At 31.7% G+C, this 57,671-nt stretch carries 44 protein-coding genes, 2 tRNA genes, 1 pseudogene and 1 CRISPR repeat array (2 of these 48 cut by a window edge); of the genes and pseudogenes, 15 read left to right on the plus strand and 32 right to left on the minus strand.

Going from position 1 to position 57,671, the window contains the following annotated elements; genetic code table 11:
* The 7 genes from istA to FHQ18_RS02425 all read left to right on the plus strand — a co-directional run.
* On the plus strand, window positions 1-328 hold the 3' end of the coding sequence (istA, locus tag FHQ18_RS02395) for an IS21 family transposase (protein WP_149265578.1). Its footprint begins 1,154 nt before the window's first position; 328 of the gene's 1,482 nt are visible here — the last part of the coding sequence; its start codon lies off the left edge, out of view; the stop codon is at window positions 326-328.
* On the plus strand, window positions 300-1,046 hold the full coding sequence (istB, locus tag FHQ18_RS02400) for an IS21-like element helper ATPase IstB (protein WP_149265579.1): 747 nt from the start codon (window positions 300-302) through the stop codon (window positions 1,044-1,046). The genes istA and istB overlap by 29 nt, the downstream gene beginning before the upstream one ends.
* A gap of 342 nt (window positions 1,047-1,388) precedes the next feature.
* Window positions 1,389-1,868, plus strand: coding sequence for a PepSY domain-containing protein (locus FHQ18_RS02405; protein WP_149265580.1), 480 nt, complete (start codon window positions 1,389-1,391; stop codon window positions 1,866-1,868).
* 45 nt (window positions 1,869-1,913) lie between these two features.
* The gene (locus tag FHQ18_RS02410; protein ID WP_149265581.1) at window positions 1,914-2,171 is read left to right on the plus strand and encodes an SHOCT domain-containing protein; all 258 of its coding nucleotides are present in this window, start codon (window positions 1,914-1,916) and stop codon (window positions 2,169-2,171) included.
* A gap of 4 nt (window positions 2,172-2,175) precedes the next feature.
* Complete coding sequence (locus FHQ18_RS02415) at window positions 2,176-3,627, plus strand: multicopper oxidase family protein (RefSeq protein WP_149265582.1); 1,452 nt, start codon at window positions 2,176-2,178, stop codon at window positions 3,625-3,627.
* 142 nt (window positions 3,628-3,769) lie between these two features.
* Window positions 3,770-4,192, plus strand: coding sequence for a SoxR reducing system RseC family protein (locus tag FHQ18_RS02420; protein WP_149265583.1), 423 nt, complete (start codon window positions 3,770-3,772; stop codon window positions 4,190-4,192).
* A 12-nt stretch (window positions 4,193-4,204) separates the two neighbouring features.
* Window positions 4,205-4,594: a DUF302 domain-containing protein gene (locus FHQ18_RS02425; RefSeq protein WP_149265584.1), complete on the plus strand. Its 390-nt coding sequence runs from the start codon at window positions 4,205-4,207 to the stop codon at window positions 4,592-4,594.
* A gap of 253 nt (window positions 4,595-4,847) precedes the next feature.
* Here the strand turns inward: FHQ18_RS02425 and FHQ18_RS02430 are convergent, their stop codons facing one another.
* Window positions 4,848-5,183: a hypothetical protein gene (locus tag FHQ18_RS02430; RefSeq protein ID WP_149265585.1), complete on the minus strand. Its 336-nt coding sequence runs from the start codon at window positions 5,181-5,183 to the stop codon at window positions 4,848-4,850.
* 469 nt (window positions 5,184-5,652) lie between these two features.
* Here FHQ18_RS02430 and FHQ18_RS02435 point away from each other — a divergent pair.
* Both FHQ18_RS02435 and FHQ18_RS02440 read left to right on the plus strand, forming a co-directional pair.
* A pseudogene (locus FHQ18_RS02435) lies at window positions 5,653-5,975 on the plus strand (transposase); the annotation flags it as partial.
* A gap of 122 nt (window positions 5,976-6,097) precedes the next feature.
* Window positions 6,098-6,496: a sigma-70 family RNA polymerase sigma factor gene (locus FHQ18_RS02440; RefSeq protein ID WP_149265586.1), complete on the plus strand. Its 399-nt coding sequence runs from the start codon at window positions 6,098-6,100 to the stop codon at window positions 6,494-6,496.
* 406 nt (window positions 6,497-6,902) lie between these two features.
* A CRISPR array of direct repeats spans window positions 6,903-7,394; the repeat unit is 36 nt; unit sequence GTTGAAATTTGTTACCCTGTTCGAAGGGATTGCGAC.
* A 494-nt stretch (window positions 7,395-7,888) separates the two neighbouring features.
* On the opposite strand, the gene FHQ18_RS02445 is transcribed toward FHQ18_RS02440, so the two are convergent.
* The 5 genes from FHQ18_RS02445 to FHQ18_RS02465 all read right to left on the minus strand — a co-directional run bounded on the left by FHQ18_RS02445 (window position 7,889) and on the right by FHQ18_RS02465 (window position 14,064).
* Window positions 7,889-8,149, minus strand: coding sequence for a hypothetical protein (locus FHQ18_RS02445; RefSeq protein WP_149265587.1), 261 nt, complete (start codon window positions 8,147-8,149; stop codon window positions 7,889-7,891).
* A 68-nt stretch (window positions 8,150-8,217) separates the two neighbouring features.
* Complete coding sequence (locus FHQ18_RS02450; RefSeq protein WP_149265588.1) at window positions 8,218-8,976, minus strand: hypothetical protein; 759 nt, start codon at window positions 8,974-8,976, stop codon at window positions 8,218-8,220.
* Complete coding sequence (locus FHQ18_RS02455; RefSeq protein WP_149265589.1) at window positions 8,954-9,523, minus strand: hypothetical protein; 570 nt, start codon at window positions 9,521-9,523, stop codon at window positions 8,954-8,956. The genes FHQ18_RS02450 and FHQ18_RS02455 overlap by 23 nt, the downstream gene beginning before the upstream one ends.
* A 619-nt stretch (window positions 9,524-10,142) precedes the next feature.
* Window positions 10,143-13,400, minus strand: coding sequence for a DEAD/DEAH box helicase (locus FHQ18_RS02460; protein ID WP_149265590.1), 3,258 nt, complete (start codon window positions 13,398-13,400; stop codon window positions 10,143-10,145).
* 121 nt (window positions 13,401-13,521) lie between these two features.
* Entirely contained in the window at window positions 13,522-14,064 is a 543-nt protein-coding gene (locus FHQ18_RS02465; protein WP_149265591.1) for a hypothetical protein, read from the minus strand.
* Between the two features lie 588 nt (window positions 14,065-14,652).
* On the opposite strand from FHQ18_RS02465, the gene FHQ18_RS02470 reads away from it, so the two are divergent.
* Complete coding sequence (locus FHQ18_RS02470) at window positions 14,653-15,771, plus strand: Fic family protein (RefSeq protein WP_149265592.1); 1,119 nt, start codon at window positions 14,653-14,655, stop codon at window positions 15,769-15,771.
* A gap of 490 nt (window positions 15,772-16,261) precedes the next feature.
* Here FHQ18_RS02470 and FHQ18_RS02475 read toward each other — a convergent pair.
* From FHQ18_RS02475 to FHQ18_RS02495, 5 genes are all read right to left on the minus strand, one after another.
* A tRNA-Met gene (locus FHQ18_RS02475) sits at window positions 16,262-16,335 on the minus strand.
* Between the two features lie 36 nt (window positions 16,336-16,371).
* Window positions 16,372-16,448 (minus strand) — tRNA-Met (locus tag FHQ18_RS02480).
* Window positions 16,449-16,511: 63 nt separating this feature from the next.
* Window positions 16,512-18,932, minus strand: a complete 2,421-nt coding sequence (gene hypD, locus FHQ18_RS02485; protein WP_149265593.1) for a trans-4-hydroxy-L-proline dehydratase — start codon at window positions 18,930-18,932, stop codon at window positions 16,512-16,514.
* A 1-nt stretch (window position 18,933) separates the two neighbouring features.
* Window positions 18,934-19,833 carry a glycyl-radical enzyme activating protein gene (locus FHQ18_RS02490; RefSeq protein WP_223144568.1) on the minus strand — a complete coding sequence of 300 codons (900 nt, stop codon included), beginning with the start codon at window positions 19,831-19,833 and terminating at the stop codon, window positions 18,934-18,936.
* Window positions 19,826-20,509 carry a GntR family transcriptional regulator gene (locus tag FHQ18_RS02495; RefSeq protein ID WP_149265594.1) on the minus strand — a complete coding sequence of 228 codons (684 nt, stop codon included), beginning with the start codon at window positions 20,507-20,509 and terminating at the stop codon, window positions 19,826-19,828. Before FHQ18_RS02495 ends, FHQ18_RS02490 begins: the two co-directional genes overlap by 8 nt.
* 110 nt (window positions 20,510-20,619) lie before the next feature.
* Between FHQ18_RS02495 and FHQ18_RS02500 the strand changes: the two genes are divergently transcribed.
* Entirely contained in the window at window positions 20,620-21,306 is a 687-nt protein-coding gene (locus FHQ18_RS02500; protein WP_149265595.1) for a DUF2231 domain-containing protein, read from the plus strand.
* A 9-nt stretch (window positions 21,307-21,315) separates the two neighbouring features.
* On the plus strand, window positions 21,316-21,558 hold the full coding sequence (locus FHQ18_RS02505; RefSeq protein ID WP_149265596.1) for a ferritin family protein: 243 nt from the start codon (window positions 21,316-21,318) through the stop codon (window positions 21,556-21,558).
* A gap of 45 nt (window positions 21,559-21,603) precedes the next feature.
* On the opposite strand, the gene FHQ18_RS02510 is transcribed toward FHQ18_RS02505, so the two are convergent.
* The 21 genes from FHQ18_RS02510 to ilvA form a co-directional block, all read right to left on the minus strand.
* Window positions 21,604-22,197, minus strand: coding sequence for a peroxiredoxin (locus FHQ18_RS02510; protein ID WP_149265597.1), 594 nt, complete (start codon window positions 22,195-22,197; stop codon window positions 21,604-21,606).
* A 381-nt stretch (window positions 22,198-22,578) separates the two neighbouring features.
* Entirely contained in the window at window positions 22,579-23,592 is a 1,014-nt protein-coding gene (locus FHQ18_RS02515) for an IS110 family RNA-guided transposase (protein WP_149265152.1), read from the minus strand.
* Window positions 23,593-24,026: 434 nt separating this feature from the next.
* Complete coding sequence (locus tag FHQ18_RS02520) at window positions 24,027-26,522, minus strand: BamA/TamA family outer membrane protein (protein ID WP_149265598.1); 2,496 nt, start codon at window positions 26,520-26,522, stop codon at window positions 24,027-24,029.
* Window positions 26,491-29,883, minus strand: coding sequence for a translocation/assembly module TamB domain-containing protein (locus FHQ18_RS02525; RefSeq protein ID WP_149265599.1), 3,393 nt, complete (start codon window positions 29,881-29,883; stop codon window positions 26,491-26,493). The genes FHQ18_RS02520 and FHQ18_RS02525 overlap by 32 nt, the downstream gene beginning before the upstream one ends.
* The gene (locus tag FHQ18_RS02530) at window positions 29,884-31,527 is read right to left on the minus strand and encodes an N-acetylmuramoyl-L-alanine amidase (protein WP_246798622.1); all 1,644 of its coding nucleotides are present in this window, start codon (window positions 31,525-31,527) and stop codon (window positions 29,884-29,886) included.
* Complete coding sequence (uvrA, locus tag FHQ18_RS02535) at window positions 31,502-34,315, minus strand: excinuclease ABC subunit UvrA (RefSeq protein ID WP_149265873.1); 2,814 nt, start codon at window positions 34,313-34,315, stop codon at window positions 31,502-31,504. The genes FHQ18_RS02530 and uvrA overlap by 26 nt, the downstream gene beginning before the upstream one ends.
* The gene (locus FHQ18_RS02540; RefSeq protein WP_149265600.1) at window positions 34,308-35,837 is read right to left on the minus strand and encodes a flagellar assembly protein A; all 1,530 of its coding nucleotides are present in this window, start codon (window positions 35,835-35,837) and stop codon (window positions 34,308-34,310) included. The genes uvrA and FHQ18_RS02540 overlap by 8 nt, the downstream gene beginning before the upstream one ends.
* Window positions 35,834-36,985 (minus strand): GAF domain-containing sensor histidine kinase, encoded by a 1,152-nt coding sequence (locus FHQ18_RS02545; protein ID WP_149265601.1) that lies wholly within the window; start codon window positions 36,983-36,985, stop codon window positions 35,834-35,836. The genes FHQ18_RS02540 and FHQ18_RS02545 overlap by 4 nt, the downstream gene beginning before the upstream one ends.
* On the minus strand, window positions 36,982-38,025 hold the full coding sequence (gene mqnC / locus FHQ18_RS02550) for a cyclic dehypoxanthinyl futalosine synthase (protein ID WP_223144569.1): 1,044 nt from the start codon (window positions 38,023-38,025) through the stop codon (window positions 36,982-36,984). Before mqnC ends, FHQ18_RS02545 begins: the two co-directional genes overlap by 4 nt.
* Window positions 38,015-38,701 carry a metal-dependent hydrolase gene (locus tag FHQ18_RS02555; RefSeq protein WP_149265603.1) on the minus strand — a complete coding sequence of 229 codons (687 nt, stop codon included), beginning with the start codon at window positions 38,699-38,701 and terminating at the stop codon, window positions 38,015-38,017. The genes mqnC and FHQ18_RS02555 overlap by 11 nt, the downstream gene beginning before the upstream one ends.
* Before the next feature lie 320 nt (window positions 38,702-39,021).
* The gene (locus tag FHQ18_RS02560; protein WP_149265604.1) at window positions 39,022-40,470 is read right to left on the minus strand and encodes a tetratricopeptide repeat protein; all 1,449 of its coding nucleotides are present in this window, start codon (window positions 40,468-40,470) and stop codon (window positions 39,022-39,024) included.
* Window positions 40,385-41,023, minus strand: a complete 639-nt coding sequence (rsmG, locus tag FHQ18_RS02565) for a 16S rRNA (guanine(527)-N(7))-methyltransferase RsmG (protein WP_149265605.1) — start codon at window positions 41,021-41,023, stop codon at window positions 40,385-40,387. Before rsmG ends, FHQ18_RS02560 begins: the two co-directional genes overlap by 86 nt.
* The gene (gene mnmG, locus FHQ18_RS02570; protein WP_149265606.1) at window positions 40,998-42,872 is read right to left on the minus strand and encodes a tRNA uridine-5-carboxymethylaminomethyl(34) synthesis enzyme MnmG; all 1,875 of its coding nucleotides are present in this window, start codon (window positions 42,870-42,872) and stop codon (window positions 40,998-41,000) included. Before mnmG ends, rsmG begins: the two co-directional genes overlap by 26 nt.
* Window positions 42,873-43,180: 308 nt before the next feature.
* The gene (mnmE, locus tag FHQ18_RS02575; RefSeq protein ID WP_149265607.1) at window positions 43,181-44,509 is read right to left on the minus strand and encodes a tRNA uridine-5-carboxymethylaminomethyl(34) synthesis GTPase MnmE; all 1,329 of its coding nucleotides are present in this window, start codon (window positions 44,507-44,509) and stop codon (window positions 43,181-43,183) included.
* The gene (gene folD / locus FHQ18_RS02580; protein WP_149265608.1) at window positions 44,510-45,367 is read right to left on the minus strand and encodes a bifunctional methylenetetrahydrofolate dehydrogenase/methenyltetrahydrofolate cyclohydrolase FolD; all 858 of its coding nucleotides are present in this window, start codon (window positions 45,365-45,367) and stop codon (window positions 44,510-44,512) included.
* 2 nt (window positions 45,368-45,369) lie between these two features.
* Window positions 45,370-47,778: a DNA gyrase subunit A gene (gene gyrA / locus FHQ18_RS02585; protein ID WP_149265609.1), complete on the minus strand. Its 2,409-nt coding sequence runs from the start codon at window positions 47,776-47,778 to the stop codon at window positions 45,370-45,372.
* Window positions 47,779-47,786: 8 nt separating this feature from the next.
* Window positions 47,787-50,156 (minus strand): DNA topoisomerase (ATP-hydrolyzing) subunit B, encoded by a 2,370-nt coding sequence (gene gyrB / locus FHQ18_RS02590; RefSeq protein WP_149265610.1) that lies wholly within the window; start codon window positions 50,154-50,156, stop codon window positions 47,787-47,789.
* A 10-nt stretch (window positions 50,157-50,166) separates the two neighbouring features.
* A complete protein-coding gene (locus FHQ18_RS02595) occupies window positions 50,167-51,156 on the minus strand; it encodes an AAA family ATPase (protein WP_149265611.1) in 990 nt (329 codons plus the stop codon).
* Window positions 51,156-52,265 (minus strand): DNA polymerase III subunit beta, encoded by a 1,110-nt coding sequence (gene dnaN / locus FHQ18_RS02600; RefSeq protein WP_149265612.1) that lies wholly within the window; start codon window positions 52,263-52,265, stop codon window positions 51,156-51,158. Before dnaN ends, FHQ18_RS02595 begins: the two co-directional genes overlap by 1 nt.
* A gap of 443 nt (window positions 52,266-52,708) precedes the next feature.
* On the minus strand, window positions 52,709-54,040 hold the full coding sequence (gene dnaA / locus FHQ18_RS02605) for a chromosomal replication initiator protein DnaA (RefSeq protein ID WP_149265613.1): 1,332 nt from the start codon (window positions 54,038-54,040) through the stop codon (window positions 52,709-52,711).
* On the minus strand, window positions 54,033-55,232 hold the full coding sequence (gene ilvA / locus FHQ18_RS02610; RefSeq protein ID WP_149265614.1) for a threonine ammonia-lyase: 1,200 nt from the start codon (window positions 55,230-55,232) through the stop codon (window positions 54,033-54,035). The genes dnaA and ilvA overlap by 8 nt, the downstream gene beginning before the upstream one ends.
* A 54-nt stretch (window positions 55,233-55,286) precedes the next feature.
* Here ilvA and FHQ18_RS02615 point away from each other — a divergent pair, with 54 nt between their 5' ends.
* The 3 genes from FHQ18_RS02615 to wtpA all read left to right on the plus strand — a co-directional run.
* A complete protein-coding gene (locus FHQ18_RS02615; RefSeq protein WP_149265615.1) occupies window positions 55,287-56,045 on the plus strand; it encodes an SDR family oxidoreductase in 759 nt (252 codons plus the stop codon).
* Between the two features lie 394 nt (window positions 56,046-56,439).
* The gene (locus FHQ18_RS02620) at window positions 56,440-57,333 is read left to right on the plus strand and encodes a helix-turn-helix transcriptional regulator (protein WP_149265616.1); all 894 of its coding nucleotides are present in this window, start codon (window positions 56,440-56,442) and stop codon (window positions 57,331-57,333) included.
* A protein-coding gene (wtpA, locus tag FHQ18_RS02625; RefSeq protein ID WP_149265617.1) for a tungstate ABC transporter substrate-binding protein WtpA crosses the window boundary here: on the plus strand, window positions 57,326-57,671 show its start. It continues 611 nt past the right edge of the window; the window shows 346 of its 957 coding nt (coding positions 1-346); the start codon lies at window positions 57,326-57,328; the stop codon falls past the right edge of the window. The genes FHQ18_RS02620 and wtpA overlap by 8 nt, the downstream gene beginning before the upstream one ends.

Consider the following 57,671-nt stretch of genomic DNA (forward strand, 5'->3'; position numbering starts at 1 on the left):
GATAGGAACAAATACCTTTGAATTTTATAACAGATTAAAGGGAGAAAAGCCCCATCATTATCACCGTATGATGCAAGGAATTTTCAATTTGGTGAAGAGTTATGGTGAAGAAATAGTGGAATTGGCATGTAAGAGAGCAAATGAGTTTAATTCTATTAGTTATTTGTCAGTAAAGAGGATATGTGAAACTGGTTTATATACTCAAAAAGATGCGTCATCTAAAGAATCGGTTAACTGTGGTGGTTTTTCGAATGATTTAAGCAAATATGATTTATTATCAAACCAAGGGGGTTATATCAATGAAAGAGATTTTAAGAAAACTAACTAATTTTAAATTATCCGGAATGGCGAAGACATTAGCAAGCCGAAATCAATATGCAATAGAAAACAGTTTGAGTTACCTGGATTTTCTTGAGTTGTTACTTGATGATGAGTCAGTAAACAGGCAGAATAATTCTCTTAAGAAAAGATTTTCAAAATCTAAGCTGGATTCATCCAAGACATTATCTATGTATGATTTTACTTATCAGCCTGAACTGAATAAGCAAGAAATACTTGATATAAGTAGTTGCAGATTTATAGGAGAGAAGAAGAATATAATATTCATGGGTAATCCAGGAGTAGGCAAAACACATCTTGCAAATGCCATAGGATTAGAAGCTTTAAAGAAGGGATACAAGGTTTTATTTATTCACGCCAATGACATGGTATCAAAATTAGTATCCTCGAAAGGAGATGGTAGTTATTTTAGTGTATTAAAACAGTTTTTAAGTGTGGATTTACTGATAATTGATGAGGTTGGTTTCAAGAAAATACCCTTAAACCATGTTGATGAATTTTTTGAAATAATCAGACATAGATATGAAAATAATTCTATAATCATAACTACTAATAGGTCTTTCGAAGAGTGGGGTAATATATTTGGTGATGTTGTTTTAGCCTCTGCTATCATAGATAGACTCGTACATCATGCTCATATATTTAGAATCAATGGTGAAAGCTATAGAATTAAAAGTTTACAATCTATGAAAAATACTAAAAAGTAACCGGGGAATTTTAAGGGCCCTAAGGTGGGGAATTTTACTTGACTTTGACACAATGACTAAAAACATAAAGGCGTCACCCTGAGCGTTAGCAAAGCAATCTCAATACTATCAGCATTTATAGGTTGGGTATATGACTGTAAAACATCCTTAAATCATAATCGATATCATACCTACTTTGTGTGTATTATTTACACAGTTGTGTAAAAATTACACAATTTCTAAAACAACTCTCCCCCACATCATTCTTTTATTATCAACAAGTTACACGCTTTTGGCATTTTGGCATACTTTATGCTCTTACCATAAGTGCCTACGGCAAAAAAATACTAAGGAGGTACAGATATGAAAAAGTTATTGATATTAGCAACTGTTGTAATTTTTGGAGCAACATTGGCTTTTGCTCACGGTCCTGGATTTGGCAGAGGTTATGGTTACGGTATGGGACCTGGAATGATGGGACCAGGCTACAACCAAGGCACTTTACCAGGAGCAGGATACGGAATGGGGCCTGGAATGATGGGGCCAGGTTATAATCAAGGTTTTGGATACGGACCAGGATATTGCATGGGATACGGTGCTGGCTTTCAAGGTAACGTAAAACAAATTACTGAAGATGATGCCAAAAAGTTAGTAGAGAAAATCTTAAAAGAAAACTTTAAAGGTTATAAAGTAAAAGAAGTTGAAAAGTTTAGAATGCCAATGGGAACAATGTATGAGGTTGATGTAGTAGATGCAGCTGGCAACAAATTTGAATTCCATGTAAACCCATGGGGCTTTGTAATGGGACCTTTCCCAGATAATTACGATACAGACAATGATTAAAAAAGGGGGTGCACAACATCCCCCTTTTTTAAGAGGAGGTAAGCTATGATGCATGGATTTGGTGGTGGATACGGATTTGGTTTTTTAGGAATATTTAACATGATTATCTGGTTAGTTATATTAATAGCAGTAATTTATGCAGTGTTTTATCTTATAAAAGGTTTAGCCTCAAATAAAAGCATAGAGAAATCGAGTTCATATGAAGCCTTAAACACATTAAAACAGCGATACGCAAAAGGTGAAATAACCAAAGAGGAGTTTCTCAGCATGAAAAGAGATTTGGAAAGCTGGACTAAGGAGTAGCTTTATGATTACTAGAAGAAAATTTAATGTAGGATTACTCACAACCGCTTTTTTATCAGGATTAGCGCCGAAGGTATTGTATGCGAATAGCAGAGAAGACTGGGATAATCTACCTATTCCTCCGGTACAAAAAAATGAATCTACAAAAAAGGGATATGTTAAATATACAATTAATGTACAAAAAGGATTTACTGAATTTTTTGAAGGAGTAAGAGTTCCTACTTTAGGTTATAATGGTAATATATTAGGCCCTACATTAAGAGCAAAAAAAGGTGATATTGTTGAAATAGTTGTAAATAATAAATTGGATGAGGAAACTACGGTACATTGGCACGGGATAATAGTGCCAGGAGAGATGGATGGTGGGCCTCATCAGAGAATTTTACCAGGTAAACAATGGACTGCCAAATTCATTGTTGACCAACAAGCAGCAACTGTATGGTATCATCCCCATGGAATAGGAACAACGGCTTCCCAGGTATATTGGGGGCTTGGTGGTTTGTTTATCCTTGATGATGAAGTAAGTGAGAATTTGAATATCCCAAATGAATATGGAATAGATGACATTCCCATTATTATCCAGGATAAACGATTCTTAAACGATGGAAGACTTGTGTACCTCACTAGTATGAGAGATATCATGTTTGGAATGCTTGGAAATACTGTACTGGTTAATGGTGCCATAGAACCCAAAAAAACCGTTCCAAGGGGAATTGTAAGATTTAGATTACTAAATGCTTCTAATGCTAGGAGCTATTTGTTAAAATTTGATAAACAAATACCGATTTTTCTAATAGCAACAGATGGTGGTTTTATAGAAAAACCCATAGAAATCAATAAAATCTTTCTATCTCCAGGTGAAAGAATAGAGATATTAGCCGATTTCTCAAGCATTAATGAAGGTGATATTGTTTCATTAGAAGATGGCAACTATAAGTTTCTAAAGTTTAAAATAGGTAAAAAAGGAAAAAATTACGAAATTCCACCAAGATTAGCAAACTTTAATAAAATTACTAAAGATGAATCTTTTAAAACAAGGGATTTTGTATTGAGTGGGCTTGGACACATGGTAAATATAAATGGAAAACAATTTGACATAAACAGAATAGACGAAATTGTGGAAATTGGAACAACAGAAATTTGGAGAGTTTCTGCCAATATGGGTATGCATAGAATGATGATAAATAATAACGGCAGGAATTATGTTATCCATAATTTTCATGCACACGGTGTTCTGTTTCAAGTTTTATCGAGAAATGGAAAACCCCCAGCTTTGCATGAAAGAGGATGGAAGGACACAATAGCACTGAGAGATGGAGACACAGTAGAACTCATTATGAAGTTTAAGAAAAAAGGAATTTTCATGTATCACTGCCATATACTTGAGCATGAAGATAATGGAATGATGGGACAATTTTTAGTAAAAGAAGACAAATCAAAAGGTGATTTGGTATGATAACATTATCAATTTATCTAAGATTCTTCCTTACTTTAAGCTTAGCAATAATCTTTAGTAAAATAACGAATCATCTAAATAATAGATTAATACATATACAGTCAATACGTTATCAAACCAAAAAATTTTAGAGGATAATGCTATGGGTAAATATGCAACCGCCTGTGGAAAAGTAATAAGTAAAAAACAAGATGGAAAAGTAGTTGTAGCTCTTACTCCTTCAGTTGGATGTGGTAATTGTAAATCAAAGGAATCCTGTGCTACTGCTCATGGGAAATCACATCATTTTGAGTTACAAACTGACATGAACGTGAAAGTGGGAGATATGGTAGAAATAGGAATACCTAAAAAAAGTGTTTATACTAATGGGCTACTTGTTTATATCATGCCTGTAATAATGCTATTTCTAGGCGCCCTGTTAGGAACAGTTCTTGACAAAAACTTTGCTACTAATTTTGCAACACCACTTTTTTCAATTAGTTTTTTAGTAATTTACTTTATAATTTTAAAATTACTGACAAAAAATAAAGAGAATAAACTGATAATTATAAAGATTTTATCTTAAAGGAGGACTATTATGAGTTATTATTTTAGCAAAACAATCGATAAAGATTTTGATAAAGCTGTTTTGAGTGTAAAAAAGTCTTTGAAAGAAGAAGGTTTTGGAGTTCTATTCGAACTGGATATGCAAAAGACATTTAAAGAAAAAATAGGAGCAGAAATGAACAAATATTTAATTTTAGGGGTCTGTAATCCAAATTTTGGTTTCAAAGCTTTGCAAACAGAACCAAACATTGGAACTATGATACCTTGTAATGTTGTGGTTAGAGAATTAACTGATAAAAAAGTAGAAATTTCTGCAATTAATCCTGTTGCTCAGATGAGCATAGTTGATAATGAAGAACTGATTAATTTAGCAAAGGAAATTCAAAAAAAATTAAGCAAAATCATACATCAATTAGAGTAAATTTATTCAGCATCTTTTTAGTAGTTAAAAGTTATTTTTATCTATTTTCTAGATTTAACGATTTAGAGAAATGCAAACATGATAACACAGCAATTTACTTATCAAAATTACGGTTGACCAGATATTTCTCTTACCAAACATAGGTTGGAAGAATTAATAAAAAAATGTTGTAGCCATAAATATCTATATATATTATCGACCTATTCTACCGTGAGCCAAAAGAATTAGAATAATTGATTGCTACTCAAATATATTATTTACCCTTCTGTTCTCTTTCTGAAAAATAATCATCAGCAATTTTGACAAGAAATTGTCCTATTAGCTTTGCTTGCTCTGGTACCATAATAAGTTCAGCCAATAATTGTCTAACACCATAATAATCAGACTTTTTTATTGTTTCACTAGGAATTTCACTATTTTCACTAAATTCCAATTCTGATTCATCAGGTAAAACAAAATCTTCATAGTATAGCTTAACAGAAACTAATCCATTAACATTAAGGCCACCATAGACACCGTTTATGTAATACTGCTTAAAATCTGGCGACTTTATGTATTTTATTTTCATTGTTTTATTTTCTCTATTCATTTTAGCCTCGTTTTAAAAATATAAACTATAAGTAATTTTATCATATGCATTTTCTGGCGTGCAAGGGAAATTGTGGAAAAATCTCATAAGGCTTATCTGAATGATAGAAATCTATCTTGACTATTTAGTTGATTACTTTTGATTCTACAGATTTAACTTATAGATATTGAAAGAAATTTAAAATGGCGGCACAGGGACTTGAATGGAAGGAATGGGGTTAAATAAGGTTAAATAAAATTAGTTGAAAGTAAATAATTTTTAGAATTAACAATAAATTATAGCCTATTTATAATCATTTTAATTACCGTTAATTACTGTAAAAGTGTCCGAAATATGGCTGTAAAATTACAAAAAACATCTTATGCAGGGTTAAGATATTAAGTTAACATTTTCTAAAATAAAAATATTGTTAAATCTTATTATGAATTGTAAGGAAATTAATTAGTGACTTCCATGGGAAAAAGTTTAAGATGTTTTTACATTCAGTATAGACGGTTTACTAGGTTTAAATGAAGCTATCAGGGCGGTATATCCAGAATCTGAAATTCAACGATGTATAGTTCATCAGGTAAGAAACTCTCTGAAGTTTATATCTTATAAAGACAGGAAAGAATTAGCGAGGGATTTAAAGGCCATTTATACATCAGCTACGGAAGAAACTGGAAGAATTGAATTAGATAAATTAAATGAAAATGGGGTAAAAAATATCCAAACGTAATAAAATCGTGTGAAACCCATTGGTTGGAACTTTCAACGTTATTTGCCCGTATCGCTGACATTCGGACAGTGATATCGTTTTTATTCGGACACCCGTATCGGAAACATTCGGACACCATAGCGCTACTATTCGGACACCTTGAGTTAAGCAGAACTAACCTCTAAACTCTCCCTAAACTAAACAAGGGGGAGTAACAATGAAGAGGTTAGCTATGGCATCAGTAAAAGAGGTATTACGGTTAAGATTTCAACATGGATTGTCATATCGTGCAATTAGTAGAGCTTTAGAAATTCCGAAATCAACGGTATCTGATTACTGCACCCGTTTTCAAATAACGGGATTATCGATAGAAGAAGGGTTAAAACTTTGGCTTGTAAAGGCTTATAACAGATCAGGGATAAAAACTTGTTTTGTTGATTTTAAGCCTAACATGAAAATTGAGTTTGAAGATTACGTTTTAGAAAACATAGAAAAGTTAAAACACATGACTTTTGACGAGTTAATGAAACATTTACAGGAAAAGGGCTACAGTGTAGCAAGCAATAAACTGAAGAATTTTTGGTATAGGCATTTCATTTGTAAAAAAATTAAATAAGATAAATTATCTTGTCGATTTTTTTCCAATATGATATAAAGAATATAGTGTTGCTTGACAAATGAATATTTTTTTGTGATTGGGTGATTAAAAATTAGGCAAAAATTGATGGGATGTGAAGAAATGGGAAGGTTGAAAGTAGAAAATTTAGGTAAAGTTTTTATATAGCAAGTAGTTATACGATTTTTTAAAGTTCTCTTTTGATTTTATGGCATAAAAATAAAATCCTGTACTATCAATAAATTATCTACGGTTTATGAATTGTGAACACGAAATTTTTTATTATTAATTATCAGTAAGTTATAAAAACAGGGGTATCCCCTGGAAAAGATAGCAAAAAATAAAACGGAGAACTTTAAAAATAGGTTGCTAACGTATTGTCAATTTAATATTTAAAAAATGTACTGTTGAAATTTGTTACCCTGTTCGAAGGGATTGCGACTGTTGTATCTGAGATGTCAGCAAAAAGTTGAAATGCAATAAGTTGAAATTTGTTACCCTGTTCGAAGGGATTGCGACCTTTCAAGTCATCAAGATTTAACGAATAATAAGTTTTTGGGTTGAAATTTGTTACCCTGTTCGAAGGGATTGCGACTTATTTGGTAATAACTCATTAACCTTTTCAAAATTTTCTTGTTGAAATTTGTTACCCTGTTCGAAGGGATTGCAACCCTGCTTTATCGTCATCAAAAAACAAGATGACGTATCTAGTTGAAATTTGTTACCCTGTTCGAAGGGATTGCGACTTCAATTTCTATTTCTATCACTTCATAACCAGCTTTTTTATAGTTGAAATTTGTTACCCTGTTCGAAGGGATTGCGACAATGCTTATTAAGATGTTTAAACATTCTGTCTGTTGTTGTTGAAATTTGTTACCCTGTTCGAAGGGATTGCGACCTAAAATAGTTCAGCGTTAGTTCGTTCAACGTTCAAAGTTGAGAGGAAATATTGGTAGTGATTGATAAGTTTTTTATTTAATTTTTAACTTTGAACCTTGAACGTTGAACTTTGGACTTTACTTTCCTGTTCGAAGGGATTGCAACAAGTATAAATTAGAATCAATAAGAGCTAGTGAATTTTTTATAATAACGGGAAACAATACAAAAGATGTTAAAAACCTTCAAATTAGAAATTGAGTTTAAGGTAACTGCTATACACAGATATAATAACAAACAATAATTTATTACTCATCTTTGAATTAAACAGTTATCTCCCTCTGGGTGGGCATAACTGTTTAATCTTTAGATCAGTAATTACAATCCAAAAGTAATTTCTTTTACTATCTATATCTTACTAGCCTAATACCTTAATCATTAAATTTTTTACATTTTATATAACCTCTTTCGAAAGTAATATAGTTGACACTAATACTACAATAAAAAAAACAATAATCATTGCTTTACGGGAGTATATCCTTTGGCTTTAAGACAGCTTTCAACCAACATGGGTATTTCGAAACCATATGTGCCAACTGTAGCTTTTTGTGCTTCGTATATGCACTGAGCCTTATCTCTTTCCCATTCTTCTTGGGTTAATCCCGGTTTAGTCCATATTTTTTTAGAGACACAACCTAATAATAAAAAAATAATTAAGTATATGGCAAACTTTTTGATATTGTTGATAAAAAAAACAAGAAAATTAGTCTTTATCATAACAATAAACCTCCTAAGTTTTATTAATATACTGATAATTATATTTAACAATCTACTAAAACAGTGTTTTATTTATACACTTTTTCAACATATTCCCATATGTTACGATTTGTGACTATTTCCTTAGCAGCTTCATTTAAAGAATATATTAAAGCATCTGTTGCTGATTCACCAACTTCTTTTTCAGCTTTAAGATTAAAAACCCAAGGACCTTTTCTTTGTTCTGGTGATTCTATGCTTTTTTCCCATATAATAGTTTCACCACTTCCTAAAACAACATGTATTTTAATTTTACTGATTACAGCTACTGCAAATCCTGCATAACTAAGTTGGTCATACCTAAAATGAAATTCTTCTATATTAGGTTCAATAAAAATTTTGATTTTTTTTGCTTCATGATGTGTTCTCACTAAATATAATCTTTTAAAAATTCGTGAAAATACTTGAATAGAAGCGTCTTCTAAAGCTTTTCCTAATGGAAATTCATGGGGGCGTGCACCTGCAGTAAAACTTTCTGGATGCCCTCTAAAAACATAATTCTTAGTTTCTTCACTAATCAACAAACCAGCTTCTACAGGTAGTTTTTCCTCAACGTAAAATTTATCGACTTTAGGAGACATGGGTACTTTTACTGTACATCCAAAGGTTAATAAAATTGAATTTACTGATATTATTAAAAGTATTAACCTTAAAATAACATAAATTCTCTTACATTTATTTAAATAACAAAACATCTGCTTATAGTTTTTTGGTGAAAATATTGATCTCATTATTATTGTATTTGACAAAATGATTTTAATAACTTTACCATTTATACCCAATTCCACCTGTAATACCTCTTCTATTATCAAAATCTAACATTAAAACAATACCCTTATTAATTGGGAAATATCCAATACCTGCACCATAAACACCATGGGTTTTAGAATCTTCAGATTGTGTATAGTACCAACCTGTTGCGTTTGATTGAGCTAATTCAATTTCTTTAACATATGAAATTCCACCAAGACCATAAACAAAAAAACCACTATTTTTCACAATCTCTATACCAAATTTACCAAACAACAATGTTTCTCCACCGTCATTTTTTGTACCTATATAAGTATAATCAGAATGTGGAACAGGGTAATCTAATGTGTTTTCTGGTACTTCATCATCTAAAAAAATATAACCTAAACCTACTCCATACAATGCTCTATAATGTTCATAGGTACTGATTATACCACCATCTATTGAAATATTAGCTTTATTATTTTCACCACCATATCCCCCCCCAATTGAAATGTAACCATCAGCAAACAAACTATTATTAAGGATTAACAAAAAAGCACAAATTAATAACAGATTAGTAACAAAATAAAAATTTTTTTTCATACTAACCACCTCCATAATTAATTATTGTTAAATTTATTAACTAACCAAAGATACTTCTAAAGGTGACTTTAGATACACCTCTGGCTAATTAAGCATATTCAACTGTTTGGGTTTATTTTTGTGTATTTATATTATAAAAAACTACTAATCAAACAACATACCAAATCAAACAATGTTATTAACAGCAAAATATTTTTTTTGTCAATTATTTTATCTCCTGCAGTCTCCCCGTTTTTTTCATAAAATATGGCATAGTGAACTTTTTGGGAACAGGAAATCCTCTATTGTCACCTGTTTTGGCTCATTTTTCTTTCGCTGCCGTCTATGAAAATACAATCTTTTAACACCAGCTAAAATATTTTTCACACCCCTTAAAAGTGTGTAATAAATAAACTGTCAACTTTCATATAAAATTGACCCGTTTTTTCATGAATTTTGATCCACCTCTTGTATAGATAAAATTATTTTTTACCATTTTTCTTTTTTAAAAAGCTTTATCATACGTGAACTCTTACCGTTTATTAAAAATTAATGATACAACCTATACAAAATTTAAATGGCTACAACCTTATCAAATTAAAAAATGATGATAGTGATGATTTATTTTTTCTTATATTTTTCATGATAGTAGTGCTATAAGTTCATTGATGGAGAGCTTTGTTATTTTATCGGTATTTTCCAGCATGAAATCCGCAAGCTCACGCTTTTTACTTTGAATCTCTAAGATTCTCTCTTCCAATGTGTTTTTAGCAATTAATTTATAAACGGTAACCGGTTTCACCTGACCGATCCTGTAAGCTCTATCCGATGCCTGTTCTTCAGCTGCCGGATTCCACCAGGGATCAAGATGAATAACAATATCCGCTGCTGTAAGGTTCAAACCGAGACCACCAGCTTTCAAACTCAGTAGAAAAATTTTAATATTCTTATCCTCTTGAAAACTCTCTATTATCTTTTTTCTCTCCTTCACAGGTGTGTTACCATCAAGATACGCATAATTTATATTTCTATTTTTTAACCCTTTTTCTATGATTTTTAGAAACTTAACAAATTGGCTAAAGACAAGAACTTTGTGCCCACCTTCTATAATTTCTTCAACAATTTCAAAAAATACCCTTTCTTTACTTGATTCATTTATAGTAACATCCTCATCTATTAATTTAGGATGACAACAAGCCATTTTTAATTTAACAATTTCACTTAAAATAGACATCGCATTTTTAGTTACATTGTCAATCTGCATAAGTTTCTCTTTCGCATGAAGCTGCAATGCCTGGTAAAAGCTGATTTCATCTTCTCTCAACTCATAATCTATAATCACTTCAGTTTTTTTAGGTAGCTCTTTCAATACATCACCTTTCTTTCTCCTTAATACAAATGGTTGAATAACTTTTTTCAGCAATTTCAACTGGTTAGAATTTATATCAGCAGACAAAAATTTTTCTTTAAATGTATTGTAAGACCCCAAAATCCCTTCATTTACGATATCCATTATATTCCATAATTCTGAAAGGTTGTTCTCTATCGGTGTGCCTGTTAAAACTATTTTCTGATGTGCAATTATTCGTTTTGCAATTATAGAGCGTTTTGCAGCTGGATTTTTGAGTAGATGCCCCTCATCAAAGAAAGCAACGTTGAATTTCGTATCTTCAAAAACTTTAAATCTATTAAGGAGTAAACCATAACTCACAATTACCACATCATTTCCTTTACAATTTTTTGCATCAAACGTTTTTAGATTGTTAACAATAACAGGATTTAAATTTTTTGAAAATTTTTTCACTTCCCTTGCCCAGTTATGTATGAGTGAAGCAGGTGCAACTACCAAAAAAGGAGTGTTTCCAATCACACTCTCCATAAAAACTATCGAAGTAACAGTTTTTCCGAGCCCCATATCATCAGCCAGGCAAACACCAAAATTTAACTCAAACATCCTGTTCATCCAGTTAAAAGCTTCAACCTGATAACCTCTTAACACACCACAAAATCCATCAGGAATTGCATATATCTTTTCATTAATCTCATCTATCTTTTCAGCTAACAAATTTTTTTCAAGTAAAGACGCTTTATTAGAAGATACAAAAGGTCTCAATTTTTTATGAATCAAAAACTTCCCCTTTTTAGTCTTACCAATTATCGATAGCTGTCTTAATTCATCATAGACTTTATCATCAAGTAGTAAATAATCGCCATTTTTTAGCTGAACAAAGCCGGTATCATTTTTTTCTTCAGAAATGGCTCTAACCAGGTCAAGAAACTTAATAACCTTATCCTGTAACTTAACAGAACCATCTATCTCAAAATATGAACCTGAAGCACTTTCTTTTAACTCAAAATTATCCTTCTTCACTTTGTAAACATCTTTTAAAAAAAGCTCAGAGGAAACTTCGATACTCACACCGTCAACCTGTTTTATCTCGGCGAGAAATTTTAATAATTCTTCTATTTTATCAAATTCAAGTTTTCCTTTTTTTCCATATTTACCGACTAATTTTTCAATTTCACTTTTTAGTTTTTCGTCAAGAGTAACGAAGTATTTTCTGTTATTGTAAAAAAACATGGTTGCAACATATTTTATCTCTGTAAACAGTTTTATCTCTTCAATAGGTGCATACATAAATGATATCACAAACTTATTATCAAATTTATCAACCATCACTTTTAGAGATTTACAACTGGATATTTCTTCATCGAAATCCAGTAAATTACTATCCGGTAAAAACTCAAAGTTTATTTTAAACCTTAAAGACAACTTATTAGCTATTTGGTAAATCAGATTGAAATCATCACTTTTAAAAAAATAAAATATATCATCACATTTGCTTATTAGCTTTTCTAAATTTTTTAAATAAGACGGAAGACTGTAAAATATGTAATTGTATCCGTATAAATTTTCCAAAATGACATGATTATAAAAATATCCGTTATAAAACATGATTTTCCCCCCTTCACCGTCCCTTGTTATAACTGTGAAGGGGAAACCTTCAATCAATTTTGCCTTATAAAAGTTTTTTCTGCTTTTTTTGACATAAAATTTATCATATTGAGATAACAATTTGAAAAAAGCGTAAAAGTTTCTGCTTATCAGTAATGAAGCCAGCATACCATCTTCGGTATGATAATGTTCTTTATGAATTTTTTCTAAGTAAATTTTTTTAAAACTCACTCCTCGTTTTGTTTTTGCAATTTTATGGGGGATGATTTCTTTAGTTTCTAAATCTTTAACCCATACTATTTTATCATTGTCATCTTTTATATCTATCAATTTTAAAACTTCTTCGTTAATATATTGATTTGGAAATTTAAAATTATGAAGTTGTTCAATAACACTGAAAAACTCGCTTTTAATCTTTCCGGATTTGTTTAATTCTCGACTATTGATAAATTCACCATTTAAATAGGGGTATCCCAATAAATCTTCAAAACCGTAACTCATAAATTTATTCTCATCACCAATCAAAAGTGCGTAATAAAAACCGGTAAAAATATCTCCAAAAAGATACAGATTACTAAAAAATTGAAATTTAGTTTTAATCTTTTTAATTAAATTATTGAAAATTTCTCCATTAATGCTTGAATCGGCATTAGCTAATTTCAATATTTGATTAAGCTCATCCCGTATATCATATTTCTGAAATAGTATGATCATAATGAGTTGTAAAAGACTACGCTTAAACCATGCCTTATTGAAAAAAGATTTTTTTGCATTTTGCACAACTTCCTGCAAAATTATTGTGGCTTTGTGATCATCATTTTCAAGAAGAAAGTAGAACGCTTCAGCTATTTTTGAAAAAAGAGGCTCTACATCGCTGATTCCTTTTGATAGTAGCCTCAATCCTTTTTTATCCAGTTTTATAAAAAGAAGTACTGTTAACACATACAGATAGAAATGAACGCTATAAGAGGATACATATTTTTTATTTAGATAGAAAGTTAAAAAATTTTTAATATGATCAGGATTATGTCTTAAGGTGAGGGAAATTAAAAATAGTTTTTCCTCAAGACGTTTTTTTCGAAAAAAAAAGCGGGTATTTAATTAACTCTGAAAGTTCATCATAGCTTTCCCATAAAATTTTAACACCAAGCTCAGGTATGAAATCAAGGGGTGTTACATCTCCGGTGTTTACAAGATATTTTATTACTTCTTTCAGTTTTATCAGGTCATAGGCTTTTAAATAATAGATAAGATAAACTCTCAGAAAAGTACTTTTTTTAGGCAGCAGATTATTCACCACATCAATTGCACTTTTGCCAATTCTGTCTCCCAATGCCTTAAAATAAGGGAAAATAATCTCTTTTAAATGATTCGAACTTTTAGAAACAGCTTCACTTACAAAAGAGTTGAATTGTTCATATTTCAGTAGGGCATTGGAAAACTCTTCAAAATCAACCTTTTCATCGTCCAGTAACGATATTAAATATTTTAAATTTCGTTTTACACCCTGAATAGTTTTTAAATCTTTGAATAAAATTATCCCTATAATCAATAACTCGGTAACCGATAATTCTTTTAGTTTATCCTGAAAGAAATCTTTCCCCATAATATTTCCAGCAAATCACCTTTTCCTGTTTCAATAGCAGATAATCAATAACAGATAATACCCGAATTGGCAACTTAAATTACACTCCTGGCATCACCCCATTTTTTACAAAAATATAGTTTTATTAGTCCCGAGTAAAAACATTTTTCAGATTCAAGTTCCCATAAATGCGCCATGGATGGCGGTTTTAGAGGAACTTGCCTCGCAAGTGGCACCAGACGTGCTACGAGAATGTTGGACTTGCTACAATAAAGTAGACAAAGAGTTAAGGAAATACTAAAGTAAAATAGAAAGGTAGGTTTAATAATGGTTAAAAGAAGAGTTTAACGCATTGATGATACTGAAAATTCATAAATAAAATATTCCAAAATACTGAACCACGAACACTGGAGTAAACGAGCATTAATTAATAAATATGTACAACTTTTTGCCTGCTTACAGTCTGACAGCCGAATAACCATTGTATATTTTGACAAAATTACAATATAAGTATCAAAATTATTATCAAAATTTTAAGGTTCAACTTTATAATTATTTGAAAATCCAAAAAAAGTATGTTACATTTTAATTATCAAAACAGGATAAAATATGAAAGAATATTTAACCTTTAAATCTGGAAAGTTTTATTTTACTGTTAATTATGATAAAACAATTATAGATCCATTACTTATTAAAGCCATTGTATTAAACGAAACCATTAAAGATTTGCCCATATTACCAAATTTAGCAGCACAATTTGAAACTGAACTAATGATCCGCTCTATTTTCGGAACAGCAGCAATTGAAGGTAATCCTCTTGATATAGAAGATGTTACAGCAGTTATAAATGATAATCAAATTAAGACTACATCAAAACATCAAACTGAAATCAAAAACTTACTGACAGCTTATAAATTTGTTGAACAGCTTGCAAAAACCTCAAATCCTATAATTCTTACTGAAGAAATAATTTCAAAACTTCATGAAACAATTACATCAAATTTAGACTACGAATACAATATCCCAAGAAAATATCGTACTCACATCGTAAAAGTAGGAGATAAAGCTCATGGCGGTATTTATACACCGCCTAAAATAATTGAAGATATTAAAGCACTTATGAATGTTTACATTGAGTGGATCAATAGTGATGAAATGATGAAGGTATCTCCTTTTATCAGAGGCTCTTTAGCCCATTATTACTTTTCAATTATACATCCTTTTGCTGACGGCAATGGCAGAACCGCAAGAATGATAGAAACTTTAATTTTAGAATCATCTGAAATAAAATATGTGTCAAAAATGCTATCAAACTATTATTATTCAAAAATAGATGATTATTATATTGCCTTTTCAAAAACCTTAAAACTTAAAAAAGATGTAACCCCATTTCTTAAGTTCGTATTAGAAGGAATAGTTTTATCATTAGAAGAAATTAAAAACCGTATAATTTTTATTATTAGACAATTAGCATTAAGAGATTTTTACAATCATTTATTAAATGAAAAATATATAAACAAAAGACAGCATAGTTTAATGATGTTTTTACTCAAAGAAATGAAACCCTTTACTCTTAAAAAACTTTTACTTGAAGAACCCTATAGCGTTTTATACGTAGGGAAAACAGAACAAACGGCACGCAGAGATATCAAAAAACTACTATCATTAAATTTGATCAACCAAATAAAAGGTAAAGAATATATAATTAATATCAGAAGATTAGATTAACCAAAAATATACACTAACTTAGTTCTCACTGAAAAGTGAGAACTAGTTTTTAAATAAAATTTTTATAATTTTAATAATTTTTAAATTAGTTTTCTAGCAAAAAGTTAAAGAAGAATGGCAATATTCTGAAAACAATGAAATAAGGTAATATTATAATTTTCATCCCTCAAATTAGTTTTCGTAAGAAAACTAATTTTTTCGATAACATATAGATTACAGTATTATCCTTTTTTGGGAATTTAAAGGGGGTGATAACCCCCTTTATGTTCTGTGAAAAGTATTCATAATACTGGGGGAATTTTTATGATAAAATTGAAAGAAATCAATTATTATAAATTAGTTGCCACTTTTTCAGTGGCAACTAATTTAGTGCATATTACAAAAACGTGTACTAAAAATTAAAAAATTAGCGAATATACTTATATGTTGTAAGCACGCTTGTATAATTAAGCAGAATAAAAATCTGAGATTTTCAACTTGAAAAATAAGATGGCGGCACAGGGACTTGAACCCCGGACCCTGCGGATATGAGCCGCATGCTCTCACCAGCTGAGCTATGCCGCCATATAAAAAAACCGGCGTAATGCCGGATTATTTGCTTGGTTGCGGGGGCCGGATTTGAACCGACGACCTTCGGGTTATGAGCCCGACGAGCTACCAAACTGCTCTACCCCGCGTCAGCGAATTGTTAATATATAAACATTTCACAATTTGTCAAGCACTTTTTGATGCGCATATTTTCATACTGTTTCATGTTCTGTTCTTTTTATTATCTCATCCTGCAATTTCTCATTAAGATCACAGAAATAGTCACTGTATCCTGCAACACGCACAATGAGATCTCTATACTTTTCAGGATGCTTTTTTGCATTTTTAAGTGTTTCTGCATCTATCACATTAAACTGTATATGGTGACCATCCATAGCAAAATACCCTCTTATCAACCCACATACTGCATCAATTCCTTTTTCCGTTTGCATAAATGATGGGGTGAATTTCACATTCAACAGTGTCCCTCCGGTTTTTAGATGATCCATCTTTGAAGCCGATTTTATAACTGCTGTAGGACCATTTCTATCACACCCTTGTACCGGAGAAATCCCTTCGGAAAGTGGCTCATAGGCAAATCTGCCATCAGGAGTCGCACCACATACTTCACCAAAATAAACATGACATGTAGTTGGAAGCATATTTATCCTGAACTTTCCACCAAGTTTTGTTGTCGAACGTCCATCCACACAGGCAAAAAATGACTCAAAAACTTCCCGCATTATATCATCGGCATAATCATCATCATTGCCATATTTTGGAGTTTTATTCCATAGAATCAACCTCTCTCTTTCAAAACCATCAAAATTTTTATGAAGCATCTCCATTAACTGCGCCATGGTGAACCTTTGATTTTCAAAAACATGACATTTGATTGCAGATAATGAATCTGTAATAGTACCTATCCCAACACCCTGGATATAAAGGGAATTGTATCTCGCACCACCGGCATTGTAATCCATCCCCTTTTCGATACAATCATCTATAAGAATGGATAAAAAGGGTGAAGGTAGATATTTTGCATATATCCTCTCAATAATGAGATTCCCTTTTATCTTGACATTTACAAAATATTCAAGTTGCTTCTTAAATGCATCCATAAGCTCTTCAAAACTTTTAAAAGTCTTTACATCCCCCGTTTCAATTCCAATCATTTTTCCTGATAGAGGGTCAATTCCATTATTAAGAGTCACTTCAAGCACCTTCACAAGATTAAAATAACCTGTTAGAGCATAATTCTCTTTACCAAAAGCTCCCGCTTCCACACAGCCACTTGTACCACCATTCCTTGCATCAAGCAGGCTTTTACCCTGTCTCAACAGCTCCTGAATAACTGCATCAGCATTGAAAACGGAGGGCTGGCCAAATCCTGTCTTTATTATATGCAAAGCTCTTTTAATAAACTTATCAGGGCTTTTCTTACTAACCTGAATACTTGTACTCGGTTGCAACAGCCTCATTTCCTCTATAACATCAAGGATAAGATAAGTAAGCTCATTAACTGCATCACTTCCATCCTCATTTACTCCACCAAGGTTTATTTGAGCAAAATCCGTGTATGTAGCACTCTCCTTTGCAGTTATCCCCACTTTAGGAGGTGCAGGCTGATTATTAAACTTTATCCAAAAGCATTCCAACAATTCTCTTGCCTTTTCTTTGGTAAGTGTCCCTTCTTCAATATCTTTTTTATAAAAGGGGTAAAGATGCCTATCAAGCTTACCAGGATTAAAAGCATCCCAGGTATTTAACTCTGTTATAACTCCTAAATGTACAAACCAATAATATTGCAATGCTTCATGAAAAGTCCTCGGAGCATTTTCAGGTACCCATTCACAAATCTCGGCAAGATTTAATAACTCCCCTTTTTTAACAGGATCATTCTCTTCTTTAGCAAATTCCCTCAACTTTGCAGCATGTCTTTTTGCATAGATTATTATACCTTCCGCAGCATACTTCATACCAAGCAACTGCTCTTTTTTATCCAAAGCAAAGGGATCTTTTTCAAAATCAAGTCTATTAATTCTATCTTCTATTTTTGCTATAAAATCTTTCATCCCCATTTTATAAATTTTATCATCCAGCACTGTATGTCCCGGAGCTCTCTGCTCCATAAACTCCGTAAAAATTCCAGCTTTGTAAGCATTCATCCAAGATTCATCCATCTCTCTATAAATCTTTTCTCTTATTGTTCTTCCTTTCCAAAAGGGGATAATCTCTTTTTTATAGAACTCAAATACCTCTTCGCTTACTTTATACGGCACCTTTTCTCTATCATTCAACATCTTCAAATCTTCTATAGTATGGCAGCAAACCTCCGGATAAGTGGGGGTTCCTTTCGGCTTATCCCCTCTCTCTCCCACAATTAGCTCATCTTTATCGATATAAACAGTTTTCTTTTCCATTAAATACTTAAATGCTTTCCCCCTCATAATGGGGATGGATAATTCTCTATTATTTTTATAAAATTCTGTTATTAATTTTGCTCGCTCCCCACTAATATGCTCTACTGCTTCAAGACTTTTTCTTCTGAGTCTTCTCACTCTGTCTGTGGAACCCCTTTCAAGATATTGTTCCCCTGTAGGAAAATGTAAAGTGCATGCTTTTGCTGCCATATTATCCCCCTACAGTTACATCAAAATTATTTTTTTCAAAAAACTGCTTAAATTCTTCTACTCTCTCTTTCTCAAGAGTAAGGGATTCATCCAAAAGATAAGCCATGTTTAGTCTGCGATATTTTTCAAGCATAATGTTGTGATACGGTAAGATATCCACACCAGATACATTCTCAATTTTACTAATAAATTTTAAAAACATCTCCCAATCGCTCTTGGAATCGTTTATCCCCGGAATTAAAGGAATTCTAATCCTAATCTCTTTTGCAATTTTTGATAATCTTTCCAGATTTTCTAAAATCAATCTATTAGACACCCCGGTATACTCTTTATGCCTTACATCATCCATTATTTTCAAATCATAAAGATACGTATCAATATACCTATTACACTTTTCTATCTTTAAAAATTCCACATATCCACAGGTATCCACAGAGGTATGCCAACCTTCACTTTTGGATGCTTTTAAAAGTTCATATAAAAACTCAAACTGAACAAACGGCTCCCCTCCTGAAAAAGTAACTCCCCCTTTAGAATATCCGTAAAATATCTCATCTTTTTTAATTTCATCGATAACTTCTCTCACGCTCATCTCTTTGCCCACTGTCTCAATGGCATTTGCAGGACACTCCTCTATACATATCCCACAAAAATCACAGACATCGCTCAAATGCATGCTTTCATCTATTTTTATGCTATTTTTTGGACAAACAGATTCACATGACTTACATTGAATACACCTATCCATGTAAAAAATCATTTGAGAAGAAAGCTTTTGACTCTCCGGATTATGACACCATAAACACTTTAATGGGCAACCTTTAAGAAACACAGTGCTTCTGATACCAGCACCATCATGAACAGAGTATTTCTTAATATCAAATACTATCCCTTTAATCATCTGTCATCTCATTGAAATAGTACTGTAAAATATATTTTTTCTGCACCTCAAAGGACCAATGCACATCACGGATATAATCAGCAGCTTTAACAAATTCTCCCATTCTTAAAAATTCCACAATTTTGGCATGTTCATTTAAAGAACTGTATTCCCAGTCAGGCACATAATCTTTTTTACGAGGAAAATCGTAAAGGCGTTGTTTACAAACTTCCAAGGTACGCAAAAGCGGTTTGTTGCAGCTTTTGTTTAGGTATACATTATGAAATTCTACATTTTTTTCATAGTATAGATCAAAATCATCTTGATCGAGAGCCTGCTTCATCTCATCATTTAACTTTTCCATTTTATCAAAATCTTCAGAAAGCATTTTATCAGCTACACTTAAGAGAGCAGAACTTTCCAATCCACCAATCATTTCGTAATAATTTTTTATATCATCCAACGTTAAATCATTAACAACAATCCCTCTTCTTGGTAAGATTTTTACAAAACCATCAATTTCAAGCTGTAACAAGGCATCTCGAAGAGGAGTTTTGCTAATACCAAGCATAACAGAAAGTTTATTCACGTCTATAAAATCACCTCTTTTCAGCCTGCCTTCATTAATTTCATTTTTCAGATAATCATAAACCTGCTCTCTGAGAGATTTTGTATTGAGCACTTTATACTCTACCATAACTATCACCCCTTCCTGATATCTGATATATCAGATATCAGTATAGATTTCAATAGAGCTTTTGATAGTATCACAATTTTATGATAAAATTTAATTTATTAGGAGATGTTATGAAAAGAGATGAAGTAAAAGAATTTAACGGAGAAAACGGAAAACCCGCCTACATCATATATAAAAACAAAGTTTATGATGTAACTAACAGTAAACTCTGGAAAAATGGTAAACATGCAAATAGACACTCTGCCGGTGAAGAGCTTACCGATTTTATTAGTATGGCGCCTCATACTGAGGAAGTGCTGCAAAGATATAATATAAAATTTGTCGCCGAGTTGGAAGATGATATTGAAAAAGTAGAAGATAAAAAAGATAAATTTAGAGTCTTATATACAAAACTACATCCCCATCCAATCTTTATACATTACCCAATGGGAATTTTTTACTTTGGTTATTTCATGCTTTTATTGCATTTAATTACAAGAAATGTTTACTTTGAAAAAGCATCATATTATGCACTTGTCTGCGCATTTTTATCAATATTTCCTGCTGTTTTATCAGGTATCCTTAGCTGGTGGTTAAATTATGAAGCAACATTCACCAAAATATTTAAATACAAAATTGTTTTCTCAATTTTACTTAGCTTGATATCCTTTTTAACTCTGATTATCAGGTCTTCTCATCCTGATTTATCCTCAACTTCTGGTATAATATTTTATATTTATTTTTTCTTATACACTTTAATCATTCCTACGCTTACTTTTATTGCGTACAACGGTGGTAAAATAACTTGGCCAAGTTAGGAGTATATTATGGATAAAGATAAAAAAGAAAAAATTAGAGCCATTGAAGAAATGATACAAGTAGTATTACTCAGAATTCCCAAAGAAGTTGAAGCGATGAAATTCTACCTTTCTGCTGCTAAAAAAGCAACATCTGAAAAAGCAAGAAATCTCTTCCAGAATTTAGCAGAACAAGAAAAAGGGCATGAAGCAGAATTAAAAAGAATATTATTAGAATTAAAAGATGAACTTAGAAAAATTAAAGAAAAATAAAAAAGCCGTCCGAATAGGTCGGACGGCAAATTTGGGAGGTTCTATTTAGAAGTGCCCCTGTGGAACCTTTTTAAAGAACTCTTTCATCTTCTCTGGATCTGGAACCATTGTCTCTTTTCCTGGCTCCCAACCCGCAGGGCATACTTCACCATGTTTTTTTGTATACTGAAGAGCATCCAAGCTTCTTAAAATCTCTTTAACATTTCTACCGATACCTAAATCATGAATAAGTTCAAACTGAACCACACCATCAGGATCAATGATAAATGTAGCTCTCAATGCCATACCACCTGGCAAAAGTACACCATAATCTTCAGAAATCTTCTTTGTAAAATCAGCTACAAGAGGATACTTAATATCACCAAGTCCACCTTCCTCTCTCGGAGTATTGATCCAAGCAAGGTGTGAAAACTTACTATCGGTAGAAACACCAATAATCTCACAATTTCTCTTTTGAAACTCTTCATACGCATCACTTAAAGCTGTAATCTCAGTAGGACATACAAATGTAAAGTCAAGAGGATAAAAGAAAAGAACAACCCATTTTCCTCTGTAATCCTCAAGCTTAATCCTTTTAAATTCCTTGTTTACTACAGCATCTTCTTCAAAAAGTGGCGCTTTTTTTGTCACTAAACTCATCTTAGTTACCTCCTCATGTTTTATTTATAATAATTCTAATTAAAACAACTGCGTTTGTCAAGACTTTTTTTAAGATAAATTTTGTCTTATTTTAGTTGGCTTATAAAAAACGCCAACTAAAATAAAGATGTTCTTTATCGCCCTAAAAAAATCTTTCTAATTTTCAAATAATTTTATAAAAATTGTGGAAAAATGGGACAAACTAAGTAAAAAATATGAGGTCCTGGCGTCACCCCATTTTTTACAAAACTTTTTTTAATGAGTTTGTGGGAAAACATTTTTCGGGTTCAAGTTCCCATAAAACCGCCATGGATGGCGGTTTTAGAGGAACTTGCCTCGGAACAAAACTGGACGTTTTGTGAGAATGTTCCGTGTTAATTGTCAACCATTTTCTGTAACCTCTGTTAAATTTTTTAAATATTCTGGATCATATGGCCTACCGTTTTTTAATACACCAAATATTTGCCTTATCAATTTATTCGCTACTGCTATTATCGCCAATTTCTTCGCTTTACCTGATGATAAAAGCCTTCTATACAAATTTGAACAAAATTTATTATACCGTATCGCTGACAATGAACATACAAACAATATCTTCCTTATATAAGCATTTCCTCTCCTTGATATATGTCCCCTTCCCCTTACAGATGTCCCAGATTCCCTAATAGAAGGACACAAACCTATATAACTAACAACCTCCTTCGCCCTCTTGAAATTACGAAAACACTCCAATTTGCCCAACACTATCGACGCTAACTTCATACCTACTCCAGGAATACTCATAACTAACTCATATTCCTCTCTATAACGACTTTTCAACAAAACCTCTAGTTCCTGCTCCAATTTCTTAATCTTGCTCTTATAGGCGGAAATTACATCTTTATAACACGATATAACCTCTTCTTGTTCATATGGCAATTGGCTAAATCCCTCTATCTGATTATTCAATCTATTTATCTGAGATTGAAAATCCTCTATTGCTTTTAAACGACTATCTATCTCATAATATAATTCATCCTTAGGTTTAAATCTCCATTTATAACCATATTCCAGCCCATATTCCGCTATCAATTTGGAATCCGATTTGTCTGTCTTTGCCTTCCTTAAATTCATATCTGAATATTTCTTTATTGACATCGGATTAGCTACACTTACTTCGTAACCTAACTCCCTACTCAAATGGGTGGCTAATTTTAAATGATATACTCCTGTACTTTCCATCATAAAAAGTACTTTCGACCAATCTACTCCTTTTACTTTCTTAAGAAAATCTTTAGTAAAAGATCTTACACTATTGCTCGTCTCGTAATACTTGTGCGTAGATCCATCATAAAAACTTATTGACAATGTCGACTTTGATACATCAATACCTACCACATTTTCAAATCTTCTCATTTTATAATGTCTCCTATATTTTTTCTTGAGCTTTGCTTCCCTTTATACTATCATCGCAACATAATACAGGCTCGTAGCCTAATGTTCCGTCCAGTATTTGGAAAGCTGAAGGTGGGGACAACATTCTCAACGGTTTCTTACAACCAATGAGAAAAATGTCCTTGTTCACCTTCAGTGCTCCATACATTACATAACCTTTTTTTAACTCTTTGTTAATTGTTTATTCCATATTTCTAATATACGATGAGAAAAATGTTTTCCCACAAACAATTCAACATAATTTATTGATATATAATTATAATTCAAAACAGTCTCCGAAAAAATGGGGTGACTCCAGAAAAATATGAGGTCTAATTGACAAACCCCTGCCCTTAGCAAGCAAAGCAGAAGCAGTTATCAGACATCGGCCGGATAACCTACTAAGCTTTGTTCTTTTAGAAAACCCTACCAAAGGTAATGTAAAAGGCTTGTGATTTTTTTTCACTGAAAAGATAATTGTTAGCATAACTCAATTTTAAGGGGCCAATAGGTGTTCTCAACTCAAAAAGTATTCCTAAATCTTTATATTTAAAAATATCATTGTAACCATCATTCGCATTGCCAGCTTCAAAAAATAGACCTATCAATACATTTCTTTTAATTAGTTTATTAAAAGTTACCTCATTATAAAAATAACTTTTCCCACCATAAATCTTACCCGTAGAATCTTCTTCTCCAATATCATCTACACCGTACCCTTTCATCATCTGCGGTCCCCCAAGCGTAAAACGATAACTTAAAGGTATGGAATTTTCATTACCAAATAGTTTTCCACTTTTTAATACGATTGAGAATAAGTATTTCTCATTAAGTAATGACTTAAAGAAAGTACTTCCAACGTTTGCTTTGTAAAAAAAGGATTTTTCCACATTTTTATATATATTTCCATAAAAACTAAGCGCATAACCATTTAATGGATTTATGAACATATCAAAGTCTTTTAGAGTAAAGCTTCCACCAATTCCTACTATCTCCTTTTTTTCATCAATCCTATTTTGAAGTTGTAAATCATACTCTAAATTATACTCTCTTAACTCATCAAACATAAGGTTTGTTGAAATAGTTTTATCAATATAGTTTTTCGAAAGTTGAATAACAATTTTTTTTGAGTTGATTTTGTAATGATTTTCTTTTTTATATCTGTAAGTAAAACTTAGTTCATCATAGATATCTTCACCAAGATAATTATAACCCAATAAATTCAGACTCCCCCTTTCTTCATCCATAGATTTAAAAAGAACTAAATTAAGATTGTGATTAAGAAAATCGAATCTTTTATATCCCACATAGGCATTTAATCCACTCACAGAGGTAAAGCCAAAACCACCATAAATCTGATTTCTATTCTCAACTTTATTATATATAGCAATTAAAGCTTCATCCTCATTAATTGGAATTACAGCAACAGAACTTTCTTTATAAAAACCAACTTTTTTTAAATAATTTCTAATCTTATCTATCTTATACTTTGTAATTTTATTATCTTTCTTAAAATACCTTTTAACAGCTAATTTATAAATGGCTTGCCTATCGTAATAAATCAATTTTTTTAACTTGTATTCCTTTAAGTCCCCTTTAAAATATAAATCAACCTTGTCCCCTTTTACTTCAAACTTTTCAAAATTCACATATCTAAAAAAATATCTATTATCATACTGCTTTATTAATTCATTTTTTATTCTTTCAATATCACTGAATTTAATAGAACTCAAATTTAAAGGTACTCTTTCATTGTTTAAAAAAACCTCTCCAATCTTACATTGTTTCCCAAGACTGATATCAACATATAATTCATAGACTGAAATATCTTCTTTGGCATAAGCACGTTTAATTTTCGGATTACAGTAACCTTCATTAAAAGCAACTTTTTTTAAAAGAGATGCTAATCTGTTTGTATCTAAATCAAATACACTCGTTTTCAAATAATCAAATATATCTGTTTCAATTTTACTATTTTTAGGAGTAATATTAAGCTTAATATCAATATGCTTAAAAAATTTATCAAAAAAAACTGATATAAGAATGATGTTATCCTTCAGTTCTACATCAACGTAACCATTTTCATAACCTAGTGATCTTAATAAATCAGTACTTTTTTCTTTAAAAAAACCCACATAAAAACTATCTATACGCTCAACATTCTTAACAAAAAGTTTAATAATTTCCTTTTTAGTTTTTCTATCAACAACCCCTTTGACTACAATGTTGTATTTTTCCCCCGTATCCACATTTATCTTTAATTTCACAATCTTATGAAAAAATGGTAAGACAGAAATAATACTACTGATAAACTTATCTTTATTGAAAAAAGGGTAATTGTATTTTACATATTCAATACTGTAATTAATTTTTGCATCAAAATAACCATTCTCTCTTAATTTTTCTTTAATCTCACCTATTACTTCATTAAGTTTTTTCGTAGAAAAAATTTTAAAAGGCATCATCTTATATTTGAATGGAACATTGGTTAACTCAATCCCACTAATGATATATAAATCACCCTCTTTGATATCAATAACACATTTATTATTTTTCAAAGTAAAACCAACTTTTGCATCAATATAACCATTATCCTTATAAAACTTTTCAATCCTTTTTACTGCAGCTTGAGCTTCATCTTCCACAATTTCTTTTCTTCTAATTAACGCAACCCTTAATAGAGTGCTATCTAAATAAACGTAATTCCCTTTTAAAGTAACCGTATATTTTTTTAAATTAGCACTTCTAACAGCACAATTTTTATATAATATTGTATTTTCGAGTCTAAAAATATCTTTTATTTCACTGGCAACTTGATACCCGTATTTTTGACATAAATCTTTCAAGTCACCATTTTCAAAAGCAAAAATGTTCGAAATACTAAAAATCAGTAAAAAAAGTAATACCCGCACCAGAGCCCTCTTTGTTAGAATAAGTTATATTGAATTTTAACCAATCAAATAATAAATATTCCCCTATTACAAACCCCTCACCCTTCCCCTCTGTATCCACCAAATATTTTATTTCTAACCTATCAGAAAATTTGCGACCTATTTTAAAATAATCTTTCATTTTTGTTCCTGAAACTGAAGTCTCTTCCAAACCAATTTTATTTATTCCAAGCAATTTTTCCGTATATCCTGTTAACTCCCTTAATAAAGATCCTGTAAAAAATGATGATATTACGTTCTTTGATTGGGTTCTTGCTTTATTAAAAATATTCTCTCTACTATTTGGATTTAAGTCCTCAATTTCCACAGTATAATCAGGCAAAAAACCATAAATTTTTATCGTTAGATAACTAAAACTCCCAGTTCCCACTGCTTTTGTATAAATATAAGGTGGTCTATCACCTTCAATTTTTAAATAACCTTCCTCTACAAAAAATTTTTCATTTGCAATTCTCAAATATGACTCAACCGACTTGATTAACCCAGTTACATCTAGCTTACCTTTTTTATATACCACATTCAATCTCACAAAAGCCTTTCCATCCACAAAATCATCAATCAACTTAACAGGTTTTACACTGTATATATGAATATCAAAATCAAAAGGAAAATCTAATTTTTCAGATGAAGTTGAAATCGTTTTCATTTTCTTGTAATTAAAAATACCTTTAGTAATAAAGAAATCCCCCTTAATTTCATTCTCACCTCTGTTTTTAGTGATATTAACATTTAAAACACCTGAAAATCCGTCTTTGGAAACAAATATATTTTTACCCGTTAAAATCATTTTATACTGACTCAATTGGTACAAATTTTCGGAAAAAATAGAAACCCTGATATATGTATCAAGCTTCTTACCAATTAAATAAGCGCTAATCCTTTTACGATTAATATTCAGATTAAAAGATATAACATCTACATTCAAATAAAGCTCGGGAACATTTATTACACCTTTGCCATACACGTCAGCAAAAATCTCAAAATTTTCATAATCACCTGTTATTAAAAGCTCACCTTCACTTTGAAGAACAACAAAATTTTCAAAATTAATTCTTTCAGGAACTAATTTCAAATTAAAGTTTTTAGAGGAAAAAAACCCTTCCTTGATTTTCAAATTTTTAAAATAGTCACCCGATAAGTTGCCTCCCTTTAAAATTAAAATTCCATCTTTATAATTACCTCGCAAATCATTCAATTCCACCATATAGTTTCCATAATAAATTAAAGACTTTGTTGAGCTAAAATTAAAATTTTTCAAATCTTCAGATTTCAAATAAATAAATGAACTAATCTTAACATCCTTTTCAATATTGTAATTATTAATGGCTATTACACCATTTAACATCTGTAAATCAGTTATATTAAAATCACCTTTTACCCCTTCATCATAAAATTTAAGCTTTAAATTATTGAGATTCCCAGATAAAAGAGCTTCAAATTTGCCTAATTTTGTATGTATAACGTTACCGCTTGCCAATACCTTCGGGTCTAAAAGATTTCCCTTAACTTTTATACTCAAACCTGCAATCTGAAACGCTTCATATTTATATTTAAAGTCTTTATCTCTTATGGAAAAATTAACTTTGTTGTGTTTAAAATCTATATAACCTGGGTTTTTATATTTCTTGTTTTTATAAACAAGATTATCAATATGTAGTCTATTACTTTCGTAACTAAAATTAATTTTCAAAGAATCAATATCTTTAACCTTATTTACCTTTCCTTTTACAAAAACTTTCGAATCAACAACCTTGATAGCGGTTTCACCACTAACAGGGAAATTTATCCAGCTTTTAACACCAAAATAACCAAGCACTTCATTAAAAGGCAATCTATCAACCTTAACTTTATATTCATTAAATTTTTTCTTAATTTGTCCAACCACTGAAACCTTACCCCTTTGAATAAAGCCTATAACCTTAAAATCGAGAATCCCCTTATCAAACTTGAAATCCCCGTTATAGTTACTGATTTTCAAATTATGATACTTCGTAGGTGACAACCCTTTAAAAACACCCTTTGCAACAAAACCTTCATTATTTAGTTTAAGTTCAAAAGATATGTTTATATGATGAGAAAAATTTAGTAATTTTATTAACTCTTTATTATTTTTCACCACCCCATTAAAAAATAATTTCAAAGACTTCCCTTTGTAACTCCCATGCCCCTTTAATTTTGCACTACTACTGTTTATAAAAATATTTTCCATGAAAATATCGGATCCAGTTGTACGAAACTCTAAATGTGTTCGATAATCTTCCGCACCTATAATTACAAAATCGGCAGTACCTATTTTTTTAAAAAAATGAAAATCATAACTTCCATTTTTTATGGTGAAACTTCTCTCTTTATCTTGATGGATAACCAATGGTTTATTAAATAAAACTTTTCCCTCTAAACTCTTTAAATCTGTCCTTCCAAAAGCTGCTATATCAATATTTCGATACTGAAATTTTTTAATTGCATAATGAAGATCATTCAATGTACCTTCAAAATTCCCTTTTATTAGGACAGGATCATTTCCATAGTAAAGCTTTTCCGTAACAACTTCAGCATTAATTTTTCCATCTGTTATCTTACCTGTTATTTTTGTATTTCCTGTTAACTTACTATCAAAAAGTTTCAAAAAAGCTGTTCCAAAAGTAAACTGAAACCTGGCTTCATACCCTTTTTTTCCCAAATATCCACTAAACTTTCCATCTATATCTATACCTTGAACATTAGCATTCTGAATTAATAACTTACGTTTAAATAATTTCCCGTTTAACTCAAAGTTGATATCATTGATTTTTAACTTCTTTTCAAAAACAGAAAAATTCCGTAAAATTATTTGAAATCTATCTTTGTTTTGAACATTAAGCTTTTCAATAACAATACTATCTTCAGACTCTTTTTTAACAATCAAATCTTCAAAACTTAAACTTCTGATAATATAAAAAGGAAATGGGGCATCAAATAAAAATTTTATATTAGTTTTTCCTCTTTTATTCTCTTTAATTACATAAACGATATCTTTAAAAGAAAGGTTAACAAAAGGTTTTTTGGAAAAAAAAGCTCTTAAGTTTAACTCACAACTTCCTTCTTTGAAAAATAATGAACCTTTTTTAGTTTCAAAGTAAACATCCCCCACATCAAGATATATCGGCAAAAAAACTCTTTTAACTTTTCCGATATGAATAACTACCTTATCATCAAAAGTTTTTGAGATGTAAAAATTTAAAATCTGAGCTGAAAAAATATTTAAAAGCAGCAATATAATAAAAAAAAATAGAATACTACCAAGAATAAAGTGTGTCAGTTTAAGAAAAATTTTTTTTAGCATCTATCTGCCGTTATATTTATTAATATATTTCATTAACCCTTTAAATATACCTTCTGCAATCTCCCCTCTGTATTTCTTAGTAGCAAATTTTCTTGCTTCTACTTTATTACTTAAAAAGCCTGTTTCTATAAGAATTGAAGGCATTTTAGCTCCAACAAGGACATAAAAAGGTGCCTGTTTTACACCTAAACTATTCTCTTTAATATGATAAACCAAACTATCCTGAACGCTCTTTGCAAGAATCAGAGACTCCTCAAGCTTAGAGTTCAATATAATATCCTTTAAAATACCCTGAAGATCTGAAAGGGATTTCTCTGTTGCCTGGTTTTCAAAGGCAGCCACTTCCAGTGCAGATTTATCTTTAGTTACATTCAATACGTATGTTTCCACACCTTTAGCTCTCCGATTTCTACTTGCATTAACATGTATTGATACAAAAATGTCAGCTCTATTTTTATTTGCAAACGCAGTCCTTTCCTCAAGAGGAATAAAGATATCCCTATCCCTTGTCATCAGTACTTTCAGTTTTGTGTTTTCCTTAAACAGTTTTCTCAAATGAAGCCCCACATCCAGAACAATATCTTTTTCTTTTAAACCGTAATAGTTACATCCTGGGTCTTTACCACCATGCCCTGGGTCTATAACAATAGTTTTTATTTTCAAACCGAAAACCGATGCTAATGTATCAGAATAATTACCTTCTTTATTAGAATTGTTTCTTCTACTCGCCAGTATTGACTTATTCGCTTCACCGGTAACGTCTATTACAATTCTTGCAGGGTTTATCAATTGAAAAACTGAGAATTCTTTTACTGAAATAGTATCAAGAACTACTCTCGTAACACCGTCTTTAAATCTTCCCCATCTAATCCTGCTAATTAATCCATCTTTAACATTAATGACTTCAGGGATATTTCCCACAACACTTGAATTGTAAATATCTACAAAAAGTCTCGGTGGTAGATTAAGCTTTTCATTTTTCTTTAACCAATGTTTTTCAAATTTAGCTGGTTTATTCAAATCTATAACAATTCTCGTGTAATCCTCATTACTCCAATATCTTATCCCTTTGATATTAACGTTTTTTGAATTATTACTTGTATATGCCGTTTTTCTAACACTACTTTTGATTTGCTTAGGTTTTGTATTTTTTTCTATCTTTGCTAATAGTTTTTTTGCATCTTTAACCTTCGAGCTTCTTGGATATTTTGCTCTCAATTTTTTAATCATATACTTTGCGCTAACATAGTCTTTCTTCAAATAATAAATATAAGCTGCTTTATAATAAGCATCCGCTGCCCATCTTGATTTATAGTTTGCAGCTAGCAGTCGAAAATATTTCAGAGCATTAGTCAAATCGTTTTTATTCTTAAATCTGTAATAACTTTTCATATAAGTTTTTGCACAAAGATATAGAGCATCATCAGCTAAAGATGAACGTGGAGCTTTTGCATAAATTTTATAAAACTTTTCTGCCGTTAAAATGTAAGACTGTCTTGACACTCTTCTTGATTTTTCAATGTACCGCAGATCCTTTTTCGCAGAATTATACTCATCAATCAGATCTGCAAATGCCAGAGAACTGAAAAGCAGAAATACTAGAGTAATAATAAAAAATTTATTTCTGAACATATAATTTTTCACTTAAATACTTCCCAGTATAAGACTCTTCACACAAACAGCATTCTTCAGGTGTCCCCTGAAACACAATTCTACCACCTCTATCCCCACCTTCAGGCCCCAAATCAATTATATAATCGGCACACTTTATCACATCCAAGTTGTGCTCGATTATTATAACGCTATTTCCATTATCCACAAGTCTATAAAATATATTTATCAATTTCTTTATATCATCCATATGCAAACCGGTGGTTGGCTCATCGAAAAGATATAGGGTTTTGCCGGTCATGCGTTTCATTAGCTCTTTTGCAAGTTTTATCCTTTGAGCTTCTCCGCCTGATAAGGTCGTGGCGGGTTGACCAAGTTTTATATACCCAAGCCCCACATCCCTCAAAATCTCAAGTTTGTTTTTCAGTTTTGGAATATTTTCAAAAAATTCGTATGCTTGATTTACTGTCATATCAAGCACTTCTGCGATATTTTTACCTTTATACCTAATATCAAGTGTATCTCTGTTGTATCTCAAACCATGACACACATCACACTTTACATACATATCGGGTAAAAAATGCATTTCTATCTTTATATACCCTTCCCCCTGACAATTTTCACACCTACCCCCCTTCACATTAAAACTGAATCTTCCCATTTTATATCCACGTTTTTTAGCATCAACAGTCAATGCAAAAATTTCTCTGATGTCTGTAAAAACTCCAGTATAAGTGGCTGGATTTGACCTAGGAGTTCTGCCAATGGGACTCTGATCAATATCTATTACTTTATCAATATTCTCAATACCTACAAGGTCTTCACAGTTTTCTTTTCTTACATTTTGCCCTCTCAACTTTCGCAAAATAGAGTCATAAAGGACATCTATTACCAATGAGGACTTACCAGAGCCACTCACTCCCGTTATACAAACAATTTTTCCTAGAGGTATCTCAATATCTATATTCTTAAGATTATGTCTTTTTGCACCAATAATTTTAAGGCTTTTACCATTACCTTTTCTTCTTTTTTCAGGAACTTCGATTTTTAATCTTCCAGATAAATAGCTGCCGGTTAAAGAATTTTCCGCTTTCATTAGTTCTTCAGGTGTCCCAGAAAATACCACTTCACCACCCTTTCTACCGGCGTATGGGCCCATATCTATTACCCAATCAGCTTCTTTGATGGTATCTTCATCATGTTCTACCACTAATACGGTATTTCCTATATCTCTTAAACCCTTAAGAGTACTTATCAACCTACCGTTATCCCTCTGATGTAAACCAATACTCGGCTCATCAAGAACATAAAGGACACCGGTCAACCCTGCACCAATCTGGGTAGCCAGTCTTATACGTTGTGATTCGCCCCCACTTAACGTCCCTGCCTTTCTATCCAGCGTTATGTAATCAAGTCCCACATCCAGCAAAAACTTCAACCTTCTTTTAATTTCTCTCAATATCTTATCAGCTACGGAAGCCTTAAATCCTTCAAATTTTAATTTACTAACAAAATCATGTAACTCTTCAATAGTCATTGAAGAAATTTCAGCAATATTTTTTCCACCTACTTTAATTGATAAAGACTCTTTTTTTAATCTTGTACCGTTACACGTTTCACAAGGCATCTCTGACATAAACTGTTTTACGAAATCCACATCACTTTTTATCCCGGAGTAAAGTCTTTCCTTCAAATATCCGATAACACCATCAAATTTCTTTTTATAGAAGACCTTCTTCTCACCTTTAAAAGTAAAGAGTTCTAACGGCTCATCCACTCCATAAAGAATTATTTTCTTCTCATCATCTGTTAACTTTTTAAATGGTTTATTCAAATCTATCTTATATTTTTCACTCAATGCTATCAATGTATTGTAAAAATAGAAATCATCTAGTTTCTCCCAGGGCTTTATTGCTCCTTCCCTTATAGACTTATCCTTATCAGGCACAATTAAATCTATATCAAAAATCATCTTTTCTCCGATCCCATCACAAACAGGGCATGCTCCATAAGGGTTGTTGAAAGAAAAAATTCTTGGCTCAATTTCAGCAAAACTTACATTACAATCCGGGCAAGAAAAATGTTCACTATAAAGTGTTTCATTCTCTTCGTTTCTAACTTTAACAAGTCCTTCAGCCAACCTCAAAGCCACTTCCACAGAATCGGTAACCCTTCTTTTGATATCTTCCTTAATTTTAATTCTATCCACCACCACAGATATGTCATGCTTGACATTTTTATTTAACTCAATCTCATCTTCAAACCTTACCAGCTCTCCATCCACATATCCCCTTACAAATCCATCTTTTAAAAGCTTTTTAAAAAGTTGTTTATATTCCCCCTTTTTGCCTCTTACTATTGGCGCAAGGATTTCAATTTTGCTTCCTATGGGAAATTTTAAAATATTATCCACAATCTGCTGAACAGAATACTTTTGTATAAGTTTTCCACAAGATGGGCAAAATACATCTCCAACCCTTGCATAAAGTAATCTGAAATAATCATAAATTTCTGTCACAGTTCCCACTGTAGACCTTGGATTGCTGCTTATAGTTTTCTGTTCAATACATATGGAAGGGGACAAATATTCTATAGAATCCACATCCGGTTTTTCCATCAACTCTAAAAACTGTCTTGCATAAGCTGACAGTGATTCCACATAACGCCTTTGCCCTTCAGCATAAAGCGTATCAATGGCAAGGGAAGACTTACCAGAACCACTTACACCAGTAATTACTACAAGCTTGTTTTTAGGAATATCTACATCAATATTTTTAAGATTGTGCTGCCTAGCCCCTCTTACTAAAATATGATCAATCATCTGTTTCATTAAGCCCTTCTAAACTCACCCAACCTACTTGATTATATTTTGGCTCTAAAAAATATAATCCTTTTTTTATTTCTTCAACATTCTTTGTTGATGCATTACAAATTTGTATTTCAATACCAGTGCGAATAACACCTTTTACCCTTATTTTTGCCTTTTCATTATATAAATTATCTTTCAACATCTCTATATTTCTTTTGATTTCATCTATCTTCATTACAATCTTTTTTCTTAGAATTATCATCTGTTTTACTTTATTATTATTCAAAACATTTTCATCTTTTAAATTTAATTGCTTCAATGTAGCATCAATTTTATTTAAGTTTTGAGTATATTTTTCCAGCTCTTTTTCTAATATTCTTAATCTTTCAATATAAAAAGGATTCACTCCCACAACAATTCTAAACTTTTCACTTCCTTTAGCTCCTAATTTATTACACTCTATCCCCCCATATGACTCTACTTCTCCACCAGCAATCTGTCCTTTTCCACTTGTAGCAATAATTTTGCCTCCAGCCTTTGCCATACAATTAAGCATATAATTATTAACTATGATATCACCTTCAGCATAAAGTTTAGCATTTTCTGCAAAATTAAAAACAATATTTTTCTTAGCATAAATTTTATTTCTTAATTTTCCTTTTATTCCTGTCTTTATATAAATATTTTCATCAGCAATGAGTTCTGCATCTTCACACACACCATCTATCACAATATCCTTTGATGCTCTTATCTTAAAATCACCCAAAACATCCCCTAAGACATGCACAGTGCCAACAAAATTTATGTTTCCTGTTTCATAATTTACTTCTTTTACTGTGTATACGGGATATACTGCAATTTTATTTTTTTCAAAAACTACATAACCATCAATACTAGCTATATATTTCCGTCCATTTTCTACAACATCTACTCCTTCAATCACTGTAATCTCAATATCTTTCCCCTCTTTTGCAGGGATCACAGCTCCTTTAACTGTTATTCCAGGCACACCTTTTGTAGGTAAAATCTTCGTTAATAGTAAATCTCCTTTTTTAACATTTATAATCTTACCTATTTCTTTAAAGTCTACTTTTCCATCAAAATTATTATTAGCAGGTTGTAATTTTTCATTAAAATTTATTATCAATTTTGCATCTTTTCCATGTATAGATTTAAAACCTTTAGAAACTATTATGTTTGTAATTATATAATTTTTTTGAAAAATATTATATGCTTCTACTAATCTATCCATAATAATTTCTTTAACACCTTCTGATTTTATAGCTTCGATTATACTATCAATATCTAAATTTTTTCCATTAATTGCTGGAAATAATGAAATTTTAAGGACCAAATCATTATCTAAAAATTTTAATTCTAGTTTAGCATCAATTACTTTATCTGTAAAAATATCTGCTTCAAGAGAATCGTCATTCTCGTAAATATTAAATTCACTTTCATCAAGCTGATACTTATTTTTTAAAATCTCAATAAATTTATTTTTCTCATCTTTATTTAAAAAATAAAGTTTCATTTAATAACCGGCAGTTTAATAATAAATTTTGTATACTCCCCTTCTTTAGAATCAACCATAATTTCTCCATCATGGGCCTTGACTATCTCTTTTGCCACAGCAAGCCCCAAACCGGTCCCCTTTAGCTTACCAGAAGTAAAAAATGGATCAAAGATCTTTTCCAGGTTTTCCTTTTTAATACCAATCCCGTTGTCATATACCTCAAAAATCAAAAATTTATCATTTTTTCTAACATCAATTCTGATTATTCCTACTCCATATAATGCTTCAACAGAATTATTTATTAAATTCATAAAAACTCTAAAAAGCTTTTCTTTATCTATAACTATTTCTTCATCAAAATCACAATTAATTTCGAATTTGATATCTAGAAACTTAACCATAATTTTTGTGTGCTTTTCTATTAATGAAAGAAATTCAGACAACCTTACACGCTCTCTAGTCAGCAAAATACTGTTTCTTGAAAAATCTAAAACATCTAATGTTAATCCATATATAATTTTTAGTTCTGTAACAACTGAATCAACATACTCTCTAAGTACTTTATTATTTGAAATTTCAATCTCTAACAGCTCTAAATAGCCTTGAGCTACATTTAAAAGATTTTTTATATCGTGAGCAATAGATGCTGTAAATTTACCGATTAATTTTAACTTTTCACTTCGTTTCTCCTCTTCGTACAACCTGAATCTTTCTACAGCCAAAGCACATTGAGATGCTATATATTTACCAATTTTGACATCCTCCACTGTAAAAAAATCGTTTTCTTTATCAGTTACATTTAAAACACCGATAACTCTTTCACTCGTTTTAAGAGGGATACACATGTATGATTTTGCCGAATAACCCAACTCTTTTTTCACGCCATCTGCATAATTCACTACAATCTCTTCACCGCTAGCTGCCACTTTCCCACTTATCCCCTCACCAAGATTGATACAAATATTGCTATAATCAAAATTTAGACCCACAGCTGCAACAATTTTTAATTTATCATTTTCAATAAGCATGACAGAAACTCTTTTAACTTTTAAATAAGTTTTCGCTAAATCAATAATTCTCTGCAATAAACTATCTACATCCTTGGTTTTATTCATAATTTCTGCTATTTCAACAAGGATATCCAACAAGTCCCTTTTTTCTGTCATTCAAATACCCTTAAAATTTCATATTGCATATTTCTCTGGGCAGGAATAAATCCAGCCCTTTTGATATTATGCACCATATCCTCCAAGCTTATTCTATAGGTGGCACCACAGGCAGCCACCACATTTTCTTCAATCATTAAACTTCCAAAATCATTGCCACCAAAATAAAGTCCTATCTGACCAATTTTAGGCCCTTGGGTCACCCAGGAAACCTGAATATTTTTTATATTATCAAGGTATATCCTTGAAAGTGCTAACACTTTTAAATACTCATAGGCAGTGACATGTTCACCACCCAATTCGGTATTATCAGGCTGAAATGGCCACGGGATAAAAGCTGTAAAGCCGCCTGTTTTATCTTGTAATTTTCTAATTTTATCCAAATGTTCCAAAATATACTCTATACTATCACCTTTTTTAAACATCATTGTTGCAGTAGTTTTCAATCCTAATTTATGGGCAATCTCCATCACCTTTAACCATAGTTCTGAATTGATTTTATTTGGGCTAATTCTTGATCTCTCACTATCCACCAATAGCTCTGCTCCGCCACCAGGTATTGAGTCAAGTCCGGCTCTAATGAGTCTTTCCAGTGTCTCTTCTACAGATAAGCCAGCCATTTTAGATATGTGAATTATTTCAGGTGGGGAAAACCCGTGGATCCATATATTCTGATCTTTTATAAATTTTAACATATCCTCATAAAATTCAATACCAAGCTCAGGATGCAATCCTCCTTGTAATAAAATCTGAGTCCCACCCAGCTCTTTTGTTTCATCTATCTTTCTTTTTAAAGTCTCTTTATCCAACACATAAGCATCTTCATCTTCTTTATCTCTGTAAAATGCACAAAATTTACATTTGCATACACAAACATTTGTATAATTTATATTTCTATCAATAACAAATGTTACAATACCATCTGGATGTAACTCTTTTCTTATATTATTTGCAAGCTCACCAAGCTCCATTAAATCAGAATTTAAAAATAGCTTCGCAGCATCCTCTTTTGATAATCTTGTAATAGTATTATAGCTCATATTCTTCATTAACCTCCAGAATAATAGGCTCTACACCATGTTCATTACATTTTCTCTTAAATATATCCATATCAACAGTTATTATATCCCACGTATTATAATGTACTGGTATAATTCTTCTAACATTTAAAAGTCTAGCTGCATGTATTGCTTCTTCAGTATTCATCGTAAAATTATCACCTATTGGAAGTACTGCAATTTCAGGTTTTAATAATTCACCAATCAGTTCCATATCTTTAAATAGTGCAGTGTCACCAGCAACATATATGGTTTTACCATCAATATTTATAACAAATCCAGCTGGACTGCCCGCATAGATTATTCTGCCATCCTCCATGATTGATGAAGAATGAACAGCTGGTACCATCTTAACCCAACCGAAATCAAAATTTTTCCTTCCACCTATATTCATAGGAACAATTTCATTTATTCCTTTACTTTGTAAATATGCTGTAATCTCAAAAATTGCTAATACTGGTACATTTTTCTTTTTTGCCAAATAAACAGTATCTCCAATATGATCTGGATGTCCATGAGTTACCAAAATATAATCAACTATAATTTCATCTATATCAACCTTAGCCACTGGATTTCCTTTTATATAAGGATCTATAAGTAATTTTTTTGAACCATCTATTAAAATTGCAGCATGCCCTAACCATTTTATCTTTACCATAAAATTCCTCCAGTTGCTTTTTATTAAATTATAACTAAATAGATATATTACTTCAAGGAATAATCAGACTGGAGTCCTCCCAATTATAATAAATCGTACTATTCACAAAAATTGAGGAAATGTAATTATCTTCGTTGTAGATGTATTAGGGGTAGTAAGAGTAGTAAGGGAACTAGGGGTAGTAAAGTTTGAGTATATTTTACCTCTATAACCTTTACTACCATTACGAATATTTGCAACCATAAATAATCTCCAAATACCAAAAAACAAAAAATTGGTATATTATAAACAAATATTTATAATTCCTAAAGTTCACATGACTAATTTAATAGTCTTTCAATTCTTTTTTTACTTAATATTTTAAAAAACTCAAAATTCCTGTAAACCTTATTATCTTTTATCCCCACTATTCCACTTAAATATCTTTTCACGCCAAAAATATTATTCAATTCACCATCAATAAATGTAACAATATCGTAGCCTAAAACTGAATTAAAATCCCCTTTGCTATTATAAAAATCTTCAAATCCTTTAAAAAAATCTTTGCGTAATTTATCACATATTTCACAAATTGGAGCCACAATTATTGTGCCCTTGAAATATTCGTAAAAATTTTCATCAAGATATTCTTCTTTAAAGATGTCTGTTCCTATTATAACATTAATTAGTTCTGGATCCTTAGCATAATATTTCAACAATGGTACAAACTTGATACTTTCTTCAGAATTACCTAAAAACACGAAATAGTATTCAGTAGCATTATCATATTCATCATTAAAAGTTACGAAGAAATTTTTCAAAGCATCCATACTTGAATTAATAACTGTAATATTATCTTCAGCAATATTTAATTCATAATTAGTTATTACATAAAAATTGTATATATCATTTAATGCTAGATAATTTTTTATTTCTTCAAAAATTTCATTATAATCAATTCCAAAAAATACCTTATCTAATCTTTTTTTATCTAACAATTCTTCAGTTTTTTCATTAAAATACCATCTACCATCACAGTTTTCGCCAATTTCCGTTAAGTAATCCAGCTTATTTTTTTTGATATTGTACAAAATACCTTTTACTTCGTTACTATCAAAACTTTCAGTATTTAAACAGATTTTTTTCTCACTAAAAATTTCTTTTTTTCTCTCCTCTTTTTTTTCTTCGCTCTGATTATCCACAATCATATTTAAAATATCTGCAACTTTTTCTTTAATCTTAATTTCCTTTTCTTTTTCAATCTTCTTTATATCTCCTTTATCAGTTTTATTACTAAATTTTTTATTATAGACAGCTATGAGACAAGCATTACCTGTGAGATTTATCGGGTATTTTGAACAAATAAGGCTTGAAAGCCTATTTCTATTATTCATTTTTAACGCTTCTTTTAAGACATTATTAATTCTTTCTTTATTGTTCTCCTTTAAATATATATCAAAAAGCCACAACAATCTTGCGTATTCAACATCTTTATTTTCAATACCTTGAACATCTTCAAGAAGTTTTTTAGCTTTATTATATTTACCAACTTTGTAATAGTATCCACCTAACAAGACCTTCCCATTTATCTTGTCCTGTTTTCTCTCACTGGCAATTAATGCTTTATAAAAAGAAACATCATCTTTTGAAGGATTTTTTGTTATATAAAAAAGTGGAGTATAATCTTTTTTAACTTTAGTGACATCAATCTGTTTTTCTGGGACACAGGCTATAATCATTACGATAAATGATAGTATAAGTCCTTTTAAAAGGCTCTTCCATCCTGACATATTCAACCCTCATATCGTTTTTGTTTATAAACTTTTGAACATTTTTAATTTCTTCATCCACTTTTTCACCTTTATAAAAAAGAAAACACTTTGTTTCACGTGAAACATTCCTTGTCCATTTAAAAAGTTTGTCAACCGTTGCCACCCCTCTTGCAGTAATAAAATCTGGATAAATATTTCTCATATTTTCACATCTATCATTTATAACTTCTACATTCTTTAACCCAAGTTCTTTTGTTGCAACCCTTAAAAAATCAGCTTTCTTTTTAATACTTTCAACAAGGATGATATTTCTATCTGGATATAAAAGTGCTATTGGAATCCCAGGAAAACCACCACCAGAACCGATATCTATAAGTAATTGAAAATTTAGATTATAAATTTTAAAAATATATAGACTATCTAGATAATGCTTTATATAAAAATCATCATAATCCTTGATTGCAGTTAAATTTATTGGCGCATTTTTATGGATTTCATAAAAATAATCTAATAACTCTAACAGATTTTCATTATCAAAATAACTTTTAAATATTTCTTTTCCGCTTTTCATCTTCAATATAAATATGGAGAAGTGATATGGCTGCAGGAGTCACACCTGGAATTCTAGATGCCTGCCCTAATGTTTTAGGCTTAATCTTTGTAAATTTCTCAACAAATTCCCTTCTAAACCCTTTAATTTTTGAATAGTCAATATCATCAGGAATCCTAACATCCTCAATTTTACTAAAACGTTCTACCTCTAACAACTGCTTCTTTATATACCCTTCATATTTAGCTGTAATTTCCACTTGTTCTGCAACCCTTTCGTTTTCAACACCACCCCAAAATTTTCTTATCATTTTATAATCAACTTCTGGTCTTTTCAGCAAATCGTACAAAGTCACAGGGTTTGTTAGCTTCACATTATACTTCTCTAACAAACTTTGAGTTTCTTTATCTGGCCTTACTTTTATTGATTTTAACCTATCAATTTCTTCCTCTAGCATCTTCTTTTCGCTCAAAAACCTTTTATATCTACTTTCTTTGATTAATCCGAGTTTATAACCGTGTTCAAGCAATCTATATTCTGCATTATCCTCTCTTAAAAGAAGTCTGTACTCACTCCTTGAATGAAAAACTCTATAAGGTTCATCCACACCTTTAGTCACAAGATCATCGATCATCACACCAATGTAACTTTCATCTCTACGCAAAATAAAATCTCTATTATCATAAGATAACACGGCATTCACTGCAGCAACAAACCCCTGCCCTGCAGCTTCCTCATAACCTGTTGTTCCATTAATCTGGCCTGCGAAATACAGCCCTTTAACTTTTTTGGTTTCAAGGGTTGGATAAAGCTCTGTAGGTTGCACAAAATCATACTCTATGGCATAAGCAGGTCTAATTAGCTCCACTTTTTCAAGTCCCTTTACAGACCTATACATACTGATTTGAACATCTATAGGAAGGGATGAAGAAAATCCGTTTGCATAAATTTCTCTGCTATCAAGCCCCTCAGGCTCTAAAAAAATTTGATGTCTAGTTTTATCAGGAAACTTTTTTACCTTATCCTCTATTGATGGGCAATATCTTGGGCCAATCCCTTTAATTACACCAGCATAAAGCGGTGATCTGTGCATATTCTCTTTAATTATTTGATGAGTCTTTTCATTCGTATATGTAATATAACATGATATTTGAGGAAGTTTTGGACTATCATTTTCAAAGGAAAACATTTTAGGCTCTTTATCCCCTGGCTGCTCCTCAAGTACAGAAAAATTTATTGTTGCAGCATCAAGTCTCGCGGGTGTCCCGGTTTTCAATCTTTCTAGAGTAAACCCAATTCGTTTCAAAGCTTCTGCCAGATCTACCGATGCAAATTCATTGGCCCTACCTGCCGGATATCTTTTATCTCCAATATGTATAAGCCCGTTTAAAAAAGTACCGGTTGTTAATATCACCTTTTTTGATTTAAAAAATAACCCGTAATCTACAACTACTCCCTGAACTTCTCCATTTTCAACCAGAATATCTGTAGCAACCCCTTGCTTCACATCAAGATTTTGCTCATCCATCAATACAGAAATCATTCGTTCTCTATACAGTTTTTTATCAGCTTGGGCCCTTGAACTTCTAACAGCAGGACCCTTCTTTTTATTTAAAACCTTGAACTGTATTCCGGTATCATCAATATTTTTCGCCATTTCACCGCCAAGAGCATCAAGCTCTTTGACAATATTCCCCTTTGCAAGTCCACCAATGGCTGGATTGCAGCTCATCTGAGCTATGGTTTCCACATAAATTGTAATTAATAGAGTTTTTGCGCCCATCCTTGCTGCGGCGAGAGCAGCCTCGCAACCAGCATGACCTGCACCAACTACAATCACATCATAGCTTTTATCATATACAAGATTCATCACACACCTTCCATTGTTTCACGTGAAACATTATTTAGTTGCCACCTAAAATTGCATCCGCATGACAACTTGGTGATTAGACCCACTGTGCCTCCTAGCATCACAATCATCATTGTAATTCGCCCTTCTCCACCCGTCAATTCGCCCAATAGCGATCTTGTTAATATTTAAATCCAGCACCCTCACAATGGTGCCTGATCCTTGCAATGACTTATTTACAGTCATCATAATATATTTTCTGTTTATTAAATTAACTAACCTATTTTTTTAACAAATTCTTATGATTATTTACACTTAAAAAATGTTAACTACTTACCAATACAAAATTTTGTAAAAATATTTTTTAAAATATCTTCTGTGTAAATTTCACCTGTAATTTCTGAAATCTTATTTAAACAATAATGTAAATCCACCGCCAGAATATCAAGTGTTCTCTTTTCAAAATTCTCTTTTACACCAATTATAACATCAAGAATTTCTTCAAATACAAATTTTTGTCTTTCATTCAAAATCATCCCGTTTTCGCCACCCAACGAAACAAGATTTTTTATCCTCTTTTCAATTATCTCAAATAGTTGCTCAACACCCTCACCTGTTTTAACAGAAATTTCCACATCACAGTCAAACTCGATTTTTTTCTTATCAACTTTATTTCCAATTATAACTACCTCTTTATTTTTTACCAGTTTCATAATTTCTTCATCCATATCGTCAAGCTCATCACTTAAATCAAAAAGAGCTAAAATAATATCAGCCTCACCAAGCTTCTTTTTTGAAAATTCAATCCCTATTTTTTCCAACTGATCTGCTGACTCTCTAATCCCTGCTGTGTCTATAAGTTTTATAGGATACCCTTTTATAAAAATTTCTTCTTCTATTATATCCCTTGTTGTTCCAGGTATTTCAGAAACAATTACCCTGTTTTCCCTTAGTAAATAATTCATTAAAGATGACTTACCTACATTTGGTTTTCCCACAATCGCTATCTTTACACCTTCACTGTTATACCTGTTCATTTCAAACGATTTTATCAAAAATTGCAGATTTTTTATAACATCATCAAGTTTATTATAAACATATTGAAGCTCATAATCCCCTAAATCTTCTTCAGGAAAATCCACATATGCCTCAACAACACTCAACAGATCAATAAGATTGTCCTTAATTATACTCAACTGGGATTGTAACCCTTCTTTCAATTTTTTAAAGGAAGCATGGATTCCTGTAATTGATCTGGATTCTATCAATTCATAAACGGCTTCAGCCTGCACAAGATCGATTTTTCCATTTAAAAACGCTCTTTTAGTAAACTCACCAGGCTCTGCCAATCTGATACCCAATTTGAAAATATCTTGTAATGCATTCTGCACGATTAAAGGATTGCCATGAAAAGAGATCTCCACCACATCTTCACCGGTATAAGAGTTTGGCCCTTTGAAAAAATAAAAAACACAATCATCTTCTACATTTTCTGAGATAAATTCACCATGATAAACATATCTATATTTTAAATCTTGCAAAGGCTTGCCATTTACATAAAGATATTTTTTTATATCGAAGGCTTTCGAACCTGATATTCTGATTGTTATTACAGAACTTCTAAATAAAGGTGTAATAGGTGCAACAATTGTGTCCATCTAACCTTTTATACCAATTTTACGTTCAAAAGAGAGCAATGTATTGTATAAAAGCATTGCAATTGTCATAGGACCAACACCACCAGGCACAGGAGTTATGTATGAGCATTTATCCTTAACATTTTCAAAATCAACATCGCCGCATACTTTCTCACCCACTTTACATATACCCACATCGATTAAAACCGCTCCTTCTTTCACCATATCCTCAGTTATCAGTTTATGTTTTCCCACAGCAGTTATGAGAATATCCGCCTGTTTTGTTTTCTCTTTTAAGTTTTCAGTATAAATATGGCAAACCTGAACAGTGGCATTCATATTCAAAAGCATAGAAGCAAGAGGTTTTCCTGTAATATTACCGGCCCCTACAATTACAACATCCTTACCGCAAACATCTATTTTATACTCTTCCAAAAGTTTTATAATACCAAGGGGAGTACATGGAGAAAAAAGAGGATTTCCTCTTACCAGCTTTCCTATATTATAAGGATGAAAGCCATCCACATCTTTATTATAATCTATGGCCTCAATAATTTTAAATTCATTAATATGCTTAGGTAACGGTAACTGCACAAGAATACCGTCTACCATAGGATTCTCATTCAACATCTGTATAACATAGATCAACTCTTCCTCTGAAACCGATTCGCTCATTCTGTGATTAATAGAGTAAATACCGGCCTGTTCACAGGCCTTTGTTTTCATTTCCACATAAAGTTTGCTGGCAGGATCGTTCCCCACAAGTATAACTGCAAGTCCAGGAACTTTTTTGTATTCCTGCTTATATTTCAAAACCTTATCTTTTATTTCATCTTTAATTTTTGACGCAACAAGCTTTCCATCAATTAACTGAGCCATTTTTACCCCTCTTTTATAACATCAAAAGAAATTATTTCATCGTCTAATCCCATAAGTTTTACGCCCTGAGTATCACGACCTAATATAGGAATATCGGATACAGATAGCCTAATAATTTTGGATGATTTTGAAATAAGCATTACATCATCTTCCATTTTCACCTGTTTTGCACCCACTATCAATCCTGTCTTTTCAGTTACTTTAGAAAGTTTTATCCCTTTACCACCCCTTGATTGAACTCTATAATCAGTAACAAGGGAGCATTTTCCGTACCCTTTTGAAGTAACGGTAAGTATAAGGGGATCTCCTTTAATAACTTCCATAGATACCACTTCATCGTCTCTCACAAGCTCTACACCTTTCACACCTGTGGCAACTCTACCCATATTACGTACTTCATTACTGCTAAATTGAATACATTTACCTTTTCTAGTGGAAATAAATATAAAATCATCTTTAGAAGTCAAAGCCGCTGCCACAATCTCATCATTTTCCCTCAGCTTCAATGCAATGATACCACTTCTTCCACTACTGAATGCATCCAATGAAGTCTTCTTCACAACCCCTTTCTTTGTACACATAAATATATAGTTTTCTTTATCAAAATTCTTTGTAGAAATTATTGCAGCTACTTTTTCATCGTTTTCAAGATTTATTATATTTGCAATATACTTACCTTTAGCATCTCTTGCTAATTCTGGTAAATCGTAAACTTTCAGATAGTGAATTCTTCCTTTGTTTGTAAAAAACATTAAAGTAGAATGATTTGTAGTTACAATAATATCTTTAATAAAATCCTCTTTCACTTTACCGGCACCTGTTTTACCTTTGCCACCTCTTTTTTGAGACCTGAAATTAGTCAAAGGTGTCCTTTTTATAAACCCTTGATAAGAAAGTGTTACCACCACTTCATCATCAGGAATGAGATCCTCTATGTTTATCTCTTCGGTACTACTTACAATTTCTGTCCTTCTTTTATCACCGTAATTTTTCTTAATTTCTAAAAGTTCTTCCTTTATTATCCCCATTAAAACCTTATTGCTTTCCAAAATTGATTTATAAAACTCAATATTTTTTAAAGTCTCTTTATATTCATTGTTCAGCTTTTCTATCTCAAGTCCTGTTAGTCTTTGCAGTTTCATATCAAGAATCGCTTGAGCCTGCTTTTCTGAAAGATTAAATCTATGTATAAGCTTTTCTTTTGCCGTAGCAGTATCTTTTGAAGATTTTATTAAAGCCACTACTTCATCTATGTTTTGAACGGCAATAATCAACCCTTCAAGGATATGTAATCTATCCTCTGCCTTCTTTAGAAGATACTTAGTTCTTCTAATAACAACAATCTTTCTGTGATTTAAAAACTGCTCTAGCATCTCTCTTAAGGTGAGAGTTTTAGGCCTTTTGTCCACAATCGCCACTAAATTAATTCCAAAGGCAATTTCCATCTGAGTGTATTTATAAAGATGATTTATTAAAATATCTGGATTTTCTCCTTTTCTCAGTTCGATTACCACCCTTATACCATCTCTATCCGATTCATCCCTCAAATCGGTAATTCCGCTTATCTTTTTATCCCTAACCAGTGTGGCAATCTTTTCAATCAAGTTTGCCTTATTTACTTGATAAGGGATTTCGGTGATTACTAGATATTCCTTACCTGTTGTGGTTATTTCCTTTTTTACCCTCGCTCTTACTTTGATTACCCCTCTACCGGTTTTATAAGCTTTTATAATCTCATCTTTTCCGTAAATAATACCATAAGTTGGAAAATCAGGTCCTTTAATAAAACCTAACAAATCATCATCGGTATAATTAGGTTCGTCTATCATATAAACAAGAGCATCAACTACTTCTGACAAGTTATGAGGCGGTATATTTGTGGCCATACCCACAGCAATACCACTTGTGCCGTTTATAAGCAAATTAGGTATTCTTGTAGGCAAAACCACAGGTTCATTTAAAGAACCGTCATAGTTTGGAGCAAAATCAACTGTATCCTTATCGATGTCAGCAAGCATCTCCTCGGCAATTTTTGTCATCCGCACTTCAGTATATCTCATTGCAGCTGCAGCATCACCATCCACTGAACCAAAGTTACCTTGACCGTCCACCAAAGGATACCTGAGAGAAAAATCCTGAGCCATTCTTACAAGAGTATCATAAACTGCAGCATCACCATGAGGGTGATATTTACCGATCACATCCCCTACGATTCTTGCGGATTTTTTATACGGTTTGTTATGTAAAACCCCCATTTCATGCATAGCATAGAGGACTCTTCTGTGGACAGGCTTTAATCCATCCCTAACATCAGGTAAAGCCCTTCCCACAATTACACTCATTGCATAATCAAGGTAACTATCTTTTAATGAATCTTCTATGTTGATATCAATTATACCTTTTTCCTTCATCAGCCCCTCTAAATATCAAGATTTTTCACATTTAAAGCATTTTGTTCAATAAACTCTCTTCTTGGTGCAACCACATCCCCCATTAACAGGGAAAATAGCTCATCTGCAGCCTCTGCGTCCTCAACCCTTACTCTATAAAGAACCCTTCTTTCAGGATCCACAGTTGTTTCCCACAACTGTTGAGGGTTCATCTCACCAAGACCTTTATACCTCTGCACATAAACCCCTTTTAAACTTATCATTTCAAAATATTCCATCATTTCATCATAGTTATCAAAAACTTTTATTTCATCACCAACTTTTACTTTAAACGGTCTGTTACCCAATGGCTTTATTTTAAGAAAATTTCTCTTTAACTCTTTAAACTCTGGAGAATCCACAAATTCACTGTTTATTGTAAGTCTTTCATTACCTTTTTGCAGTATTATATTGTACTTTTCATATTCCGGATTGTAATCCACATAAGCCTTATCATAACCATCAAACAGATTTTTTTCTTTTAACTCATTAAAAAGAGTATCCACAAATATTTTATCAGATAATTTTTCTTTAACTAAATCTTCAATGCTAGCAAGGGAATTTACAAGTTCTCTGGTATATCCTTTCTTTAAATACTTGCTTCTTATATTGATATATCTCTTCAACCCTTTTAAAATTTCATAATATCTTGTTTTTGGTATCCCTTCAAATTCAATATTATCCACAATATTTTTAATTACAAAATCTTCCATTTCCCTTTCGTCATGGATATATTTTTCCATTTTCCCTTTTTTAATCTTATACAAAGGTGGTCTTGCAATATACAGATACCCTCTATCAATAATTTCTTTCATATACCTGTAAAAGAATGTCAAAAGGAGTGTGGTAATGTGAGCTCCGTCCACATCGGCGTCTGTCATTATAATAATTTTTTTGTACCTGATTTTGTTTATGTCAAAACTTTTGTTTCCAATTCCTGTTCCAAGAGCTGTAATTATTGCCTTTATTTCATCATTTGAAAGAATTTTGTCAAATCTCGCCTTTTCAACATTCAATATTTTACCTTTCAATGGCAATATAGCCTGAAACCTTCTATCCCTACACTGTTTTGCAGAACCTCCAGCAGAATCACCCTCCACTATAAAAAGCTCTGCCTTGTCAGGATCCCTTTCCTGGCAATCCGCAAGTTTTCCTGGCAGGGTTGATATCTCAAGGGCATTTTTTCTCCTTGTAAGCTCTTTTGCCTTTCTTGCAGCTTCCCTAGCTCTATATGCTTGAATAGCTTTTTCCAAAATTATTTTTGCATAATCGAGATGCTTTTCGAAAAAATCAGGCAAAAAGCTGTTCATTACCGACTCAACGGCGGTTTTTGCAATAGTTGAACCCAGTTTACCCTTTGTTTGACCCTCAAATATCGGATCATGCAATCTGACAGATATAATAGCCGAAAGACCTTCTCTTATATCATCACCTGTTAAAGAAATTTTTTGCTTTAAAATACCACTTTTTGTAACAAAATTGTTAAAAATTCTTGTGTATGCATTTTTAAAACCTACTTCGTGGGTTCCACCTTCTTCTGTATGAATGTTATTTACAAAGGATATGATATGTTCGCTGTATCCATCGTTATATGTAAATGCTACCTCCACCATCACATCTTCGAATTTGCCACTGACATAGACTGGTTCTTTTAAAAGGGTGTTTTTATTTTTGTTTAGATATTTTACATAGCTTACAATTCCACCTTCTGCATAAAATTCCTGTTTTTTATCGTTCCTTTCATCTGTAAACGTAATTCTTACACCCGGATTGAGATAAGCAAGTTCTCTAAATCTCCTTTGTAGTATTTCATAGGAAAATTCGATTTCTTCGAAGATTTCTGGATCTGGTTTAAACCTTATTTTAGTACCTGTTTTATCAGATTTACCAATCTGTTCAAATTTTGCAACAGGTTTTCCTTTTTCATACTTTTGGTAGTAGACTCCACCATCTCTTTTTACAGTGACCTCTAAGTATTCACTTAAAGCATTAACCACAGATACCCCTACACCATGCAAACCACCAGATGCATAATACGCACCTTTTTCAAATTTACCACCTGCATGCAAAGTGGTCATAACCACTTCCACAGTGGGTTTTCTCATTGTGGGGTGGATACCAATAGGAATACCTCTACCGTCGTCTTCGATTGTTACACTGTTGTCTATATGGATTGTTACAGAAATGTTTTTACAGTAGCCTGCTGTAGCTTCATCAATGGAATTATCCACCACTTCATAAATGAGATGGTGTAGACCTCTGTGGTCCACAGATCCAATATACATACCAGGTCTTTGCCTTACAGCCTCAAGACCTTCTAAAACTTTAATACTGCTTTCAGTGTAACCCTTTTCTTTCATTATTCACCTTTCATAAATTAATTAAATTTATGTTTTTTATGTATTTTTTTTCTACGCCAGTTATGATTAGCTGGTTTTCAGAAAAAAGCTCATAAAATGTTTTTACTCGCCCTTCATCCAATCCCGTTTCAAAGTCATCTAAAAGAACTATTATATCATCTTTTTTGTTTTCTTCAATAACTTTAAGAGATGAATATACAGTAAATATAGAAAGTTCTTTTTTCTGTCCAAAAGAGAGCAAGTTTTCCACATTTTCACCATCTTTGTTGATAATTTTGATTGTTTGTGAATTTGAACTGAGATAGTTTTTATTTGTAATTTTTTCTTTTTGTATAAGTTTTGATATATCTTCCTGAAAAATTTTAAAGCTAATATGCTTCAATGTGTTGTAATTTCTTATCTTTTCGTTAATTGAATCAAGCAATCTTTGTCTGTAATTGAACATTTTCTCTAGTAAATCAATAAGCATTTCGTTGTATATTTTAATACTTTTATAATCGCTGTAATTGATTAAAAGATTTCTTTTTTGTTCAATCAGTCTGTTATGGTTTTTTAACAAAGTCCTATACTCTTTATTTATAAAAAATAAGATTTTGTCAATAAATATGAGTTTTTTTCTATTACTTTTGTCTGTTAATCCTTCGTAATATGGTGAATGCACTATAAGTGGGAAATCGGAGATTATATCTTGTAGTTTTTCAATTTTTTTTCCGTTCATTAAGTGTGATTTTTGTTTTTTTTCAATTTTGAGAAGAAATTTGTGATCTAAATTATGTTTTTCAAATAGTGTGCTTATAATGGAGTATTCTTTATTTAACGTGATGATATCAGTTATTTTATTGGTTCTGAAACTTTTTCTGCTTATTGAAGCTAAGATTGCTTCTAATATGCTGGTTTTACCTGCTCCGTTAATTCCAGCAATGTAGTTTTTTTTTTCAAAATAAAATTTTTTTTGTGTATGGTTTCTGACGTTTTCTACATAAAGTTCTTTTAAAATCATTAAAGCTTGCGTTCTATCGATATTGGCGTAAGGAGGTATCTATACCAGTCTTCATCTGGAAAAATGAGAACTGGATTTTTTCTTCCTACAAGCTTGATTATAAAGTATTCTGTGTCTATATGGTTTAGTACGTCTATTACATGTTTTGTGTTAAGGATAATATCCATTGGTTCATTTTCGTATTCTATACCATCAACGGATTCATAACCTTGTCCGTATTCTGTTTCAAGACTGTAGATATCGAGCTGATTATGGTTGAATGAAAAAACAGCGGCATGGGTGATATCACTTGTAAGTGTTGAAACCCTTTTGACAGAATCAAGTATTCTCTCTTTAGGAAGTCTTACGCTCACTTTGTATTCAATGTTGAAAAGTTTGTTTAAACTTGAGATATATTTTTCAATCAGTTTTGTGAAAATTGTTATATTGCCGATATTAAAGATTGCCTGCTTTCTGTCTGTTTCAATAGAAACGAATTCGTCTAAATCAAGGAGTTTTATTAATTCTGTAATTGTTTTCTTTGGAATGTTTATGGTAAATTCGTCTGAGAACTCTTCTTCGAATGTTGATTCTGTTATACCGATTTTTTGGAAATCAGCTGCTGATAATTCAAGTTTATTGCCAAAAACTTTAAAATGGCCGCCTGTATATTCAAGTTTTGAATGATCATTTGATATGCAAAATTGTATTTTTTCAAGCATTTTTTTCAATTCTTCGGATTTAAGTCTTATGAAATATTCTGGAGTTATATCTGATATTGTTGGAAAGTGTTCAGGTGGCAGTGTTGAGAGGGTAAATTTTGATTTGCCACTTTTGATAATGAATTTGGATCCAGTGAATTCTGCATCTATGATGCTACCGTCTGGAAGCTCTTTTAGAATTTCTGCGAATTTTTTTGCTGGAATTGTTGTTGTACCTGTTTGTTCAATTTCGGCTTCAAATCTTCCTGTAAATGCAGTTTGTAAGTTTGTGGATTTTATGGTTATTTCGTTTCCTTCAGCTTCTATGTATAAATTTTGTAGAATTGTGCTTATATTTTTAGATGTTGTGAAACTATTTGCATATTGAACTATGTTTACAATATCGTTTTTCAAACATTTGAACTTCATTATTATTCTCCTAACTTATTTAAAGATAGTAATAATAGTAATATAGTATTTTGGAATTGTTTACAAGTGGAAATTTGTTTTAGTTTTAAGTGTCTTAAGTTATATTTTAAATGTTGAAAAGAGAATTATATATGTTGAAAGATATCCACTTTTCCACATAACAATTTATGTACAAAGTTGTGAACACGTTTGACACAACATTTTGAACATTTTGTTTTTTCAATATGCTCCATATTGACCGACTTAGATTTGAAGTCCTAATGTCGATAAAACTAGGATTTGCCGAGTATAATTTCAGTGACTTATTTGCTAATTGATCTAATTAAAGTTGTATAGATATAGCTTTGGATGAAATGTTGAAATTTTAATCTTAGTTTTTAAAAGAGGAATTCACAAATTCTAAATAAAGAGAAACCTGATAATTATTCAAGAATTGTTTGCGATTATTCGTAAAGCGCTTTTTCAAGGATTTTGATTATTTCTTTTAATTCTTTTTCTTTTTTAATCTTTTTTTCTATAGAATTGATGGAATGTAATACAGTGGAATGGTCTCTCCCACCAAAAATCTCACCGATTTCATTTAGTGAACAGTTTAATTTTTCTCTCATAAGATACATGGCAATCTGCCTTGGATATGCGATGCTTTTAGTTCTTTTTTTAGATTTTAACTCACTTAATTTTACATTGAAATATTCACAAACGACTTTCAATATTGTATCAAAAGTTATTATTTTATCTTTTTTTATCAGGAACTTATCAAGAGTTTTTTTTGCAAGTTCAATTGATATTGGTTCACCATTAAATGATGAATACGCAGATAATCTTATTAACGCACCTATCAATTCCCTAACATTGTCACTTTTCAAATTTTCAGCAATGAAAAGGGCTACTTTTTCATCAAGAGGGATATTCATTTGCTCTGCCCTCTTCATGAGAATGGCTGTTTTCTCTTCTACAGATGGTGGTTGAATATCAGCTATTAAGCCCCAGGCAAAACGACTCTTTAGCCTTTCTTCCATCTCTGGAATTTCATCTGGGGTTTTATCTGATGTAAGTATTATCTGCTTTTGAGAATCGTATAGTGAGTTGAATGTATAGAAAAACTCTTCTGTACTTCTCTGTTTTCCTGCTAAAAACTGAACATCATCGAATAAAAGTACATCAATCTTTCGATATTTTTCCCTGAATTCATCCATCTTTTTAGATTTTAAGGATGAAATCATTTCGTTTGTAAAGTTTTCACTTGAAATATATAGCACTTTTAATTTTGGAAATTTTTCAAGTAGTTTATTACCAACAGCGTGCATTAAGTGAGTTTTACCAAGCCCTACACCACCATAAATAAATAGTGGATTATAGGTATGAAAGTAACCTTCAGAAACAGCTAGACATGCTGCATGGGCAAAGTTGTTGGAATTACCTACCACAAAATTGTCAAAAGTATATTGTTTATTCAAATTGGATGTGAAAACATCTACCGTAACAGCTGAAGATACTGTATGTGTGACTGTTTTTTTCTGTTTTTCAGATAGTTTTGTAATTACTTGAATTGTTTGTGCTTCAATTGAGAGGGATTCATTGAAAATCTTTTTAATTAAAGGAAGATATTTTGTTTCAATCCAGTTTTTATAAAATTTATTTGGTGCTATGAGTTGGATGAAATCACCCCTCAATTCACCAACTTTTATTGGTTTAAGCCATGTATTAACAATTTGTTCAGAGAGATGATTTTTTGCTTCCTTTAAAACTTCTTCCCAGATTTTCTCGCTACCCATTTGCCCTTGCCTCAAAACCAGCTCTGTTTAATTCTGATATGATCTTTTCAATATGGTCAAACCCTTTTGTTTCAAGGTCAAAAATAACCTTTGTATAGTTTACTGGTAGATTTGCGTCAAATCTGTGATGTTTTATATCGAGAATATTTGCCTGAAGTGAAGCTATAATTCCTGTGACAGCGGATAAAGAACCGGGAGCATCCTTCACATTTACGGTTATCTGACAGTATCTTCCAGTGGTGACCATACCTTTGTTTATAATTCGTGATATTAAATTCACATCAATATTTCCACCGGAGATTATAACAACTGTTGTTTTGTTTTTCACATTAACTTTATTGCTCAAAATGGCTGCGATACCTACTGCACCGGCTCCTTCAACAACCAATTTAGATTGTTCAATAAGCTGCAGTATAGCATAAGCTATTTCATCGTCAGATACGGTAATTACATCATCGACGTGACTTTCACATATTTCAAATGTCATATCTCCCACACGCTTTACAGCAATTCCTTCTGCAATGGTGGCAGAAGATGAAAGTGTTACTACTTTTTTACGCATATGGGAATAATACATACCTGCTGCATTATCAGCTTGTATTCCTATAATTTTTGTATTGGGACTAACATGCTTTACATAAGTGGCAATGCCAGAAATTAAGCCACCCCCACCTATAGGGACTAAAATCTGGTCTATTTCAGAAAGTTCATTTAATATTTCGTATCCAATAGTCCCCTGTCCAGCAATGACATCTTCGTCTTCAAAAGGGTGTATCAGAAAAAGATTCTCTTTTTTGGATAGTTCAACCGCTTTATTATAGGCATCATCATAGCTTTTACCGTGTAGAACAACCTTTGCTCCATATTTAGAAGTATTCAATACTTTTATCAGAGGTGTTATCTCAGGCATAACAATTGTGGCTGGTATATTTAAAAGTTTTGCACCAAAGGCGACACCTTGAGCGTGGTTACCAGCAGATGCTGCAATAACGCCATTTACGCATTTTTCTCTGTTTTTGAGCATACAGTTTAAAGCGCCACGGATTTTGAATGAACCTGTTCTTTGAAGGTTTTCAAGTTTTAAATAAATATCACCCTCTTTTAACTCACTGAAAATGTTAGAGTAATAAAGAGGGATATTTTTTATAAAACTCTTGATTCTTTCATGAGCTTTGATAATTTCTCTATACATAGTATATCTGTTATACATTAAGAAAGGAATTAGTCAACTTTTTTGGAGGTTATTATGAATTATAAAGCACTTGTGACATCAGGAAGTAAAGGGCTTGGAAAAGCTGTTGTGGAAAAGCTGGTAGAAAATGGAATAAAAACCTTTTTCACATCATCATCTAATGAAAATATTATTAATGTTGAGAAAGAGTTAGGAGAAAGCACCGTTGGTGTTAAATGTGATATTTTTGAAGATAAAGATGTGGAAAACTTGTTGAAAATTGTTGAAAATGAGGAATTTGATATCCTTGTAATAAATTCACCAGGTCCTAAAGCTGGAGTGGTTTTTGAGATTACACCCGATGATTGGAAATCCCATTTTGATTCTATATTTTTAAATCCTGTAAAAATAATGGAAAAATGTGCAAAGATTATGATGAAGAAGAATTATGGAAGAATTCTGGTTATCACAAGCGTTTCTGTGAAAAAACCGATTGATAATCTTCTTATTTCAAACTGTTTAAGGGCAGCTCTTACAAGCTATGTGAAATCTTTGGCAAAAAAAGTGGCACCTTTCGGTGTAACTGTAAACACTATTGCACCTGGTTATACACTTACTGATAGAGTAAAGTTTTTAATTGAAGATAGAATGAAAAGGGAGAATAAAGAATATAAAGAAGTTTATGACAGTATTGCCAGTATGATTCCTGCAAAAAGAATTGCAGATGTAAAAGAATTTGCTGATGCAGCCTATTTCCTCGTTTCGAAAGAAGCTTCATATATTACAGGTACATCTTTAATTGTGGATGGAGGTCTTACCGAATATCCATTTTAAATGGAGAAGTAGGAAAATAGATAAAAGGGGAGATAGAGAAATAGTAAGGAAGGGTAATGGAAAGTTCAATGTTCAAAGTTCAAGGTTCAATGTTCGAGGTTCAAAGTTCAAGGTTCAATGTTCGAGGTTCAAAGTTCAAGGTTCAATGTTCGAGGTTAAGGTTGAGGTTAAGGAGATAAATTTCAATCATCACTCTTACTCCCCTTTTTACGCTTTTTACACTATATTATAACATTGTCCCACTTCTATAGGGAACAATAAGCTCTAATTCCCACTTATTTATTTCCTTATTTTCCTATTTCTCTACCTTCCCGTTTCCTTAATTTCTCTCAGTTTATCAACTATTGTTATTTTTTGTTTGAAAAAGTAATTATTTTCTGATAAATCCATTGTTATGGAAAATAAAGACTTGTTAACTGCAAAAGAGGTAGCTGAGTTACTAAATATCAATGAAAAGAAAGTTTACGTTTTAGCTCAAAGTGGAGTTTTGCCTGCTACGAAAATTACCGGTAAATGGCTTTTTCCAAAAGAAGAGTTGCTTGATTATATCAAATTGAGTTCTCTTAGTAATATTTCTGATACAAGCTTAAAAAATTTGTTGGAAAAGAAAATTATTTTAATTTCAGGATCAGATGACTTTTTACTTCCATTTATTTTTGAGAAATATTTCAAAGAAACTTTGAATAGGATCTTTTACAGCAATGTGGGAAGTAAAAATGGTATTGAAGATTTAATATATCAGCGGGCTCATATAGCTTTTTCGCATCTTTATGATTTTGAAAAAAACGATTTTAATATTCCTTATTTAAAAAGTAAAAAAATTGCAAATGAATGTGTAGTTGTAAATTTGTTTTTTAGAGAAGTGGGTTTTGTGTCAGACAGTTTATATGAGAATCTAGAAGAGTTTTATGAAAATGGATTGAAATTGATTCAAAGACAACCGGGATCAGGTATCCGGATATTGCAGGATGAAATGATAAAGAAAGAAGGGTTAAATCCAATAGATCTTTTTGATGAAAGGGTTGTGAATACTCATCTGGAAGTGGGGATGCTTGTGAAAGAGAATAAACAGCTTTTTGGTATTACTACAAAATCGGTGGCCAATTTCTTTAATCTGAATTTTGTCAAAATCTTTGATGAACGTTTTGATATGATTTTACTTAAAAAGTTTTATTTCAACCATGAAATTCAAAATTTTCTAGAATTTATCAGAGAGAAAGCATTTAAAAATTTACCAATCACAGACGGATATAATTTTAAAATAAGCGGGAGGATAGTTTATGGTTAAAAAAGTCTTCATAATGTTTTTGTTAGTTTCAGCCATCAGTTTTGCCAAGGAGAAAATAATCATTTTTCATGCCGGTAGTCTTAGTGTTCCTTTTGCGCAGCTTGAAAAAGAGTTTGAGAAGAAATATCCCCAGTATGATGTGGTTAGAGAGGCAGCTGGCAGCAGGGCCTGTGCAAGAAAAATCACAGAACTTAAAAGACCGGCAGACATTATGGCAAGTGCAGATTACAAAGTGATCGATAATTTACTTATTCCAGAGTATGCAAAATTTAATATTCACTTTGTTACCAACGAAATGGCTATTGCTTATACGGAAAAATCAAAATATGCCGATGAAA

Source organism: Deferribacter autotrophicus (assembly GCF_008362905.1).
In the GTDB taxonomy this organism is placed as follows: Bacteria; Chrysiogenota; Deferribacteres; order Deferribacterales; family Deferribacteraceae; genus Deferribacter; species Deferribacter autotrophicus.

Coding starts and splice junctions, on each gene's coding strand:
- dnaA (WP_149265613.1), bottom strand. CDS start 54,040: ATGGGTAGCGAGAAAATCTGGGAAGAAGTTTTAAAGGAAGCAAAAAAT.
- FHQ18_RS02415 (WP_149265582.1), top strand. CDS start 2,176: ATGATTACTAGAAGAAAATTTAATGTAGGATTACTCACAACCGCTTTT.
- uvrA (WP_149265873.1), bottom strand. CDS start 34,315: ATGATTGATCATATTTTAGTAAGAGGGGCTAGGCAGCACAATCTTAAA.
- FHQ18_RS02500 (WP_149265595.1), top strand. CDS start 20,620: ATGAAAAGAGATGAAGTAAAAGAATTTAACGGAGAAAACGGAAAACCC.
- FHQ18_RS02595 (WP_149265611.1), bottom strand. CDS start 51,156: ATGATTTTAAAAGAACTTTATGTAGAAAACGTCAGAAACCATACACAA.
- FHQ18_RS02405 (WP_149265580.1), top strand. CDS start 1,389: ATGAAAAAGTTATTGATATTAGCAACTGTTGTAATTTTTGGAGCAACA.
- FHQ18_RS02425 (WP_149265584.1), top strand. CDS start 4,205: ATGAGTTATTATTTTAGCAAAACAATCGATAAAGATTTTGATAAAGCT.
- FHQ18_RS02615 (WP_149265615.1), top strand. CDS start 55,287: ATGAATTATAAAGCACTTGTGACATCAGGAAGTAAAGGGCTTGGAAAA.
- FHQ18_RS02490 (WP_223144568.1), bottom strand. CDS start 19,833: ATGATTAAAGGGATAGTATTTGATATTAAGAAATACTCTGTTCATGAT.
- FHQ18_RS02525 (WP_149265599.1), bottom strand. CDS start 29,883: ATGCTAAAAAAAATTTTTCTTAAACTGACACACTTTATTCTTGGTAGT.
- ilvA (WP_149265614.1), bottom strand. CDS start 55,232: ATGTATAGAGAAATTATCAAAGCTCATGAAAGAATCAAGAGTTTTATA.
- FHQ18_RS02430 (WP_149265585.1), bottom strand. CDS start 5,183: ATGAATAGAGAAAATAAAACAATGAAAATAAAATACATAAAGTCGCCA.
- FHQ18_RS02420 (WP_149265583.1), top strand. CDS start 3,770: ATGGGTAAATATGCAACCGCCTGTGGAAAAGTAATAAGTAAAAAACAA.
- FHQ18_RS02555 (WP_149265603.1), bottom strand. CDS start 38,701: ATGGTAAAGATAAAATGGTTAGGGCATGCTGCAATTTTAATAGATGGT.
- folD (WP_149265608.1), bottom strand. CDS start 45,367: ATGGCTCAGTTAATTGATGGAAAGCTTGTTGCGTCAAAAATTAAAGAT.
- gyrA (WP_149265609.1), bottom strand. CDS start 47,778: ATGAAGGAAAAAGGTATAATTGATATCAACATAGAAGATTCATTAAAA.
- dnaN (WP_149265612.1), bottom strand. CDS start 52,265: ATGAAGTTCAAATGTTTGAAAAACGATATTGTAAACATAGTTCAATAT.
- hypD (WP_149265593.1), bottom strand. CDS start 18,932: ATGGCAGCAAAAGCATGCACTTTACATTTTCCTACAGGGGAACAATAT.
- FHQ18_RS02495 (WP_149265594.1), bottom strand. CDS start 20,509: ATGGTAGAGTATAAAGTGCTCAATACAAAATCTCTCAGAGAGCAGGTT.
- FHQ18_RS02540 (WP_149265600.1), bottom strand. CDS start 35,837: ATGAAACTTTATTTTTTAAATAAAGATGAGAAAAATAAATTTATTGAG.
- FHQ18_RS02545 (WP_149265601.1), bottom strand. CDS start 36,985: ATGACAGAAAAAAGGGACTTGTTGGATATCCTTGTTGAAATAGCAGAA.
- FHQ18_RS02515 (WP_149265152.1), bottom strand. CDS start 23,592: ATGAGAAGATTTGAAAATGTGGTAGGTATTGATGTATCAAAGTCGACA.
- FHQ18_RS02505 (WP_149265596.1), top strand. CDS start 21,316: ATGGATAAAGATAAAAAAGAAAAAATTAGAGCCATTGAAGAAATGATA.
- FHQ18_RS02410 (WP_149265581.1), top strand. CDS start 1,914: ATGATGCATGGATTTGGTGGTGGATACGGATTTGGTTTTTTAGGAATA.
- mnmE (WP_149265607.1), bottom strand. CDS start 44,509: ATGGACACAATTGTTGCACCTATTACACCTTTATTTAGAAGTTCTGTA.
- FHQ18_RS02470 (WP_149265592.1), top strand. CDS start 14,653: ATGAAAGAATATTTAACCTTTAAATCTGGAAAGTTTTATTTTACTGTT.
- istB (WP_149265579.1), top strand. CDS start 300: ATGAAAGAGATTTTAAGAAAACTAACTAATTTTAAATTATCCGGAATG.
- rsmG (WP_149265605.1), bottom strand. CDS start 41,023: ATGAAAAGCGGAAAAGAAATATTTAAAAGTTATTTTGATAATGAAAAT.
- FHQ18_RS02445 (WP_149265587.1), bottom strand. CDS start 8,149: ATGATAAAGACTAATTTTCTTGTTTTTTTTATCAACAATATCAAAAAG.
- FHQ18_RS02510 (WP_149265597.1), bottom strand. CDS start 22,197: ATGAGTTTAGTGACAAAAAAAGCGCCACTTTTTGAAGAAGATGCTGTA.
- FHQ18_RS02440 (WP_149265586.1), top strand. CDS start 6,098: ATGAAGAGGTTAGCTATGGCATCAGTAAAAGAGGTATTACGGTTAAGA.
- FHQ18_RS02455 (WP_149265589.1), bottom strand. CDS start 9,523: ATGAAAAAAAATTTTTATTTTGTTACTAATCTGTTATTAATTTGTGCT.
- FHQ18_RS02560 (WP_149265604.1), bottom strand. CDS start 40,470: ATGTCAGGATGGAAGAGCCTTTTAAAAGGACTTATACTATCATTTATC.
- FHQ18_RS02620 (WP_149265616.1), top strand. CDS start 56,440: ATGGAAAATAAAGACTTGTTAACTGCAAAAGAGGTAGCTGAGTTACTA.
- mnmG (WP_149265606.1), bottom strand. CDS start 42,872: ATGAATCTTGTATATGATAAAAGCTATGATGTGATTGTAGTTGGTGCA.
- FHQ18_RS02465 (WP_149265591.1), bottom strand. CDS start 14,064: ATGGGGAAAGATTTCTTTCAGGATAAACTAAAAGAATTATCGGTTACC.
- mqnC (WP_223144569.1), bottom strand. CDS start 38,025: ATGAGCTATAATACTATTACAAGATTATCAAAAGAGGATGCTGCGAAG.
- gyrB (WP_149265610.1), bottom strand. CDS start 50,156: ATGAAAGAAAAGGGTTACACTGAAAGCAGTATTAAAGTTTTAGAAGGT.